Source organism: Rhizobium herbae (genome assembly GCF_019511375.1).
Lineage (GTDB): Bacteria > Pseudomonadota > Alphaproteobacteria > Rhizobiales > Rhizobiaceae > Pararhizobium > Pararhizobium herbae_A.
Genome location: NZ_JAEUAO010000002.1, coordinates 507,890 through 565,560, shown reverse-complemented (window position 1 = coordinate 565,560; position 57,671 = coordinate 507,890). Strand labels below are relative to the sequence as shown.

Annotated in this window: 49 protein-coding genes and 1 tRNA gene (2 of these 50 running past the window's edge); 25 read left to right on the top strand and 25 right to left on the bottom strand. The window is 61.0% G+C overall.

Annotation, left to right across the window (positions count from 1 at the left end):
- The 4 genes from hisD to JNB71_RS09890 form a co-directional block, all read right to left on the bottom strand.
- On the bottom strand, positions 1-478 hold the beginning of the coding sequence (gene hisD, locus JNB71_RS09905; RefSeq protein WP_220371647.1) for a histidinol dehydrogenase. It extends 827 nt beyond the left edge of the window; only the first 478 of its 1,305 coding nucleotides appear in the window; the start codon lies at positions 476-478; its stop codon lies beyond the left edge, outside the window.
- Positions 479-541: 63 nt separating this feature from the next.
- Complete coding sequence (locus tag JNB71_RS09900; RefSeq protein WP_220371646.1) at positions 542-982, bottom strand: DUF2948 family protein; 441 nt, start codon at positions 980-982, stop codon at positions 542-544.
- Between the two features lie 105 nt (positions 983-1,087).
- Positions 1,088-2,380 (bottom strand): UDP-N-acetylglucosamine 1-carboxyvinyltransferase, encoded by a 1,293-nt coding sequence (murA, locus tag JNB71_RS09895; protein ID WP_220371645.1) that lies wholly within the window; start codon positions 2,378-2,380, stop codon positions 1,088-1,090.
- A 257-nt stretch (positions 2,381-2,637) separates the two neighbouring features.
- Complete coding sequence (locus JNB71_RS09890) at positions 2,638-2,871, bottom strand: hypothetical protein (RefSeq protein ID WP_220372277.1); 234 nt, start codon at positions 2,869-2,871, stop codon at positions 2,638-2,640.
- Positions 2,872-3,027: 156 nt separating this feature from the next.
- On the opposite strand from JNB71_RS09890, the gene JNB71_RS09885 reads away from it, so the two are divergent.
- A tRNA-Thr gene (locus tag JNB71_RS09885) sits at positions 3,028-3,102 on the top strand.
- On the opposite strand, the gene JNB71_RS09880 is transcribed toward JNB71_RS09885, so the two are convergent.
- Positions 3,091-3,357 (bottom strand): hypothetical protein, encoded by a 267-nt coding sequence (locus JNB71_RS09880; protein WP_220371644.1) that lies wholly within the window; start codon positions 3,355-3,357, stop codon positions 3,091-3,093. The two genes, JNB71_RS09885 and JNB71_RS09880, sit on opposite strands and share 12 nt — an antisense overlap.
- Before the next feature lie 161 nt (positions 3,358-3,518).
- Here JNB71_RS09880 and JNB71_RS09875 point away from each other — a divergent pair, with 161 nt between their 5' ends.
- The 12 genes from JNB71_RS09875 to JNB71_RS09820 all read left to right on the top strand — a co-directional run bounded on the left by JNB71_RS09875 (position 3,519) and on the right by JNB71_RS09820 (position 24,401).
- Positions 3,519-5,186 (top strand): putative bifunctional diguanylate cyclase/phosphodiesterase, encoded by a 1,668-nt coding sequence (locus JNB71_RS09875; RefSeq protein WP_220371643.1) that lies wholly within the window; start codon positions 3,519-3,521, stop codon positions 5,184-5,186.
- A gap of 158 nt (positions 5,187-5,344) precedes the next feature.
- Positions 5,345-5,860: a ubiquinone biosynthesis methyltransferase UbiE gene (locus JNB71_RS09870; RefSeq protein WP_220371642.1), complete on the top strand. Its 516-nt coding sequence runs from the start codon at positions 5,345-5,347 to the stop codon at positions 5,858-5,860.
- The gene (locus tag JNB71_RS09865; RefSeq protein WP_220371641.1) at positions 5,857-7,035 is read left to right on the top strand and encodes a class I SAM-dependent methyltransferase; all 1,179 of its coding nucleotides are present in this window, start codon (positions 5,857-5,859) and stop codon (positions 7,033-7,035) included. The genes JNB71_RS09870 and JNB71_RS09865 overlap by 4 nt, the downstream gene beginning before the upstream one ends.
- On the top strand, positions 7,032-9,392 hold the full coding sequence (locus JNB71_RS09860) for a SpoIIE family protein phosphatase (RefSeq protein WP_220371640.1): 2,361 nt from the start codon (positions 7,032-7,034) through the stop codon (positions 9,390-9,392). Before JNB71_RS09865 ends, JNB71_RS09860 begins: the two co-directional genes overlap by 4 nt.
- A 3-nt stretch (positions 9,393-9,395) precedes the next feature.
- Positions 9,396-9,956 (top strand): slr1658 superfamily regulator, encoded by a 561-nt coding sequence (locus JNB71_RS09855; RefSeq protein WP_220371639.1) that lies wholly within the window; start codon positions 9,396-9,398, stop codon positions 9,954-9,956.
- A gap of 12 nt (positions 9,957-9,968) precedes the next feature.
- Positions 9,969-10,316, top strand: coding sequence for a slr1659 superfamily regulator (locus JNB71_RS09850; protein ID WP_220371638.1), 348 nt, complete (start codon positions 9,969-9,971; stop codon positions 10,314-10,316).
- An 88-nt stretch (positions 10,317-10,404) separates the two neighbouring features.
- Positions 10,405-10,665, top strand: coding sequence for a hypothetical protein (locus JNB71_RS09845; protein ID WP_220371637.1), 261 nt, complete (start codon positions 10,405-10,407; stop codon positions 10,663-10,665).
- 849 nt (positions 10,666-11,514) lie between these two features.
- The gene (locus tag JNB71_RS09840; protein WP_220371636.1) at positions 11,515-19,104 is read left to right on the top strand and encodes a type I polyketide synthase; all 7,590 of its coding nucleotides are present in this window, start codon (positions 11,515-11,517) and stop codon (positions 19,102-19,104) included.
- Positions 19,101-20,516: an aminotransferase class I/II-fold pyridoxal phosphate-dependent enzyme gene (locus tag JNB71_RS09835; protein WP_220371635.1), complete on the top strand. Its 1,416-nt coding sequence runs from the start codon at positions 19,101-19,103 to the stop codon at positions 20,514-20,516. The genes JNB71_RS09840 and JNB71_RS09835 overlap by 4 nt, the downstream gene beginning before the upstream one ends.
- A 52-nt stretch (positions 20,517-20,568) precedes the next feature.
- The gene (locus tag JNB71_RS09830) at positions 20,569-21,369 is read left to right on the top strand and encodes an SDR family oxidoreductase (protein WP_220371634.1); all 801 of its coding nucleotides are present in this window, start codon (positions 20,569-20,571) and stop codon (positions 21,367-21,369) included.
- A 124-nt stretch (positions 21,370-21,493) separates the two neighbouring features.
- Positions 21,494-23,074 (top strand): LTA synthase family protein, encoded by a 1,581-nt coding sequence (locus tag JNB71_RS09825; protein ID WP_220371633.1) that lies wholly within the window; start codon positions 21,494-21,496, stop codon positions 23,072-23,074.
- 31 nt (positions 23,075-23,105) lie between these two features.
- On the top strand, positions 23,106-24,401 hold the full coding sequence (locus tag JNB71_RS09820) for a capsule biosynthesis protein (RefSeq protein WP_220371632.1): 1,296 nt from the start codon (positions 23,106-23,108) through the stop codon (positions 24,399-24,401).
- A 56-nt stretch (positions 24,402-24,457) separates the two neighbouring features.
- On the opposite strand, the gene JNB71_RS09815 is transcribed toward JNB71_RS09820, so the two are convergent.
- The 10 genes from JNB71_RS09815 to JNB71_RS09770 all read right to left on the bottom strand — a co-directional run bounded on the left by JNB71_RS09815 (position 24,458) and on the right by JNB71_RS09770 (position 35,963).
- Positions 24,458-25,744, bottom strand: a complete 1,287-nt coding sequence (locus JNB71_RS09815; RefSeq protein WP_220372234.1) for a capsular polysaccharide biosynthesis protein — start codon at positions 25,742-25,744, stop codon at positions 24,458-24,460.
- Positions 25,745-25,906: 162 nt separating this feature from the next.
- Entirely contained in the window at positions 25,907-26,920 is a 1,014-nt protein-coding gene (locus JNB71_RS09810; RefSeq protein ID WP_431028549.1) for a KpsF/GutQ family sugar-phosphate isomerase, read from the bottom strand.
- Between the two features lie 138 nt (positions 26,921-27,058).
- A complete protein-coding gene (locus tag JNB71_RS09805; RefSeq protein WP_220371630.1) occupies positions 27,059-27,523 on the bottom strand; it encodes an RrF2 family transcriptional regulator in 465 nt (154 codons plus the stop codon).
- A 151-nt stretch (positions 27,524-27,674) separates the two neighbouring features.
- Complete coding sequence (locus JNB71_RS09800; RefSeq protein WP_220371629.1) at positions 27,675-27,905, bottom strand: hypothetical protein; 231 nt, start codon at positions 27,903-27,905, stop codon at positions 27,675-27,677.
- Between the two features lie 500 nt (positions 27,906-28,405).
- Positions 28,406-30,937, bottom strand: a complete 2,532-nt coding sequence (secD, locus tag JNB71_RS09795; protein ID WP_220371628.1) for a protein translocase subunit SecD — start codon at positions 30,935-30,937, stop codon at positions 28,406-28,408.
- 106 nt (positions 30,938-31,043) lie between these two features.
- Positions 31,044-31,472 (bottom strand): hypothetical protein, encoded by a 429-nt coding sequence (locus JNB71_RS09790; protein ID WP_220371627.1) that lies wholly within the window; start codon positions 31,470-31,472, stop codon positions 31,044-31,046.
- Between the two features lie 133 nt (positions 31,473-31,605).
- On the bottom strand, positions 31,606-33,204 hold the full coding sequence (locus tag JNB71_RS09785) for a 5-guanidino-2-oxopentanoate decarboxylase (protein WP_220372233.1): 1,599 nt from the start codon (positions 33,202-33,204) through the stop codon (positions 31,606-31,608).
- Between the two features lie 8 nt (positions 33,205-33,212).
- On the bottom strand, positions 33,213-34,403 hold the full coding sequence (locus tag JNB71_RS09780; protein ID WP_220371626.1) for a pyridoxal phosphate-dependent aminotransferase: 1,191 nt from the start codon (positions 34,401-34,403) through the stop codon (positions 33,213-33,215).
- Positions 34,404-34,422: 19 nt separating this feature from the next.
- Positions 34,423-35,088: a TetR family transcriptional regulator C-terminal domain-containing protein gene (locus JNB71_RS09775; protein WP_220371625.1), complete on the bottom strand. Its 666-nt coding sequence runs from the start codon at positions 35,086-35,088 to the stop codon at positions 34,423-34,425.
- Positions 35,085-35,963 carry a dimethylarginine dimethylaminohydrolase family protein gene (locus JNB71_RS09770; protein WP_220371624.1) on the bottom strand — a complete coding sequence of 293 codons (879 nt, stop codon included), beginning with the start codon at positions 35,961-35,963 and terminating at the stop codon, positions 35,085-35,087. The genes JNB71_RS09775 and JNB71_RS09770 overlap by 4 nt, the downstream gene beginning before the upstream one ends.
- A 211-nt stretch (positions 35,964-36,174) precedes the next feature.
- Here JNB71_RS09770 and JNB71_RS09765 point away from each other — a divergent pair, with 211 nt between their 5' ends.
- From JNB71_RS09765 to JNB71_RS09745, 5 genes are all read left to right on the top strand, one after another.
- Positions 36,175-36,948, top strand: a complete 774-nt coding sequence (locus JNB71_RS09765; RefSeq protein WP_220371623.1) for an ABC transporter ATP-binding protein — start codon at positions 36,175-36,177, stop codon at positions 36,946-36,948.
- Between the two features lie 20 nt (positions 36,949-36,968).
- The gene (locus JNB71_RS09760; protein WP_220371622.1) at positions 36,969-37,751 is read left to right on the top strand and encodes a transporter substrate-binding domain-containing protein; all 783 of its coding nucleotides are present in this window, start codon (positions 36,969-36,971) and stop codon (positions 37,749-37,751) included.
- Between the two features lie 155 nt (positions 37,752-37,906).
- Entirely contained in the window at positions 37,907-38,632 is a 726-nt protein-coding gene (locus JNB71_RS09755; protein WP_220371621.1) for an ABC transporter permease, read from the top strand.
- The gene (locus JNB71_RS09750; protein WP_220371620.1) at positions 38,629-39,462 is read left to right on the top strand and encodes an ABC transporter permease; all 834 of its coding nucleotides are present in this window, start codon (positions 38,629-38,631) and stop codon (positions 39,460-39,462) included. The genes JNB71_RS09755 and JNB71_RS09750 overlap by 4 nt, the downstream gene beginning before the upstream one ends.
- Position 39,463: 1 nt before the next feature.
- The gene (locus JNB71_RS09745; protein WP_220371619.1) at positions 39,464-40,633 is read left to right on the top strand and encodes a M20 aminoacylase family protein; all 1,170 of its coding nucleotides are present in this window, start codon (positions 39,464-39,466) and stop codon (positions 40,631-40,633) included.
- 98 nt (positions 40,634-40,731) lie between these two features.
- Here the strand turns inward: JNB71_RS09745 and JNB71_RS09740 are convergent, their stop codons facing one another.
- On the bottom strand, positions 40,732-41,298 hold the full coding sequence (locus JNB71_RS09740; RefSeq protein WP_220371618.1) for a transglutaminase-like cysteine peptidase: 567 nt from the start codon (positions 41,296-41,298) through the stop codon (positions 40,732-40,734).
- A 462-nt stretch (positions 41,299-41,760) separates the two neighbouring features.
- Between JNB71_RS09740 and JNB71_RS09735 the strand changes: the two genes are divergently transcribed.
- From JNB71_RS09735 to JNB71_RS09710, 6 genes are all read left to right on the top strand, one after another.
- Positions 41,761-43,191, top strand: a complete 1,431-nt coding sequence (locus JNB71_RS09735) for a cytochrome ubiquinol oxidase subunit I (protein WP_220371617.1) — start codon at positions 41,761-41,763, stop codon at positions 43,189-43,191.
- Entirely contained in the window at positions 43,181-44,185 is a 1,005-nt protein-coding gene (gene cydB, locus JNB71_RS09730; protein ID WP_220371616.1) for a cytochrome d ubiquinol oxidase subunit II, read from the top strand. Before JNB71_RS09735 ends, cydB begins: the two co-directional genes overlap by 11 nt.
- Positions 44,186-44,498: 313 nt before the next feature.
- Positions 44,499-45,626: a hypothetical protein gene (locus JNB71_RS09725; protein ID WP_220371615.1), complete on the top strand. Its 1,128-nt coding sequence runs from the start codon at positions 44,499-44,501 to the stop codon at positions 45,624-45,626.
- The gene (locus JNB71_RS09720) at positions 45,623-46,774 is read left to right on the top strand and encodes a DegT/DnrJ/EryC1/StrS family aminotransferase (RefSeq protein WP_220371614.1); all 1,152 of its coding nucleotides are present in this window, start codon (positions 45,623-45,625) and stop codon (positions 46,772-46,774) included. The genes JNB71_RS09725 and JNB71_RS09720 overlap by 4 nt, the downstream gene beginning before the upstream one ends.
- Before the next feature lie 73 nt (positions 46,775-46,847).
- Positions 46,848-47,600, top strand: coding sequence for a cephalosporin hydroxylase family protein (locus JNB71_RS09715; protein ID WP_220371613.1), 753 nt, complete (start codon positions 46,848-46,850; stop codon positions 47,598-47,600).
- A complete protein-coding gene (locus tag JNB71_RS09710) occupies positions 47,585-48,133 on the top strand; it encodes a GNAT family N-acetyltransferase (RefSeq protein ID WP_220371612.1) in 549 nt (182 codons plus the stop codon). Before JNB71_RS09715 ends, JNB71_RS09710 begins: the two co-directional genes overlap by 16 nt.
- A gap of 52 nt (positions 48,134-48,185) precedes the next feature.
- On the opposite strand, the gene JNB71_RS09705 is transcribed toward JNB71_RS09710, so the two are convergent.
- The 4 genes from JNB71_RS09705 to JNB71_RS09690 form a co-directional block, all read right to left on the bottom strand.
- Positions 48,186-48,902 carry a WbqC family protein gene (locus tag JNB71_RS09705; RefSeq protein WP_222857235.1) on the bottom strand — a complete coding sequence of 239 codons (717 nt, stop codon included), beginning with the start codon at positions 48,900-48,902 and terminating at the stop codon, positions 48,186-48,188.
- 117 nt (positions 48,903-49,019) lie between these two features.
- Positions 49,020-50,177, bottom strand: coding sequence for a class I SAM-dependent methyltransferase (locus tag JNB71_RS09700; RefSeq protein WP_220371610.1), 1,158 nt, complete (start codon positions 50,175-50,177; stop codon positions 49,020-49,022).
- Positions 50,174-51,034 carry a phytanoyl-CoA dioxygenase family protein gene (locus JNB71_RS09695; RefSeq protein WP_223215810.1) on the bottom strand — a complete coding sequence of 287 codons (861 nt, stop codon included), beginning with the start codon at positions 51,032-51,034 and terminating at the stop codon, positions 50,174-50,176. Before JNB71_RS09695 ends, JNB71_RS09700 begins: the two co-directional genes overlap by 4 nt.
- Positions 51,035-51,117: 83 nt before the next feature.
- Positions 51,118-52,335 carry a glycosyltransferase family 2 protein gene (locus JNB71_RS09690; protein ID WP_220371608.1) on the bottom strand — a complete coding sequence of 406 codons (1,218 nt, stop codon included), beginning with the start codon at positions 52,333-52,335 and terminating at the stop codon, positions 51,118-51,120.
- A gap of 171 nt (positions 52,336-52,506) precedes the next feature.
- Here JNB71_RS09690 and JNB71_RS09685 point away from each other — a divergent pair, with 171 nt between their 5' ends.
- Entirely contained in the window at positions 52,507-52,812 is a 306-nt protein-coding gene (locus tag JNB71_RS09685) for a chorismate mutase family protein (RefSeq protein WP_220371607.1), read from the top strand.
- 96 nt (positions 52,813-52,908) lie between these two features.
- Here JNB71_RS09685 and JNB71_RS09680 read toward each other — a convergent pair whose 3' ends face one another.
- The 5 genes from JNB71_RS09680 to galE form a co-directional block, all read right to left on the bottom strand.
- A complete protein-coding gene (locus JNB71_RS09680) occupies positions 52,909-54,138 on the bottom strand; it encodes a class I SAM-dependent methyltransferase (RefSeq protein ID WP_220371606.1) in 1,230 nt (409 codons plus the stop codon).
- Entirely contained in the window at positions 54,135-54,698 is a 564-nt protein-coding gene (locus JNB71_RS09675) for a dTDP-4-dehydrorhamnose 3,5-epimerase family protein (RefSeq protein ID WP_220371605.1), read from the bottom strand. The genes JNB71_RS09680 and JNB71_RS09675 overlap by 4 nt, the downstream gene beginning before the upstream one ends.
- Positions 54,695-55,780: a CDP-glucose 4,6-dehydratase gene (gene rfbG / locus JNB71_RS09670; protein WP_222857234.1), complete on the bottom strand. Its 1,086-nt coding sequence runs from the start codon at positions 55,778-55,780 to the stop codon at positions 54,695-54,697. Before rfbG ends, JNB71_RS09675 begins: the two co-directional genes overlap by 4 nt.
- Positions 55,780-56,550, bottom strand: a complete 771-nt coding sequence (gene rfbF, locus JNB71_RS09665) for a glucose-1-phosphate cytidylyltransferase (RefSeq protein ID WP_220371604.1) — start codon at positions 56,548-56,550, stop codon at positions 55,780-55,782. The genes rfbG and rfbF overlap by 1 nt, the downstream gene beginning before the upstream one ends.
- Before the next feature lie 310 nt (positions 56,551-56,860).
- Positions 56,861-57,671, bottom strand: partial view of a UDP-glucose 4-epimerase GalE gene (gene galE / locus JNB71_RS09660; protein WP_220371603.1) — the 3' portion only. The gene runs 182 nt beyond the window's last position; 811 of the gene's 993 nt are visible here — the last part of the coding sequence; its start codon lies off the right edge, out of view — the gene reads right to left on this strand; it ends in the stop codon at positions 56,861-56,863.

Below are 57,671 nucleotides of genomic sequence, written 5' to 3'. Positions count from 1 at the left end.
CCATGACGATGCGCTCGACACCCGCAACCTTCGCCGGCAGCGCATTCATCAGCACCGAGCTCGGATAGCTCGCCGTGCCGCCCGGTACATAGAGGCCGACGGCATCGATCGCCGTCCAGCGTGATCCAAGGCCGACGCCCATCGAATCCTCGTAGATATCGTCCTTCGGCCGCTGCCGCGCATGATGCGCCTCGATCCGGACCGCGGCGACCTTCAGCGCGCCGAGGACCTCGGCGGGAACCATCGCGATCGCCGCGTCGATCTCTTGCGGGGTCACGGCCATGCCGGTCACCGTAAAATCGAGGCCGTCGAATTTCCGCGTGTAATCGGCCAGCGCCGCATCTCCACGCGTTCGCACGTCATCGATGATCGCCCGCACGGCCGCATTCACATCTTCCGAAACTTCCCGCTTGGTCGTCAGAAAGGCCGCGAACTGTTCTTCGAAGCTGGGCGTGAGATAGTCGAGGCGGATGGCCAATGGAAATGTCCTTATGCGTGGTCGACAGAAGCGCGCGGCCCTGGACGGCCAGCGGGCAGGAGATCAGGCACCGGCAGGATGACGCGGCTTGAAACCGGTTTCCCATGCGCCACCCGTATCTGCAAGCTGTACCTCGATACATTCCACATCGAGCATGATCGAGGCATCGCCGGAAAGGACGAGTTCGACGGTTCCATCCGGCCCCTCGCCGTTCTGCTCGAACTGGATCGCGAGCAGCGACAGCACCTGCTCGCCATCCCTGCGATCAAACCCGATCGAGCGGACCGCGTTGACGCGCTTGAAAAGAAGCACGCTGCGGCGGCGTTCGAAGGATTTGCCGCGCCCTTCCGCCGTTTCCCAGACAAAACGGTTGATCACCAGCGACAGCTGGCGTGAGCGAGGCGCATAGGCGAGACCCGATACCTTGAAGACCGCGTCCTGCACATGGGCGGAAACGATCGCGAGGTCCTCCTGATCCAATCCCATCAGCTTCAATGCGTCCATGCCCGTCCATCCCTCATCTGCCGCCAAAAGGCGGCGTCCGTCATGACCTAGGACATAAGATGCCGCTATCGAATCCGCAACAGCAAGAACCGCGCAGGCAATGGATCAGTCGCTCACGCGCTCCACCTTGGCGCCGCAGCGATTGAGCTTTTCCTCCAGCCGCTCGAAACCGCGGTCGAGATGATAGACGCGCGACACCATGGTCTCGCCTTCCGCCACCAGGCCGGCGATGACCAGGGATACCGAGGCGCGCAGATCGGTCGCCATCACGGGCGCACCCTTCAGGCGCGCGACGCCCTCGATCTTGGCTGTCTGGCCCGACAGCGAGATTTTCGCGCCGAGCCGGGCCAGTTCCTGCACGTGCATGAAACGGTTCTCGAAGATGGTTTCAGTGATGTGCGAAATACCGCTCGATTTGGTCATCAGGCCCATGAACTGGGCCTGCAGATCGGTCGGGAAGCCCGGGAAGGGATCGGTCACGATGTCCACAGGCTTGATGCCGCCGCCATTGCGCACGACGCGAAGGCCCGTCTCCGTTTCGGAGATTTCGGCCCCGGCCCGGCGGATGGCTTCAAGGGCAGTATCGAGCAGCGCGGCGTTCGTGCCCTCAAGCACGACATCGCCGCCGGTCATGGCAACGGCCATGGCATAGGTGCCGGTCTCGATGCGGTCCGGCAGGACCCGGTGGCGCGCGCCCGACAGCGACATGACGCCTTCGATGGTGATGGTCGACGTCCCTGCGCCGGTGATTTTCGCGCCCATCGCATTCAGGCAGCGGGCAAGGTCGGCGACTTCCGGCTCACGCGCGGCGTTGCCGATGGTGGTTGTACCGTTGGCAAGTGTCGCTGCCATCATCATCACGTGGGTGGCGCCCACAGAGACCTTCGGGAACACATAGCGCGCGCCGATCAGGCCGCCCTTCGGCGCCGTCGCATTGATATAGCCGCCATCGATCTCGATCGTGGCGCCGAGCGCCGCCAGCGCCTCGATGAACAGATCGACCGGCCGCGTGCCGATGGCACAGCCGCCCGGCAGCGAGACGCGCGCCTTGCCTTCGCGCGCCAGAAGCGGGCCGATCACCCAGAAGCTCGCCCGCATCCTCGAAACCAGTTCGTAAGGTGCTGTGGTATCGACGATGTTGCGGGAGGTGAAATGGATCGTGCGCGAATAGCCTTCGCTCTGGCGCTCGCGGCGGCCATTGACGGAGATGTCGGCGCCGTGATTGCCGAGAATGCGGATCAGTTGCTCGACATCGGCAAGGTGCGGGACATTTTCCAGCGTCAGCGTGTCGTCCGTCAAAAGCGAGGCGATCATCAGCGGCAAAGCGGCGTTCTTGGCGCCGGAAATCGGGATGATCCCGCGAAGTTCATTGCCGCCGGTAATTCTGATGCGATCCATGGGGTACCTTACGGGCGCCGCCCGCCTTTCCTGACATTCCGATCTTGAGAGATTGGCGCCTCCATAAAGGAAGTGCGGTGAAATGAGAAGCAAATTGAAACGATGGCGGCCAAGCACCCGAATGGACGAAAGCCGACATCTGCCATTAAGTGAAGTCGCCCCGGCGCCCTGGATAGGGCACGCCAAGGCTGAAACGATAAACCCTGCCATCGCATGCCGATCCGCGTCCGAATCCGATCGTTGATGGCAGCCGCCGATTAATCCCCAGATTCGTCCGATTTTGCGGCAGGCAACCCCGATGTTTCATCTGCATCGCCGGCACGCCGCGCCCGCCCCTGCTGCTTGCGCCGCAACAGGTTTTCCCGCAGCGTCCTGGCCGCTCGCTCCCGGCGCGCCTCCGCCTGCCGGCGCGCTTCCTGTCCGCGCACCCCCTTGCCGGAAAGCTCGGGCTTGCTGTCGCTGTCGTGTCCTTGATCGTCTTTATCCTGCATGACCGCTGAAATACCGCAAATCCGCTCGGTCGGGAAGCATTGCCGCCGTTTCCCCCGACCTGTCCAACGAAATATGAGATTTGCGGCTTGCGCTTCGCAACAAGCTATGGCAATAGGCCCTCGCTCGCGCCGGACAACACCGATCCGCCGCACGATGCTGCTATAGCTCAGGGGTAGAGCACTCCCTTGGTAAGGGAGAGGCCGAGAGTTCAAATCTCTCTAGCAGCACCAGTTTTCCTGAAGATTACAGTTTTCGCTGGACCAATGAGCCCGGTATTTGCGCATCTCTGCGCGCCCCGCTGCGCCGACGAGGAACACCAAGGCCAGGGTGAAGGCCGTCCAGTCGGGCAGCCAACCATATCCTGCGTTGACCAATGCATCAAAATTGCCTGTCTTGGTAGTAAATGATAAAAGAAATGCGCGGCAGTAACGAACGCCACTCGCCATCGCCCCTTGACCGACTCGCTGATGACAGCGAGATTTCATGATCTCTCCGTGGTCGAGCGGCAGTGACGGCAACGCTTTCGGCGGTAGTTGTGAATTGGCTGACAAGGTGAAATAACATCGAAGTTATCTGAATGCGATGCAATCTCAGGTAGATTGAGCAAGTATTGGTTGGACCGTAGGCAACAGCAGGAGAGGCGAGGATGCGGGACGCTGACAGGACGTTGTCTGCTTCATCTGCGGTGGAAAGTTATTCCTTCACCCAAAAAGACGAACTCATCTCGCTTTACGACGAGAGCTTTCATCTGATCGATTGCTCGCCCAGGCACAGCAAGACATATATTATCGACTCCCTGGTCGATGCCACATTGTGGCACGTCTATCCCGGTCTGCTGGCTCCCAAACCCAAATCGGCTGTGGAATTCGTGCTTGCCAGCGGCGTGCCGCGCAGCGTCGAAATCGCCGATGCAACAACCATGGATCGTCTCGCGCTGCTCATCTTTCGCACGCCCCGCGGCATTGGCGTCGTTGAAGTGGAAGGTGGGGCAACCTATCGCAAGGCATCCAGCGACAGCGACCGCGCGCTTCTCCTTCACCAGGCCACCCATGATGTTCTGACAGGACTGCCAAACCGGCGCCAATTCAGCGATCAGCTGCGAGGTACCCTGCCCGTGCCAAACGGGGTGAAGCTGGCCCTCATGCAAATCGATCTTGATGATTTCAAACCGATCAACGACACGCTGGGCCACGGTGCCGGCGACACTGTTCTCAAAATGGCGGCAGAGCGGATAAGGAACGTCCTGGGAGAGCGGGAAGTTGCCTACAGACTGGCGGGTGACGAATTTGCGGTCGTCCAGTGGAAAGTCGACCAGCCTGCAGAGGCCGAGCGCTTGGCTGATGCGGTCGTCAAAGCCTTCAAGGAGCCGTTCACAGTCGAGGGCATCAACGTCTTCGTCGGAGCGAGTGTGGGTATTGCCATCGCCCCAGGGGATGGCAACGAGACAGAGCAGTTGATGAAGGCTGCCGACATCGCTCTCTACGCTGCGAAGAAAGATGGGCGCGGTGTCGCGAGGACGTTCAGCCGCGCGATGCTGATCGTCCTGGAGCAGCGCGAAATGTTGCGCCGCAGCTTGCGGACTGCGCTGCAAGAGGGGCAATTCTTCGTCGAGTACCAGCCGCTCGTCAGGGTACCCTCTTCAGTTGTCGGCTTCGAGGCGCTGTTGCGATGGCGTCATCCGATCGTCGGCCTGATCCCGCCGAGCGTGTTCATTCCCATGGCCGAGTCCGACGGCCTGATGAGCGAAATAGGACAATGGGTGCTGGAGCAGGCCTGCCGAGCGGCGACGACGTGGCCGGCCCATTTTACCGTTGCCGTCAATCTCTCTTCGGCGGAGTTTTTGCGGGAAGGGTTGACCGATCGGGTCGCCCAGACACTCGACGCGGTCGGCCTGCGTGCCGATCGTCTCGAACTGGAAGTTACTGAATCGGTGTTGCTCGAGCGCACGACAGACAATCTGGATGCGCTCAATACGTTGAATGTACTGGGCGTCCAGATTTCGCTCGATGATTTCGGGACCTATTATTCCTCTTTGAGCTATTTGAAAAACTTCCCGTTCGACACGATCAAGATCGACAAATATTTCATCAAGGACCTCGAGACTGACGAGAAAAGCCAGACGATTGTCCGGTGTATCATCGCGCTGGCGCATGGTTTGGGAATGCGCGTTACCGCCGAGGGCGTGGAAACGCGAGGTCAAATTTCCTGGCTTCAGAAGGAGGGATGCGACCGGCTGCAAGGGTATTTCCTGGGTGTTCCGATGCCTGCGGCAGCGATCGACGAGTTCCTCCGCCAGTCGTCGTTAGCACTTTAATAGTGGGCTTGTAGCAGGCTGTCGCTTGTGCAACAGGTCCGAAACTGGAAAAACAGCAGGTGCGGCGTTCACATCTGGCCGCACCTCGAGCGGGTTAGAAATCGGCGTGAGGTAATGAGGCGCCGTAACAGAGTTCGACTCGTGGAGAAGGAAGCGGCATGCATGTAGCCGAAAAAGAGCCTGAAGCAGACTTCGAGCCCTTGCTTCAGCTTGAGATGGAAATGGGGACCTTTCTTTCGGATTGGCACCATTGCGATCAATTGTCGACCTTCGTGGCGCGGATGATCAGCCACAACCGGACAGATCCCGTTCGCCATTCGAACTTCTTCTCATCGGCGCTCAACGAACTCCTGGAGGTCTTGTTTCGCGGTGGCTCTCCCGACGGTCAGATCGGCTGTGCGGTCTATCGGCAGGGTCCGACGGAACGGGTGAAACTGACGTTTCCATGTCCTCCGCGCCAGCGGCATTTTCTCAATGAAGCTGTGGCGAAAGCGCGCCGGGGGGACGCGCTTGCGCGCTATCTCGATTCCATTTCGGCCGACCTGGCACCAACTCGGGATGCCGTTTTGTTGGACCTCGCGATCAACTTCGACGCTCTGATTCACCTGGAAGACAGCGCTCCCTCGTCGATAACGCTCGTCGTGGATTTGCCGCTTGAAGGGATTGTGACTTGAGTTCGGTAAATCCTTCCGCTCCCTTCAGCGCAGAGTTTGACCCCAACAGCCAGGAGTTTTCTCTTGCCGGCGTGGTTCGGCCGCGTTCGGCCGACGAGATCGCGACAAGCCTGTCGACGCTGAAGGAGGCAATCGAAGAGGTGCGCGGCGTCCTCTACATCAATGTGAAGCGCCTCATTCAGATGAACAACACGGCTTTTCACGCCTTTGTGCGGGTGGTTCTGGATGCCTGCCGGGCGCGGTCGGATCTTCGCTTCGTGATCATCACCTCGAGCGTCGTCGGCTGGACCACACGGATGTTTGCACATCTGAACAAGCTCGAGCCGCAAATAACGGTCGAGGTCTACGATTCCAAATTCTACCCCGGCCAGAACTTCGTGGAAAACACGAGCTTTATTCCGATACTGCGCACGCAGACCAAGATGACGTGGCGCCACGAGCGCGCAATCCTTCCGCGGCACGGCATGCGCCCCGGAATCGTGATGGCGGACATCTGCTGCGGTATCGGTGATTTCGCGGTGCTCGTCCAAAAGGAGTTCCAGCCGGCGCGAATTGTGGCGCTCGATCATTCGAAGGCAAGCCTTGCCTATGCGCGCGACGTGGCAGCCGGTTTCGGTATCACGGATATCGAGTATACCTATGGCGACGCGTCCGAGATGTTACTCGAGGACAATCAATTCGACTTGGTGACCTGCCGCCATTCGCTGCAGATATTCAACCGGCCAGACGTGCTGCTCGGGGAGCTTTACAGGATTTGCAAGCCGGGAGGGCGGGTGTACATAACCAACGAGAAAAACTCGCATTGCCTCGGCGAACCTCGATCGCAGAGCATTCAATGGACGTACAACGAGGTCGCGAAACTGTTCAGCCATTTCGAAATGGATGTGGAACTGGGCCCCAAAAGCCGCCGGTACCTCGTCGATGCCGGCTTCGAAGACATTATCGTCGAGACCTTCATGGTCACCAATCTGGATGGCGACCCGCGGGACTTCGCCGACGTCATCATGGCCTGGGAAGATGTCTATGCCGGCGAAATGGCCGTGAAGCGTGGAGATAGTGCCGAATTCATCCAGCGCTTCCGCCAAGGTTTCCAGGACCATATCTTCGCCGCCCTCCATCCCAAAGGCTATGCCGGCTGGCCGATCTGGGTGGCGTCGGGACGCAAGCCTCTATGAACGCACCGCTGCACCATACCCCCCGTCTTGGCCTACGCTCATTTCGCGCCAAGTTCGTCCTTGTCGTTGGCGGCGCTGTGCTGTTCGATCTGCTCGTCAGTGGCGGCCTTGCACTCTGGAACGTCCAGCGGCTCTCCCGCGATGCCACGGCGGAGGTGGGCCAGGGGCTGGAACGGGCCAACCAGGACTACATCCGCTCTTATGCTGAAACGACAGCCGCCCGCGTCAATCTGCTGCTGGCTCAGGTCCATTCCGACGTCGGCACTTTGGCCGGCGTGCTGCAGGCGCAGATCGACCATCCGGCGAGGGAGGCCCAGATCGGGGAAGCGATGGTCCGAGGCGCCCCCGAAGCGGTTAACGTCGTCTATGATGAGAAGGGTCGATGGGCGCAGAATCGACCTGGACCCCTCTCCGTCGTCAGTGTGTGGGGATATCTTCTCGATTCAAATCACAAGCCGCTTCCTAAAGTCGAGGCGGAGATCGAAAACAGCGCAGTTCTGGATCTCGTCGCGCCGAGCCTGCTGGCAAACGGCCAATCGAAGCTGCAGATGTATTACATCGGCCCGAGAGAACGGCCCATCTTCAGGACAGCGCCCTATACGGATCAGGCCCAGACATTCGACAGGCTTTATCCGGGGCACAACGAGGCGGACTTCTGGACCTTCTTCTTCCCGGGGCTTTACGAGTCGTGGCAGCAGTGGGCTCAGGATCCAGGCCTGCGCCCGGTAAACAACGACATTACCCAGACGGCACCGTATACGGACGCGATCACCGGCAAGCTCATCGTCAGTTTCTTCCGGCCTCTGTGGACTGGCGATCGCAAGGCGGTAGCGGGTGCGGCCGGTGCGGATATTACGCTCGATCAACTGGCGGAAATCGTCGAGAACGTCAAAGTGGCCGATAACGGTTTCGGCTTCCTGACGATGTCGGACGGCAATGTCGTCGCCATCAATCCGGTCGGAGAGAAGGTGATGGGTCTTCGGTCGTCAAGCGCTGCAAACAGCGAAGGCGTGACCGGTCTCGACCGCTCCCTGCGTCGGAGCGCACAGCCGCAGATCGCGCAATTGCCGTTGGATCAGGACGGCTCGTTACAACATATCATGCTCGATGAAAACGGCGAGAAGGTACCCTACCTGGTTGTCCTGAAGCAGCTGCAGCCAACAAACCTGTGGGGATCCGGTCCTGTTGTGCGCGAAACCATGTCGCTTGGCATCGTCGTGCCCGAACGCGAAATCTATGCCTCGCTGTTTGCTGCCCAGGCGAAAATCACAGAGGCCACGAACCGGATCCTGGTCTATCAGATCCTGGCGCTGCTCGTATCTCTGCTTTTCGTGATTAGCGCGGTGTTCGCGATATCCAAGCGAATAACCGGCGGCATCAGCGCTCTCGCCGGTGCGGCCAAGCGCATCCAGCTCAAGGATTATTCCGTCCGGGTTGATATACCGAGCCGCGACGAGGTCGGCGAGGCCGGCGCCGCTTTCAATCGCATGGCGGAGCAGATCAGTTTTCATACAGAGAATCTTGAACAGCTTGTGGAAGACCGAACGCGCGAGATCGAAGAGGCGAACCTGCAGATCTCAGCATTGAACACGCAGTTGCGCAGCGAGAATCTGCGCCTCGGCGCGGAACTGGCCGTGGCGCGCCACATCCAGATGATGGTCCTGCCAAAGGCTGGAGAGCTCCAGGAAATCACGGACGTGGAGATTGCAGCCTACATGCGGCCCGCCGACGAGGTCGGGGGTGACTACTACGACGTTCTCAAGGACGGTGAGCGACTGAAAATCGGCATCGGCGATGTCACCGGGCATGGCCTGGAGAGCGGCGTATTGATGTTGATGGTCCAGTCAGTGGCGCGGGCTCTCCAGGAAGCGGGCAACATGGACGCTTCGCAATTCCTCAATTCCGTCAACCGAGCCATTTACAAGAATATTGTCAGAACCAACACCAACAAGCATCTATCCCTGGCGTTCCTCGACTATGAGAAGGGACGCCTGACGCTTTCCGGCCAGCACGAGGAAGTCATCGTGGTTCGGAAGTTCGGCCTGGTGGAGCGGATCGACACCCTTGATCTCGGTTTGCCGATTGGCCTGGAAGCGGATATCTCGGCTTTCGTGGCCACTCGGGAAATTGCGTTCGGTCACGGTGATATGATCATTCTTCACACCGACGGCGTTACGGAAGCCGAGAACCGGGACGGCGAGCTTTTTGGCATCGAGCGGTTGTGCGAAAGTGCGCGGCAGCGATACGGGCGAAGCGCCGAAGACGTCAAATTGGGAATCATCGAGGACCTGATGGCACATATCGGCACGCATAAGATTCATGACGACATCACGCTCGTTGTCATGAGGCACAGGTGAGCGATGACGACCTTATTTGGAATGGCAGACCTTACGATCGAAACGGGCGAACATGTCACACGACTTCGCCTGTTCGAAGGACCACTGGACCTCAGCTTCAAACACTGCGCGATGACGGCGGATTTCGTCGCGGAGTTCGTCGCCTTGCGCTACCGCGCATCCCGTAGCGTCTACAGAGAGGTCCGCCACAACGTTGGCTATCTGATCAACGAGCTGATAGAAAATGCCGTAAAATTCCGCATGGGCGGTGAAGTTATCCTGGAGGCTTCGATCGAGGCCAACACCTTTCGCACAAAGGTCTCCAATTTCATCGACAAGACAGCGGCCCAGCGGTTCCAAGATCTGCTTTCAGAAATAACGACCGGCGATCCCGGAGACCTTCTTATAGAGCGGATCGAAGCGAATGCGACGCATGTGAGCACGACCACTTCAGGGCTTGGACTTCTGACGCTCATGAGCGATTATGGCGCTCACTTTGCGTGGGTTTTTGGTTCCAGGGAACAGGACAGCAAAATCCCGCTGGAAACCTATGCGTCTATCACGGTCCCCCACATCTCGAACTGATGGGCACACAACATGGAAATCAAGGACGAAGAATATCGCGTCTGGTCGGAAGACAAGACAATCTACTTCGATGGGACCATGCGCCTGCATGGCACGGAGGCTTATGCCCCTATTTTTGCCCTGGTCATGAGCGTTCTTGAGGGCGAACCGGATCATGTCATCATAGACCTGACGGGGCTGGAGTTTCTCAATTCCTCCGGGATCAATCTGCTTGCCAAGCTCACCATCGAAGCGCGCAACAGACCGAGTGTCCATCTCACGATCCGCGGAACGTCCGAGTTTCCGTGGCAGTCAAAGTCTCTGCCAAACCTCAAGAAGCTACATCCCGGGATTGAGCTTACGACGTTTTCGGCGCCTTAGGCCGCACGCCTCATTGCAGGATGATCCAAAGACGGGCGCTTCAGCGCGGCCAAGGCATTCTTGACATCAACCTCAATAAGAACATAACATGAACAAAGAGTCGCTCGGCCACGAGAGGTGTTGCCGGCTCGACGTGATGGCAGATTGTGAGGCAAAGAGGTCAGTGATGCGCCATATCGATGAAATTACCGAGCGGACACAGGCGGTACTCGCTCAATCGCGAGCCTTCAGGGAGCGCTCACGGGCGATGCGGGAAGAGCACAAGGCCATGATCGAGCGCGCTTCGATCAAATCCGGCCAGCTTCATTTCGTCTTTCCGTCGCCGCCCGCAGATAGCGCCAAGCATTGACGATGAGAGCGAAGGCGGACGCTTGCCGGTGCAAAGCACCCCTATCCGAGGGGGCACCTCGGCGATCGGAACGAAACGTGTGGCTGGCCTGCGCGCCAACTTGCCCCCACGGCATGCAGGTCGCGCGTGGCATGCAGGAGCTTCACGCACTATGAACTAACGATCTCATAGACAAACTGGTTGACTGGTTGATGCGTGCGGCACGTTTTTCTTCTGGCGGTCGTCCACCGGCGGCAGGTTGACCGGTTCCCTTTCGGACCCAGGGCATCCCGTTCACTGCGGAGTACAACTCCCATTATCTTGAATACCGCTACCCTTATGCTCGCTGACCGCGGGATCGCCCGAAGGTCCGATCCTGCCAGTATCATCGCAGAGGATAACCAGCGTATCAGACCGACGAAATCGCTGGGCAGCAGCGCCCTGCACAAGTCCTTCACCCGGGAAGCGACATCGCCCACGGAACCCAAATGCTTCCGCCGGACAGATCACCGAAAACCATCATCCACACCCCCAACCACCTTTTTTTCAGCGAAACTGTTCTCTGAATTCAGAGTGTTAAGGCAGTCGCACCAAGGCAGGAGCGCGTCGCTCCTGTGTCCTATGCCACGTCAAATGCTGCAGTCTTCACAACGGTTACGAACTGTTTTCATAAGTGTCTGGGAGCGCATGTATGTTCGCGCTACAGGGTTGAAAGCTGAAAAACATGGGGTAAAAGGACACTGATATAGCTGGCTTCGAAGTGACGAAGGGTCGATCCAACGGGATCGGTTAGAGAAGTTCCGATTGCTTTTTCGCGTGTCAGGTGCAATCAGCAGGATAACTCACAAAGTTTAGAGCGTTCGATAAAATATGACAGTTGAAATCATAGGGCGTGCATGTCTCGCCCCTGGAGCCAATTCGCCGCAGGCACTGTTCCGAATTTTGCGCGAGGGCAAATGCACCGTCACGCGCGTACCATCGGACCGTTGGGACCTTGCGCGCTTTTGGCATCCGGTTATCGGCAACCCGGGGAAGACCTATTCCTTTGCAGCCGGTGTGCTTGACAGCATCTATGATTTCGATCCGGCTGTCTTCGGCATGTCGCAGCGCGAAGCCATGTACATGGATCCGCAGCAGCGCGTCCTGCTGCAACTCGCCTGGCGCGCTCTCGAGGACGCCAATATCGCGGTAACGTCGCTGCATGGCGAGAATGTCGGCGTCTATATCGGTGCGTCCAGCCTCGACCATGCCAACCTGACCGTCGAGGATCCGGCCGCGGCCGGGCCTTATTTCATGACGGGAAACACGCTTTCGATCGTTTCCAATCGTATTTCCCATATCTTCGGTCTCAGCGGCCCGAGCATGACGGTCGATACCGCCTGCTCCTCCTCGCTGGTTGCGCTGGACCAGGCGATGCGGGCGCTGAATGCCGGTGAAATCGACACGGCGATCGTCGGCGGTGTCAACATTCTGGCCCACCCGCTACCGTTCGTCGGCTTTGCCCAGGCGCGCATGCTGTCGCCCGAGGGCCTTTGCCGCGCCTATGACAACGACGGCGCCGGTTACGTGCGCGCCGAAGGTGGTGTCGTCTTCATCCTGCGCCGCTCGGACAGAACGCGTCAGGAAAAGGACCGCAGCTACGCCAAGATCGTCGCCACCGGCGTGAACTCCGCCGGGCGCACCAATGGCATTTCGCTACCGTCGCGCGAGGCGCAGGCCAACCTGTTGCGCTCGATCTACGAGGGCAACAATATCGATGCCAATCAGGTCGCCTTCGTCGAAGGCCATGGCACCGGCACCAAGGTGGGCGATCCGGCCGAAGTCTGGTCGATCGGTACCGTCATTGGCGCCAATCGCCGCGCGCCGGTTCCGATCGGCTCGATCAAGTCGAATATCGGCCACACCGAGCCCGCCTCCGGCCTGTTCGGCATGCTCAAGGCGATGATGGCGCTCGAGAACAATTATCTGCCCGCCTCGCTGCATTTCGACACGCCAAACGACAACATCGACTTCGAGGGGCTGAACGTTCGCGTCACTGCAAACCCGATCGAATTGCTGCGCGGCAAGCGCGCGCGCCTCGCCGGCATCAATTCCTTCGGTTTCGGCGGCGCCAATGCCCATGTCGTCATCAGCGACCCGGATCCCGTCCAGGACGAGCGCAACCGCAACAACGCCACCGGCCATGTGTTCATGGCAAGCGCCCACACCGTCAACAGCCTCGAAGAGCTGTTGAAATCCTACAAGTCGACCTTCGCCAAGGCTTCACCGGAAGAAGTTCGCTCCATCGTCGCCGCCTCCGGTGCCAATCGCACCCAGATGCGCTATCGTTTTGCCGCGCGCAGCGATCATCCGGAAGACATTGTCCGCGCCATTGCCAGCCACCTCGAAAAGCCCGCATCCGACATCGGCGAAGCCGGCGAAGCCGTAACGAAGGACGCGAAGGTTGCCTTCGTCTTCTCCGGAAACGGTTCGCAGTGGGCCGGCATGGGCGTTGAAGCGTTCCGCGAAAATCTGCATTTCCGTCAGTGCTTCACCTCTGTCAGCGCGCTTTTCAAGTTCCATTCGGACACCGTGCTGACCGATCTGCTCACCGATCCTGATCTTGACAAGAAGCTCGCCGACACCAAGGTTGCACAGCCGCTGCTGTTCGCCGTTCAGGCGGCTCTGTCGGATTCGCTGGTTGCCATGGGCATCAAGCCGACGGCGGTTTTCGGCCATTCGGTCGGCGAAATCGCTGCAGCCTACGCGGCCGGCGCCCTTTCGCTCGTCGATGCCGTTGCGATCGTCGCCAAGCGATCGCTGCACCAGGATCTGCTTGCCGGTCAGGGCACCATGGCCGCCGTCATGCTTGCTGAAGAGGCGGCAAGCGCCTTCGCCAAGGCTCGCGGCCTTGAGCACGTGTGCGTCGCTGCGGTCAACGCCCATAATTCGGTGACCATTTCCGGTCCTGCGCACGAAATCTCCGCCTTCCGCGACGCGGCGCGCAAAGCCAAGATCCCGGTCCAGATTCTTGACATCAACTATCCCTTCCACCACCCGATCATCGATCAGGCAAAGAAGGCGTTCCTCTCGGACATTCCGGACATCGCGCCGCGGAAATCGGAACTCGCCTTTCTCTCCACGGTCACCGGCGACCGGCTGGACGGCACACAACTGGACCCCGACTACTGGTGGAAAAACGTCCGCGAACCGGTGCGCTTCCAGGCGGCAACGGAAGCTGCGATCGAGCTCGGCTGCAGCCTGTTCATCGAAATCTCGCCCCGCCCCATCCTGTCGTCCTATCTGAAGGAAACGGTCAAGCAGTCCTCCGCGCCGGGCATGGTCGTGCCGACCCTGCTGCGCGATGCTGGCGAAAAGGGCCGGGATCCGATCTCGCGCGCCATGGCACGCGCCATCGCTCACGGTGCAGCCTTTGATGAAACCCGCCTGTTCGGCAAGCGCAACGCCTTCGTCCGCCTGCCCAACCTCCCCTTCGAGCCGACGGAACTTCGTCCGGCGACCACCACCGATTCAACCGATCTGTTCGGTCGCGGGTCCAAGACTCATTACACGCTAGCTGGCTGGCGCGCCGATCCGAACGGCGGAAGCTGGAAGAACCATATCGACGCGCATCTGTTTCCTGATCTTGCGGAGCATGTCGTTGACGGCAAGGCCATCCTGCCGGGGAGCGGCTTTATCGAAATCGCCGTCTCCGCCGCGCAGCAATATTACGGCACGCCGAACGTCGACATCACCAATCTGGAAATCGTGCGACCGCTCGAGCTTACCGACAACCGGATGATGGAATTGTCGACCATCCTCTCGCCAGAGACCGGGGATATCGAGATCCGCTCGCGCGAGCGGCTGTCGGAGGACGATTGGGCCGTGCACGCCGTGGCGCGTAGCCGCAAGCCCATTCCGTCTGATGAGCCCGCCGCCGCAAGCCGGTTCGCCGGCCTGGAGAAAACGGCGACCGTAACGCCTGCCAAGGCCTATGAAACTGCACGCCAGTTCGGCCTCGACTACGGTCCGCGGTTCCAACTCATGGCGCGTGCCGTCTCCTATGGCGACCGGTTCATCGATGTGGAGTTGAAGGAACCGGAGGAGGCGGGCCATCCGTTCGTTTCCTACGGCCTGAACCCGATCTCCGTCGATGCGACCTTCCATGGGCTGGTCGCGCTTTTCGACAGGTTCACCGGCGAAGCAGGCGGTGCGCCCTATATCCCGGTGCGTTTCGGGTCAGTGCGCGTGACCAATTCGGGCACGGCGGTCAAGCGGGCGCTCGTCGAGATCGAACGCATCAGCGCCAATTCGATCAAGGCGAAATTCCGCTTCTTCGGCAAGGGCGGCGAACTCATCGCCGCTTTCGACGATTGCCGGTTCCGCCGGACCTATCTGCGCCAGCACAAGACGCTGGACATGCTGTCCTTTCACTATGAGGCAGTGCCCTCGGACCGCGCCGTACCCTTGGCGGCAACGCCGCGCAGCGCCCTGTCTCTGCCGTTGATTGCCAATGCGGAAGGCGCCGGCATCGACAACACGACCTTGCTTTTCAACGCGGCGATCTATCGCGCCTGCCATGAAATAGCGCTTAAGCTCGGCAAGGGAACCGGCCTGATCGACACCCGGTCGCTGCCCGGCGATTTCGCCTTTCGGTGCTTCCTCGCAAACTGTCTCTATGTTCTGGAAGACGCAGGCTTGTGCGAACACAAGGGCGGCAGTTGGAAGATCGCGCCTGAATTCTCGCTGCCTCCGGTCGGCGACATCCTGAAGGAACTTTACGGCGAACGCTCGGAACGCGCCGTCGAAGCGGTTTTGATCAACAATGCCTATGCCGAAGCATTGGACCGTATCGACAGTCTGTTTACCTCCGAAATGGCGGGCACCGAGGCCAGTGTTGCGTCCAAGCCGCACGGTTTCATCAGCGATGCGACCCTCGACCATCAGACGGTTCATTCCGAATCGACGCGTCAAAGAATGGCCTTGGTCCTGTCCGCAGTCGAAAAGGCGCTGGCCGACGGCAAGGGTGACCTGCGGATCGTCGAAGCCGGTACGGTGTCCACCGGCTTTACCCGCCGTCTTGCCACGCTGGTTTCCAAGTACAACGCTTCGCTGCTCGTGGTCGAGCCGCGCGAAAGTGCGCAGCGAAATCTCGAAATCGCATTCGAGGAGGACGCGCATGTGCGCGTCCTGAAGAAGGACGCTTTCGCGGCGCTTCCGGACTTCGATCTCGTCGTCAGCGCATCCGACACGATTTTCACGCTGGTCGATGAAGATGTTGCCATCCGCAACGCGATGCGTGTCTGCCTCCAGGAAAACGGTGCCCTCATCGCCGCAACCAGCGCTCCGACAGTCTTCAGCGACTTTGCCTTCGGATTGATCGACGGCTGGTTCGCCCGCACCCAGACCGTGGAATTCCCGATCGGCAGGCTTCCCACCGCGACGCAATGGCAGAAATGCCTGGGCGATCTCGGACTGCGCAACATCTCTGTTCGAGACCATGAATTGTCGCATGGCAATATCACCGTGGTCGAAGCGCAAGGCGGCCAGTTCACCGACGGCGCGCCGGGGGCTCAGGCATCGGTTCCGGAGGTCGCAAGCCCCGTGCTTGTGCTTCACGAAGGCAGTGTTTCAAGCCTTCACAGCATCCTGCCCACGGGCAAGGCTGCGATCGAGGCGCCCCTCGTGCCGGTTCAACTGACCGGTGATCTCGATGCCGACAAGGATAAAATTGCAGAAGCGATTAAGGGGCTCAACGACAAGCCGGTGCGCGCCGTGTACCTGTCGTCGGCAACGGCCGGTGATCGGAGCCAGGATTCCGCAGTGCTGCAAAACCGGGTGCTGTCCCTGAGTGCCTTTGCCGAGGCACTGCGCCAGTATCATTCCAACGCCGAGCCGACGGGCGCACATCGTCCGCGCCTGGTCATCGCAGCCCCCGGCGGGTCGCCGGTAGCTGCAGCGTCTCGCGCGAAAGATGAGCCGGGTTCGAGCATCAACAGCGGTCTGTGGGCATTCGCCCGCGTGTTGCAGAACGAATATGATTTCCTCGATATTCATTCGCTCGACTTCACCGGCGCCAACGCAGGCGCCGGCAATCAGCTGGCCACGGCAATCGCGATGCTGTCGGACGGAAGCGCCAACCGCGAATGGCTGCTGGACGGAACGACCGGAACTCTTTCGGAAATCCGCGCCGTTCCCGGCCCGGTCGACCGGAGCTTGCGCAAGACCAGCGCGTTCAAGGCGGCGACCATCCGCCAGCGTGTCAGCTCGCAGGTCGGCAGCATCGCCTGGGAAGAATGCGACATCCCGCTAGCTGGTCCCGGCGATGTCGTCGTTGAAGTTGCCGCCACCGGCTTGAATTTCCGCGACGTCATGTGGGCCATGGGCCTTCTGCCGGAAGAGGCGCTCGAAGACGGTTTTGCCGGCGCGACCATCGGCATGGAACTGTCCGGCCGTGTCGTTGCCATCGGCAGCGGCGTGACAGACCTCTCGGTCGGCGACGCCGTGATGGCGATCGCGCCGGCGGCGTTCTCCACCCATGCGGTCGTTTCGCGATCCGGGGTTGCAAAGCTGCCGGAAACGCTCAGCCCTGTTGCCGCCGCGACCGTGCCTGTCGCCTTCCTCACCGCCTATTATGCGATGGTGGAACTTGGCCGTATTCGCGCCGGCGAAACCATCCTTATCCACGGCGCTGCCGGCGGTGTCGGCCTTGCCGCCTTGCAAGTCGCAAAGCTCGCCGGTGCCAAGGTCATCGCAACGGCAGGAACGCGCGAGAAGCGCCGTTTCCTGAAGATGCTCGGCGCTGATCACGTCTTCGATTCCCGCTCACTCGCCTTTGTCAACGACATCCGTGGCGTGACCGGCGGTGAGGGTGTGGACCTCGTCCTGAACTCGCTATTCGCCGAAGCGATGGAACAGAGCCTGTCGCTGGTAAAGCCGTTCGGCCGGTTCCTCGAACTCGGCAAGCGCGATTACTATGCCGACAGCAAGATCGGGCTCAGACCCTTCCGCCGCAACATCAGCTATTTCGGCATCGACGCCGACCAGCTGCTGGTCAACGCGCCGGATCTGACGAAACGGATCTTCACCGAAATCGGAGCGCTTTTCGAAGAGGGCAAGCTCGTGCCCCTGCCCTACCGCGCCTTCGGTTTCGACGAGATCGGCAACGCCTTCCGTCTGATGCAGAATGCCGGCCATATCGGCAAGATCGTCGTCCTGCCCCCCGTCGGGGGACGTGACGAGGTCACCACCCGGTCGGCACGCCGCATGTCGGTCGACAGCCAAGGTGTTCATCTGGTCGTCGGTGGCATCGGCGGCTTCGGTCTTGCCGCCGCAAACTGGCTGGTGGACAAGGGCGCGCGCAATATCGCGCTCGCCACTCGTCGCGGCGTTGCGGATATCGAAACGCTTGAAGCGATCAAGCGCTGGGAGAACAAGGGCGTTTCGGCGACCGTTCACGCCTGCGACGTCACCGAAGAGGCAGCCGCCGACGCACTGCTCAAGACGCTGCGGCAGATCGGCCCCCTGAAGACCGTCGTTCACGCGGCGATGGTGCTGGATGATGCGCTGATCAACAATCTCAGCCGGGAACGTAACCGCCCCGTCATCGATGTGAAGGTCAAGGGCGCCGCAATTCTCGACAAGCTGACGCGCGCCGACAGGCTTGAACATTTCATCCTGTTCTCGTCGGCTACGACGTTGGTCGGAAATCCCGGGCAGGCCAATTACGTGGCTGCCAACGGCTATCTAGAAGGGTTGGCTCGCGCGCGTCGGCTTGAAGGCCTGCCGGGCCTGGCCATCGGCTTCGGTGCGATCGCCGACAAGGGCTACCTGGCGCAGAACACCGACGTCAACGATCTCCTGTCAAAGCGCATCGGCAAGACGGCCCTGAAGGCGCAGGCCGCACTCGACCAGGTCGAGAGCTACATCCGCTCTGATCCGGGCACGGTCGATGCGGCTGTCGCCATGATCTCGGAGCTCGATTGGGCGGCCGCGCGCAACCTGCCGGTCGTTCGCAATACCCTGTTCGAAGTCATCCTGCGCACAGCCGACCAGCATTCTGCCGGGGGCGACGGCCAGACGATGGATCTCGTCGCTATGATCGAAGGCAAATCGCCGCAGGAAGCCGAAGACATCCTTTATGATCTGGTGGCTGGCGAAATCGCTGCTATCCTTCGCGTCTCGAAGGATACGATCTCCCGCACCAAGGTCCTCAAGGAAATCGGCCTCGACAGTCTGATGGCCGTGGAACTCGGCATCAGCTTCCAGCAGAACACCGGCTTCGACATGCCGCTGAGCGGTGTGGCCGATAACACGACCGTAGGCGACGTGGCGCGCAAGCTCTATGACAAGGTCAGCAAGCGCGATCACGGCGGCGAAGACGATAGCGAGCCGGCAGACAACAAGATCGTCAGCGATCTCGCGCAACGCCACACCGGCAACGGTGCCGGCACTGGCACGGAGAAGGCAGCGAGCCAATGAGCAAGGACGAGGAACGTCACAGCGTTTCGAAGATGAGCAGCAGCCTGAAGGAAAATCTGCTGGACCGGATGCGCAACACGCACCAGTCTTCGGAAAAAAACCGCATGGCCCGCTCGGAGCGCGACATTCCTCCGCCGGTTCGGCGCAAGCAGACGAGATTCGATGACCTGCCGGAATACAAGCAGGTCCTGACGCAGAAGGCTGCGAGCGAACAGCTCGGCATCGCCAACCCGTTCTACCGGGCGCATCAGACGGCAGCGGGAGCGACGACGGTGATCGACGGCCGCAAGCTGATCAACTTCGCCTCTTACGACTATCTCGGCCTCAACCGGCATCCCCACGTGCTGTCGCAGGCGCGCGACACGATCAATGCCTTCGGCATCTCCGCATCGGCGAGCCGGCTGGTGGCAGGGGAGCGTCCGGCCCACGCCGAACTGGAGGAGCGCATCGCCGCCTTCTACGGCGTGGAGGCGTCCGTCTGCTTCGTCAGCGGCTACCTCACCAATGTCGCGGCGATCAGCTGCCTGATGGGTCCGAATGACCTCGTAGTGCATGACGAGTTCATCCACAACAGCGCGCTTGCCGGCATCAAGCTGTCGGGTGCCACAAGACGGCTGTTCAAGCACAATGATGCCAGTGACCTCGAACATGTGCTGCGCACCGTCGCGGGTGACTATCGCCACATCCTGGTGATCGTCGAAGGCATCTACTCGATGGACGGCGACATCGCCAATCTGCCGGCGATCATGAAGCTGAAGGCGGAATACGGTTTCTGGCTGATGGTCGACGAAGCCCATTCGCTCGGCATTCTCGGCCGCCGCGGCCGCGGCACTTTTGAACATTTCGGTATCGACCCCCGCGAAGTCGATATCTGGATGGGCACGCTTTCCAAGACGACATCGAGCTGCGGCGGCTATATCGCCGGAAGTGCGGCGCTCGCTGCCATTCTCAAGGCGAGCGCCGGCGGCTTCGTCTACAGCGTCGGGCTTGCCCCCGTCCTGACCGCATCCGCGATCGCAAGTCTCGACATTCTGGAAAGCGAGCCAGAACGTGCGGCCGCATTGAAACGCAACGGCGCGCTGTTCCTGAAGCTCGCGCAAGAAGCCGGTCTCGACACCGGCCTCAGCGGCGGCTTTTCCGTCGTACCGGTCCTCGTTGGTGATTCGTTGCGCGCCGTGCAGCTTTCCAACGACCTCCACGCCGCCGGCGTCAACGCGCTGCCGATCATTCACCCGGCCGTACCGGAAGGCATGGCGCGCCTGCGCTTCTTCATCACCAGCGAACATACCCCGGAGCAGATTCGCCAAACGGTAACACTGACGGCGGAGAAGCTGAAGGATCTCACCGAGCGGAATTTTGGCCTCGCGTCGATCGATATCCAGCAGATGATGAAGATGCTCGCCTCACGCTGAGCTGGCGAAACGAAGAACAAATACGGAAATTTTCCCGAGCCGGTCTTGCAGCATGACTCATGTGATCATTACAGGCGGGTCCAGCGGGATTGGCCTCACACTCGCTCGGATCTACGCGTCCCGAGGCGCGCGCATATCCCTTCTCGCACGCACGATGTCGGCACTGGAAGCGGCCCAAGCCGAACTCAGCAAAGGCGGCAATGCCGACGCTATCCGCATCGAAAGCGCTGATGTCGCCGACGAAGGCCAGACCGCGACTGCAATCGCCCGCTGCGAAGAAGCCTTCGGCCCCTGCGATATCCTCATCGCCTGCGCCGGCATCGTTGAACCGGGGCTGTTTGACGCGGTTTCGACGGCTGCCTTCGAACGCCAGATCCGGACTAACCTGCTCGGCAGCATCCATGCGGTGCGCTCGGTCTATGCCGGCATGAAGCAGCGCCGCACCGGCAGGATCATGCTGGTCTCCTCAGGCGCCGGCCTGATCGGCATCCATGGTTATACCGGCTATTCCGCCTCGAAATTCGCCCTGCATGGCTTCGCAGAGGCTCTTCGTTCGGAAGCCCGTCCACATGGCGTGAAGATCTCCGTCTGTTTCCCGCCGGATACGGAAACGCCGCAGTTCGCCCGCGAATTGGAGCACCGGCCGCTTGAAGCGGCGGTAATCATGGGGCGTGTTGCTCCATGGACAGCGGATGCGGTGGCGCATCGCATCGCACGCGCCATCGACCGAGGCCGTTTCGAGGTATTCTTCGGCTGGGCGCTCTGGGCCCTCGGTCGCTTCGGCTCAACGGTGAAGCCCTTCCTCAACTGGTGGTTCGACCGTGCAATCCTGCGCATCAGCCGCCGCCAGTGAACAGGGGACGAGCCTGCTTGTGTATGGCAAGAATAGGATTTAAGTGTCGGTTTGTCGCAGCCGGGTAAGCCTGCGGCGAGCAATAGATCGTGAAGGTATCCGTTTGGCGTCGACGTCGTTCCATATGCATGACTACCCGCTGACGCTGACCGTTTTCTGCTACGCCCTGTCTTGCGTAGTCATCCTGTTCACCGACAGATTTGCGCTTCCCAAACGCCAGCGCAAGAAGAACCGCCCGCTCTTCAGCCGCAGGCGCGCGGCAATGGATATCCTTGCGCGGCTTGCGATCATCGCCCTGGTCTTTGCCGGGTTCTTTGCGATCTCCTGGCGCCCACTTTATGCCGGCGCCGGAACCATGAGCTTCTTCGTCATCTTCACAGGCATTTCGCGCGCGAAGTTCAAATTCATTCGCGAGCCCCTGGTCTTTTCCGACATCGCACTGGTCGCCGACGTCTTCAAATACAAGTCGATCTTCTATGCGAACTCGCTGAACATCGTGTTCTGGACGGTCGCGTTCCTCTATGTGTTCGGCGTCTCTGGGCTCTATATGTACTTCGAGCCGAGCCTTCTGCCGCCGAACGGCAAGCTCTTCTGGATCATTGTCATGATCCTCGTCGCGGATCTGCCGTGGCTCCTCCTGTTCTACGGCCCGGTCAACCGGCCGGTCGCGGACTTTGTTCAGCACCTGGTCGGCAAGCCGAACGTCAAGGTCAGCACCGTCCGCTTCGGCACCTTTGCTTCGGTGGTGTTTCATTTCATCATCTGGCTTGGCCGTCGGCGCGAAAAGATCATTGCAGACCTTTCCGAACGCTTCTTTGCCGCCGTCCAGGACTTGATCGGACATGACGCTGACAACAAGGCGCCGCTCATTGTCGTCTGGCAGTCGGAATCCTTCATCGACATGCGGCACTGCGGCGTCGACCACATCAAACTGCCGACCATCGACCGCCTGCAGAAGCTCGCCGTGCAATGGGGCCGCCTTTCGACCGTTTTCGAAGGGGGCTATACGCTGCGAACGGAGTTCGCCGTGCTGAGCGGGCTCGTGCCCGACGATCTTCACATCGATGCCAGCTACCCTTATCTGCGGGCGAGTCACTATACGAACGTCGTCTGGCCGACGAAACTGAAGAATGCCGGCTGGGGCACGCATTTCATGCATCCCTACGACCGGACGTTTTTCCTGCGCCACAAGGCAATGCCGCAGCTCGGCTTCGAGAAGATGACCATGCTCGATGAATTCGACCATGACCCGGCAAGGGATGGCCCGTATGTCTCGGACGCAGCACTGACACGCAAAGTCATCAAGGATGTCGAAAAACAGGGGGACGCCAAGGGGAGATTTCTCTTCGTCGCCTCGATGGCAAATCACGGACCGTGGGAGCCCAACCGCGTCGAAGAAAAAACCGATCCGGTCGATATATACCTGGAAATCCTCCAGCAGTCGGACAAGGCGCTCGGCGAGCTGGTGGATCATCTGAATGAGCTCGACCGGCCCGTATGGCTGGTGTTTTACGGCGACCATGCGCCGCTGCTCAAATCCTTTGCCGATCCCTTCCCCGATCCTCGCACGGACTATTTCATCGTTCCCCTGGCTGCGGCCCGCAGGCCGCATCACAGCCCCGCACCCCCCCGCGACGAGGAGCCATGGAAGCTGCTTGAGGCCCTGCTCCGGCACGCCAATCTCCACAAAGACGAGTTGCAATAGTGTCGGCGCCCTGTATTGAAAGTCGCTGACGATGGGTTCTCAACAATCGTCGACGCGTGTCTTCCTTTTCCTGCAAGGGCCATCATCGCCGATCTTTGCGAAGATCGCGGCGTGGCTGGAAGCGAAGGGACATCGCTGCTTGAGGATCAATCTCAATCCCGGCGACCAGATCTTCTGGCGGCGGAAAGGCAGTTACAACTATCGCGGCCGCGGCGGCGAATCCTGGCGCGCCTATGCGGGTTCGTTCATGGACCGTCACGCGATCACGGACCTCATCCTGCTGGGCGAGGAAAGGCCCTATCATCAGCTTGCAATCGCAGCGGCAAGGGAACGCAACATAGCGGTGTCGGTCATCGAGATGGGCTACCTGCGGCCTGACTGGCTGACCCTCGAGCGCGGCGGCATGTCATCCAACTCGCATTTTCCGGTCGCTGCACAGCAGATCGTCGAGGCGGCCCGCACCCTGCCCGAGCCGGATTGGAATCGACATTATGCACAGAGCTTCCTTGCCGAAGCGAGTTATGACCTTCTCTACAATCTGCCGAACGTTTTCCTGTGGTTCCTTTTCCCGCATTATCGCCGCCACGCTCTCTTCCACCCGCTTGCCGAATATGCAGGCTGGGTAATTCGCCTTGCGGGCAGTGGCCGGCGCGAGAGGGAAGCAAGCCAGCTTGTCGATAGTTGTCTGGAACGTGAAAAACCCTTCTTCATCTATCCGCTGCAGTTGCAAACTGATTTTCAGCTGCGCGCGCACTCGCCCTATAACGACCAGCGCGAAGCCATCGGCCAGATCCTGACGTCCTTTGCCCGCCACGCAGCGCCCGATACCCAACTCCTGGTCAAGATACATCCACTCGATAACGGCCTCATCAACTGGCGAAAGCATGTGGCCGATCTGGCAGTCAGGCTCAACGTCGGGGAACGCGTTCACGTGCTTGACGGGGGTAACCTCAATGCGCTGCTGGAAAGAGCTCAGGGAACCGTTACGGTCAATTCCACCGTCGGCCTGCATGCCCTGCAGCTTGGAAAGCCCGTGAAAGTGCTTGGGGCCGCCGTATTCGATATCGCCGGGCTAAGCGACCAGGCGCCGCTGGAGCAATTCTGGCGCACGCCCGAGCCACCGGAAGCCTCGCTGCGGTCGGCGTTTTTCCGCCTGCTTGCGGCGTCAATCCAGGTCCGTGGCAATTTCTATTCAACCGCTGGGACCGATGCCGGTGCAGCGGCGATCGCCGAACGGCTGCACAACCGGTCACTCAACCAGCCCGGCGCCTTCATAGATCCGCCGCCGAGAAAAAAACCGGCGAAAATCGCACCTCGTGGGCACTGACAGTGCTCGACAACCCATGTCCGGGACGCGCGAGCGAAGCGACAGGACACAGCGGATCATTTGTCGAAGGGATACAGAATCCGCCCAACCAATCTGAATTTCGGATTAGACAATTCCCGAAAGAACAGGATCGGATCTTCCCTGAAGTCCCGCGCATCGCGCATGTTGCCGATCCTGGCAATCACCGGTGACAAGAGCGGCGTCAGCAGATGGCGCCAGCCAAGAAGACCATAAGGCCCCCAGGGGCGCCACCGTGGCCCGGATAAGCACGGTTCGGAAAGAACCTCCCCAGCGGAAAGATATCCCAGAATCCGCTCGACGGTTTCCTCGAAGGAAACCTCCCTGCCCGTGCGAGGATCGAAATAACGCGGGTAGAGGAGATAGGCGCCAGCAAACAATGCCTCGATCGAAAGCCGCCGTCCGCGCCGCGGATTGGGCTGGCGGTCGTCCGTCAGCCCCCAGCCTGCATAAAAAGGGCATCCGTATGCGGTGACCTTTATCCCTCGCAACAGCGCTTCGAAACCCGCGAGCGAGGTGATCGTATATACGTGATCGATTGTTTCGAAGGCCTGCGCCATACCCAGGGGCCGGGCGAGGATGTCACAGAGATGCCGTACATCTTCCGGATTCGATTGCGCGAGACGAACACGGTTGAGAATGTCCGGATGCGGCTTGTAGATGATCTGGGCGCCGGGATTTTCTCGTGCCGCGAGACGGACGAGATCGTTGTTGCTAATAGGCGGCAGGCAGCCGTATTGGATGGAAGCATCGTCCTCGACCTGGCCGATCACCAGCACCCGCTTGCCGAACTTTGGACCATAAAGATCCTCGATGTCCGTTTTCGTCCCGCTATTGTACTTGCTGACGCCCGTTTCCAGGAGAAGACGAATGCCCGCCGCTGCGCGCCGCAGAAGATCGGGAGAGCCGTCGAAGTCGTGGGTGGCGAGCAGCCGCTCCAGATCTGACGGTCTCCGGCAATCGAAATAGGCTGTTCCCGCGTCGAGTGCCAGCGACAGCGGCGGCGTGCGGCTGGCATTGGCCTCAACCGAACGAATGAACCCGTCCTCGATCACAAAGACAGGGATATCGTGTTCTTCCGCAACGGCCCGCAAGCCCTCAGGCACCTTGACGCCCCAGACGAAAATCTGCGGACGGTCCGCGCGCGAGATTTGTGGGGCCCATACCCTCTGGAATTCCTTCTCCCGCAAGTACATGGGAACGAAGGTGAAATCCCGATCCGGAAAATAGCGCCTGAATACGTCCTGCTTCCAGCTCTGGATTTGAAAGGCAAAGGTTTTAATTGCATCGCGTGGAGCAATCGACGTCTCCGGCGGCTGACGGATTGCTGGGTCCGCTGGTCCAGCAGGAAAGGATTGATGCCGTTCAGACAAGGATATCTCGCAAATTATCCCCATTCCATACGGAGAACGGCGCGCTCATGTTGGCGGCCGTTGACCAAACCATGGAGACCGGCACGAATGATCTGCCCAGGCTCCAGGCACTGCTTATGCAACGCCGGCGCGCAGCAAGTCGTGGACGTTCAATATGCCGCGCGGGACCCCGAGGTCATCGACCAGAAACAACACTGTGACTTTCTGCGCCTGCATGAATTCCATCGCCGCACTGGCAAGAACACCGCCCTTGATGACCCGCGGATTATGCGACATCACGGTGTCAACCGTTTCCAGCAACAGGTCGTGAGACATATGCCGGCGCAAGTCGCCGTCGGTGATCACGCCGACCAGTTTTCCTGCTTCGTCGGTGATGCCCACGACACCAAACCCCTTGGATGACATCTGGATTACCGCGTCACCCATGGGACTGCCGAGCGGCAGGAGGGGGATCGCCTCGCCCGTATGCGCAAGCTCCTGCACGAGAAGCAATTGCGAGCCCAGTTTGCCGCCCGGATGAAATGTCTTGAAGTCTTGCGCCGAAAAGCCACGGCGCTCGAGAAGCGCAATTGCCAGCGCATCGCCGACGGCGAGCTGCAGCATAGCCGATGTCGTCGGGGCCAGCCCATGCGGGCAGGCCTCCTGCACCTTCGGCAGCGTGATCGCGACGCTGGAATTGCGTGCCAACAGGCTTTCGGAGTTGGATGTTACCGACACAATCGGAACGTTGAAGCGCTTGGCATAGGTCAGCATGTTGCCGAGCTCGACGGTCTCGCCCGACCAGGAAAGCAGAATGAGCAGGTCTTCCGACGTGATCATGCCAAGATCACCGTGGCTAGCTTCTGTCGGATGCACGAAGTAAGCCGAGGTTCCGGTAGAAGCCATGGTCGCAGCGATCTTGCGGCCGATATGCCCGCTTTTCCCGACCCCGGATACGACGACGCGGCCGTTGCGACGGGCGATCAGCTCAACGGCGTCGACCAGCGAGCGCGCAAGGACCTGGTCGGCAGCAAAGCAAGAGGCAAGCGCATTAATACCGTCGACGGCAGTGGCGATGGACCGTCCGATCGATTCGGCGACAGCGCATTCTTTCGGACTAGTCACGTCAACTTGCCTGAGACCCATCATCAACGCTCCAAGACTGAAAAGTAAGCATCGCTTATAGCGAGAGCCTTCTCAGATCAAATCAAATTGGCCAAATGAGGCCCTTTTCCCGTGATTTCGGCAGAATACAGCGGGGAACCGAGGAACGGTGATCTTTCAGCCTCAGCTTGCACGCTTCGCGACGAGCTCATCTTCCGGGAGAACCGGCTGACCCGGATTATTGACGAAATCTTCGAGCGTCATCGTGTCGAGAATATCGGCGATGGCATCTCGGACCGTGGTCATCGAGCGGCGAACCTCGCATGTATCCGGATCACGACAGTCGTCACACATCTCATAAGCCGTGCGGCTGGCACAGCGTATCGGCGCCAGCGGGCCATCCAGCGTGCGCACGACCTGGCCGATGCGGATTTCCGAAGCGGGGCGCGACAGAGAGTAGCCGCCACCAGGGCCTTTCTTCGAACGTAGAATACCCGCGTTTCTGAGTTCCAGAAGAATAGTGTCCAGAAACTTCTTCGGAATATTGTTGCGGCTTGCAATTTCGGTAATGAAGGCGGTCTCGCCCGGATCGAGTCGGGCCAGATCTACCAGCGCCTTCAATCCGTATTTTCCCTTTTTCGTCAGCATTGCAGTTCGCTCTGTTCACAAACAGGCACTGAAACTGGTGCCTGCTTGCTGATTGCCATCACATAACCCGGCATACCACATGAGAAGCCGTGCCAATATACCGATTTAGTGAAAAGATGGCCAATCTACGATTTTCGCGCAGATTTATTGCTCAGGCGACGGCATAGGCGCCCGATATGCCGGAAGACTGTGATACGGGCTGCCGCCCGCGCTGGGCGGCCACTAGACTGCGGACCGCCGCCCTTGCCTCATCGGCCGAACGGAAGTGCCGCGAATCGAGATCCCAGACATGGTACTTCACGGCGACGAACTTCAGCCGGCCAGCGTCCGGGACGACGACACCTACGGCTTCTCCGCCGAATTCTATAACCTGCTTGTTCATGGAATAACGCTCCTTCCGCGCGCCCAGGCGCGGATCATTCAAAATCGTGCACAAATTCAAAGAAGGACTGCTTGATTTCACATTCGCCAGAAGGGGCGAATGCAAAGGTCTTTCGTTGCGCGACAATAGGAACGCGTGCCGTGGAAGACGGCGATGCGGGCATTAGCAAACATGGCTCTCTCCTTCGGCTAGGACCCGGTTGGCGTTTTTCCGGGGCAAGTTACAGACGACCGCTTCGGTTCAACCGGCAGCGGATGATCACAAAATAGAATAGACCACCAATTTAGTCAATTACCATTGGTGAGTTTCGGAAAATAATACTCTTTCGTTCGCAATCTCCGTCGCATGCAGCAAAATGTGTTCAAAAACTGCAGCACTGAAGGATGGAAATCTAACGTCGGAGCACTCCTCTCGTCCATTCGTGAAGACTATGTAGGTGCTCGGTGGGACAAAAAAAGGGCAGCCGGGGCCGCCCTTTTGATTTTTCTGATTGAAAGCGATCAACTCTTCGCGGTTTCGATCCCTGGCGAACGCGTCGCTTCGCGGTCCTTCCACCAGCGGCTGAGGAAGAGCAGGATCGGGCCGCCGATATAGATCGACGAGGTGGTGGCAACGATCACGCCGAAGATCATCGGCCAGGCGAAGCTCTTGACGGCGTCGCCGCCCCAGATCGCCATCGGCACCAGCGACAGCGCCGTCGCCATCGAGGTGAAGATGCATCGTGCGATCACCTGGTTGATCGACATGTCGATCAGCTCGGAGAACGGCATCGACTTGTACTTGCGCAGGTTTTCACGCATGCGGTCGTAGACCACCACCTTGTCATTCACCGAATAGCCGATCATCGTCAGAAGAGCGGCGATGGCTGTCAGGTTGAAGTCAATCCCGGTAAGCGCGAAAAAGCCGATCGTCTTGGTGATGTCGAGAAGCAGCACCGCGATGGCGCCGACGGCAAAGTGCCATTCGAACCGCCACCAGATGTAGAACAGGATCGCCAGCATCGCGAGTGCGACTGCAAGGAAGCCCGAGCGCGCGAGTTCCGCCGAGATCGTCGGGCCGACCACTTCGGTGCGCTCGAAGCTCGCATCCGGCACGACCTTGCTTACCGTGTCCTTGATCTTGTTCAAGGCAACCGTCTGCTCCTGCTCGCCGCCCGGCTGGCGCTGGACGCGGATCAGGACCGACTGTCCCTGGCCGAATTCCTGCAGGGCCACTTCGCCGATGTTGAGCCCTTCGAGCTCATGGCGCAGGGTTGCCAGTTCCAGCTTGCTCTTCGACGTGGTCTCCACCTGAATACCACCGGAGAAGTCGATGCCGTAGTTGAGGCCCGGCGTGAAGAACAGGACGACCGAGCTCAGCGACAGGAAGGCCGACATGCCGATGGCAACGTAGCGGCCCTTCATGAAGGAAATCTTCGGCAAATGTGGCACGCCGCCGAACAGCGACGGGATCTCGAGCTTTTTCATCTTCCGGCGCACGACGACTTCGCGCATCAGCAGGCGAACGACGGTCACCGACGTGAACATCGAGATGACGATGCCGAGCATCATCGTGACGGCAAAGCCGCGAACCGGGCCGGTGCCGAACATGAAGAGCAGGATGGTACCGGAAAGCGTCGTGACGTTACTGTCGATGATGGTCGCGTAGGCCTTGTTGAAGCCAATATCGAGCGCCTTCATCGCCCCTGCCCCGCCTTCCGTTTCTTCGCGGATACGGGCGTTGATCAGGATGTTGGCGTCAACCGCCATACCGATACCGAGGATGATACCGGCGATACCGGGCAGCGTCAGTGTCGAGCCGAGCATGCCGAGCACGCCGATCGTCAGGATCGTGTGCAGCAGTAGACCGATATTGGCGATCATCCCCCAGGCACCGTAAAGGACGACCATCAGGGAGACGACGAGGGCAAAGCCGGCCAGACCGGTATAGATGCCCATGCGGATCGAATCCGAGCCGAGGTTCGGACCGACGGAGCGTTCTTCGATGATCGTGAGCGGTGCCGGCAGGGCGCCGGAGCGCAACAAAGCCGAGAGAACGGTTGCTTCCTGGGCAGTGAAATTGCCGCTGATCTGGCCTTGGCCGCCCGGGATCGGTTCGTTGATGCGCGGCGCCGTCAGGACCTTGCCGTCAAGCACGATTGCGAAAGGCAGGCCGACATTGTCGCGGGTGATTTCGGCGAACTGCCGCGCACCCTGGCTGTCGAAGGTGAAGGAAACGATCGGTTCGTTGGTCTGCTGGTTGAACCCGGCCTTGGCGTCGGCCAGGCGCTCGCCGGAAATCGCCACGCGGCTTTCTACCGCATATTTGGCGCCGTCGTTGGCGCCCGGCAGGATGTCGACGCCGCGCGGCGGTGTCGTGGTGTTCGGATCGACCGAGGTGTCGACCATATGGAAGCTCATCTGCGCGGTCGAGCCGAGAAGCTGGCGCAGACGGGTCGGGTCCTGCAGGCCGGGAAGCTGAACGAGGATGCGGTCGGAACCGACGCGCTGGATCAGAGGTTCGGCGACGCCGACCTGGTCTACACGGCGGCGGATAATCTCGAGGCTCTGGTCGACCGCCGCTGTCATGCGTTCGCTCAGACCAGCCTCCGTCAGTTTCACCGTGATCGTGTCGTCGGCCGTCGTGACCTCGATATCGGAGTTCCCCGTGCCGAAGCCGAGAGTGCCGACCGGTATAGCCAGTTCCTGGATCTTCGGCAGAACTTTGTCGCGATCCGCCTGATCGGCGATCTTGACGGCGATCGAGTCGCCGGCGATGCGAGCCGAAGAGGTCGGCACCCGCTCGGCGCGAAGCGCGCCGCGGATATCGTCGAGCAGCGTGTTCAGCCGCGCCTTGCGCAGGCCGGCCGCATCGACTTCGAGAACCAGATGCGAGCCGCCCTTCAGGTCAAGGCCGAGCGTAACCGGGTTGACCGGCAGGAAGGCGGCATATTGCTGTTGCACAGCCACCGGCAAAACGTTTGGAAGCGCCGCAAGTATCCCGAAGAGGATAATCGCGACATAGGCCAGGACGGCCCATTTCGAAGTGCGCATGTTGAGTTTCCATTATAGCCCGCGTCCTCCGGCGAGGCCCGGGACAACAGGGTGACGAATAAAAAGAAAGACGCGCTGACGCGCAAACTGCCCGCCAGGGCAGCAATCAGGCGCTGAGCGCCGGGGGACCGCGAACGCGGGTCGCGAGCCCCTGCGTCCCTGGTGTCGCCGCGCCGGCAAGAGCGATGACGGGCATGCTGCCGTAAGCGGCGGCTGAAACGAAGGCCGGAGCCGGCAAGACAAACGGCCCGGGCCCGCCGGGGGACGCTTTGCCGTCCGATCGATCCGCCACGAACCGAAGATCGGCGACAGGAAAGGCACGTACCACCTGCCGCGACAGTGTCGTGTCGGACGTGCCGCTTTCCGGAACCGAGAAATTGCCGGCGCTCTGCTGCGCGGAAAAGCGTGACGAGAAGATCTGTGCCGAGGCGACGAACTGCATGGCAAGTGCGGCCGCCAGAATCCAGAGCACGGCAAAAAGCTTGCCTGCCTGGCTGCGATCGATCCTGTTGCCGTTGGTGTCCATCAAGGACATCGTCCTTCCCGTTGGCGGCAGTTTTCACTGCAAATCGCCGGACTGCGCGCCGATTCAGCGCACAAGCGGGCTTAAAAACCACCAGACGTGGCCAAAGTCAAATCTTACCACCCGGTACCGCGATTGAACATCCTCACGCCGTCACACCCGCCGTTCGCGTCTGATGAATTTCGATCAACGACGGACCGCCGCATTTGCGTGCCTCGACCAGCGCTGCGGCAAGATCGCCGACCTTGGAAAGCCGCACGGCCGGCACGCCATAGGCCCCGGCCGCAAGCAGGAAATCCGGCGCCGAGGGCCTGACGCCCTCGGGCGTGATCCCGGCCCCGACCATGTAGCTTTCGATCTCCTGATAGCCGTCATTGTTCCAGACGAGGAAGATCACATCGGCACCGGCATCCGCCGCCGAACCGAGTTCGGCCAGCGAAAACTGGATGCCGCCGTCACCGACGAGACAGACGACGGGTTTTCCCGGATCAGCCACGGCAGCACCAACAGATGCTGGCGGCGCATAGCCGAGCGCACCGAAGCCGGTCGCCGAGTTGAACCAGGATTTGGCGCGCGGCGCATCGCAATAGAGATTGCCGGCATAGACGGCCTGGGTCGAATCGCCGACGATCGTGCAGTCCGGCAGGGCGTGGTAGATGGCATCGATGACGGCGATCTCCGTGCGCATCTTCGCCGTCAGTTCGGCCAGCGCCGCCTTGCGTGTCGCCGCCGCCCGCTCCTTGCCCTTGACGGCAGGCTTCGCCGTCAGGAACACCAGCATGCCGGCCGTCGCAGCCTTGGCACCCGACAGGATCGACAGCGCCGCATGCGGGCCCCGCGCCAGCTGGGCGGCGTCGATATCGGTCCGGATCAGATTGCCGAGGATCGGAAAGCCACCATCGGCATACATGTCGTAGTCGGTCTGGCCCATTTCGGTGCCGAGCGCGATCACCAGATCCGAGTCGGAAATCAGCGACCGCACGGCCTTCAGGCTCGGGCTCGCCGGCACCCGCAGCGGATGACTCGCCAGCATGCCGCGCGCATTGACGGTCATGACCACCGGCGCGCCAATGCGTTCAGCCAGTTCCCTTATCTCCGCCTCCGCCGTGATCGCACCACCACCGCAGATGATGACAGGGCGCTGCGCATCGCCACACAGGATGGCCGCCTTCTGCAGGGTCTCGGCATCGGCCCGCGGCCGAGTGGCTGTCGCCTTGCGCAGAGCAGGGATCGCAATCGAAGCGCTCATCACGTCGGTCGGGATTTCGATATGCACCGGCCCCGGGCGGCCTGAAGTCAGGATGGCAAAGGCGCGCTCGACGACGGAAGCGAGATCAGGCGGATTGAGCAGCGTCTGCGAATAGAGCGCCAGCGTCTTGATCATGCCGTGCTGGTCCGGCAACTCGTGCAGCAGGCCGCGGCCATGGCCGAGCGAATCCCGCCGGTTGACACCGGAGATCACGAGCATCGGAATGGAATCCTGTCGCGCCTGCGCCATCGCCGTGATGGTGTTGGTGAGCCCCGGTCCGGTGATGACCAGGGCAACGCCCGGCTTGCCGCTGACGCGCGCATAACCGTCGGCCATGAAGCCCGCACCCTGCTCGTGGCGCGGCGTCACGTGGCGGATCTTCGAGGCGGCAAGGCCGCGATAGAGCTCGACGGTATGCACGCCCGGAATGCCGAAGACGACTTCGACCCCATTGGCTTCGAGCAGATCGACCAGCACCTCGCCGACAGTCTTCATCGTTTCGATCACGCGCGGCGCTCCCTGGGTGAAAGAAGGCGGATCGCCAGCCTTGTGATGCGCCCGCAGGCTTCATCGATCGCGGTATCGGGTACCGTCAGGCTGACCCGGATGAAGTATGTTGCCTCCTTGCCGAAGGAAGCTCCCGGCATGACCGCCACATGCTCTTCCTCCAGCAGCCTCCAGGCGAAGGCGTCACCCGTCAGGCCGGTGCCGGCCACATCGACGAGGATGAACATGCCGGCTTGCGGTGGCAGCGGCACGATCCCGGGAGCGTTCTGAAGTCCCTGCACGATCCGGTCGGCCCGCGCCTTGTAGGCGGTACGCATGGCGGCAGCCGTGCCGATCTCGTGGGTCAGCGCATAGGCCGTCATGTCGGCAATGAAGGGCTGGACGCCGAACAACATGGTTTCGGACACCGGCAGCAGCCGATTGGCGAAGTCCGCCGGGCCGATCGCCCAGCCGCTGCGGAAGCCCGGCGCGGCGTGCGATTTGGAAATCGACGAAACGACGATCGTCCGTTCGGCAAGGTCCGGATTGTCGAAGGGCGAGGCAAACGTGCCGTTGAGGATCAATTCCTCATAGACCTCGTCGCAGACGATCCAGAGGTCGTGCCTGCGGCAGACGTCGCCAATGGCTGCGATCTCCTCAACCGTCAGCACCGCGCCCGTCGGGTTGTGGGGGGTGTTCAGCAGAAGCACCCGGCAGGTCGGGGTCACCGCCTTTTCGAGATCCGCCGCCTGCATGTGGAAACCGTGCTCGGGCTTCAGCGGCACCGTAACGCGGTGCGCCCCGGTCGACTGGATAACGCCGTCATAGGTCGCATAGAGCGGATCGCCGACCAGCACGCCGTCACCCGCTTCGACGAGGCCGAGCATCACGGCAAACAGCGCCGTCTGCGTACCGGGAAAGCACAGCACGTTTTCCGCCGTCACGTCCGGGCGCCGCCTGGCGTAGCGTGCCGCCAACGCGCTAACCACCGATGGCTCGCCGCGACCGTTGGAATAGCGATAGCGTCCCGCATTCATCGCCCGCTGCGCCTCGGCAAGCAACGATGCATCCGGCGGCATGTCAGGCTCGCCGATGGTCAGCTGAATGATATCCGTTCCGCTAGCCTGCATCTGCCGTGCGTGGATGTGCAGCGCCCATTTCTCCGAGCCCAGATCGGCCAGGCGGTCGGTGATCGATGAGTAACGCATGGCTTTCTCCTGCCCTAAATCAAGCTGTTGTCGCGTCGCCGGCCCGTTCCGGCACGGTATTTGCTTCGTCGTCCGGGCCGATAGGCAGGCCGAGCAGCGCCTCGATCGACGACAGCGCGATTGCCACCAGTTCCGCCTCCTCGAAGAGTTCTCCCGCAAGGCATCCCTCCAGCCACAGCCCGTCTATCATGCCGTTGATGGCAATCGCATGGCGGCGGCAGTCCGCTTCACCGGCTGGCCGGCCCTCCGCTTCGAGGAAATCGCGGATCAGCCCCTGCAGGTCGTTGCGAAAGCCGAGATAGCCGTCGCGGTGGATCGCGGCGAGTTCCGGATCCACCCGCACCTGGCTGATGAAGGACGCCCAAAGCGACAGACTGTGGCTGTCGGCGACCGGGGCGGTGAGATTGAGCGTGATGAACTTTCTCAGCCGCATTCGCGGATCACCGGCAATGTCCGCCGCCTTGGCCGCGAACGTCGTCAGCATGAAGCGATAGGCCTCGGCCACCATCTGATCCTTCGAAGCAAAATAGTGGCGGACCAGTCCCGCCGTCACGCCTGCCCGAATGGCGATCGCACGCACGGTCGCGGCTTTCAGGCCAAGCGCGGCAATCGTATCGAGCGTTGCCCGGATCAGTTCCTGCCGGCGCTCTCCCTCCGGCGCGCGATGGAACGTCCGGCGGTTCATGCAGCCCGCCTGAGAACCGGCCTTGTCAGGCAGGTCGGGCCGCCCTCGCAGGCGATGCAGAGCGCGTCGGCCTCGAAGGTCTCGACCCTGCAGCCGGCGGCTTCCATCGCCGCCTTGGTCTTGGGGAAGCCCGCAACCATGATCACCTCGTTTGGCCGGACCGGCAGCACGTTGAGGCTGAGGCCGTTGCTGGCATGGAATTCGTCGGCCGGCGCCTCGATCAGGGTGATGCCCCATTCCTTCAGCAACTGGTAGAAGGATGCCGGCAGCAGCGGCGCAAAGACCAGTGCCAGGTCGCGCGACAGCGGGCTCATCACCGACATCAGATGCAGGCAGGCTTCCTCCCCGTGCCAGAGCGGCAGGTCGTAGCCGAGAACGGTAATGCCGTGCGGCTCGAGCATTTGCGAGAGTTGGGCAATGCCCTCCTCGTTGGTGCGCACGCCGCGGCCGACGATCAGCGTCTCGGCATCGAGCCAGATGCAATCACCGCCTTCGACCGTGCCGGGAGATTCGATGCGGCCGAGGATCGGAATGCCGGCCTTCTTGTAGGCTGCCTCGTGAAGCGCCGTTTCCTTTTCACGCAACGGCTTGCCCATGCGCAGCAGGACGGCGCCATGATCCGACATCAGCGACGGATCATGGGTGAACATCGCGTCGGCTAGACCGTCTCCCTTGTCCTCCAGCCAGAGGATTTCAGCACCGGACTTTTCCACCAGGCTTGCGAATTCATGATACTGGCGCACCGCCTTCTCGCCATCGAAGGTCGGACCATAGTGCCACTTGACCGGATCGGCAGAAGCAAGGCTCGCACCCGGCCGACGCATCAGCACGCGCATCAGATTGGCCGACATCTCCTGCGAACCATAAGCCGTCATCGTCTACTCCTCTTGGAAATTTGATCCTGTGGCGGGGCTGCCAGAAAAAGCAGCGTCGGCGTTATTATACGGTTGAATAATTTCCGCACAAGTGCCACGATGGCCTCCATGGAACAGCGTGACAGGCAAAAATGCCGCACGAAAAGAGAATCAGGGGAACTGTTTTCATGCGTTCGACACCAGCTCTCTGCCTCATCGGGGCAGATTTTTCATGACGAAACCAGCCCAGGCGATTGCGGTCACAAACCTCCACAAACGCTTCGGGCCGCTCGAAGTGCTCAAGGGCGTTTCCCTGACGGCACATGAGGGCGACGTCATCGCCATCATCGGTGGCAGCGGTTCGGGCAAGTCGACGTTCCTGCGCTGCATCAACATGCTCGAATTGCCGACATCCGGATCGGTCACCATTCATGGCGAAACCATCGCCATGAAGAAGGACGGCTATGGCGGCCTCATGCCGTCGGACCGCAAACAGGTCCAACGGCTGCGCACCCAGCTCGGCATGGTGTTCCAGAGCTTCAATCTCTGGCAGCACATGACCATCCTCCAGAACGTCATCGAGGTTCCGGTCCACGTGCTCGGCAAATCCAAGGACGAGGCGATTGAAACGGCCGAGGCGCTTCTGCGCCGCGTCGGCCTGTTCGAGAAACGAGACGCCTATCCCGCCTTCCTGTCCGGCGGTCAGCAGCAGCGCGCGGCGATCGCGCGGGCCTTGGCGATCCAGCCGCTGGTGATGCTGTTCGACGAGCCGACCTCGGCGCTCGATCCGCAGCTGGTCGGAGAAGTGCTGACCGTCATCGGCGACTTGGCCCGCGAAAAGCGCACGATGATCCTCGTCACCCATGAAATGAAGTTCGCGCGCAACGTCGCCAATCACATCGTCTTTCTGGCCGATGGCGTCATCGAGGAACAGGGATCGCCGGATGAGATCTTCGGCAACCCCCAATCGGAACGCCTGAAGAAATTCATCAGCTCCATCCACTAAAATCAAAAAAGGGAAACAGCATGAAAAAGACGTTTCAGACCATCGCCTTATCGCTCGCTCTCGGCATCGCTGCCGCCGGAGCCGCTTCGGCCGAACAGATCAAGGTCGGCTTCGCCGCCGAGCCCTATCCGCCCTTCACCTCGCCGGATGCCTCCGGCAACTGGGAAGGCTGGGAAGTGGAATTCCAGAAGGCCGTCTGTGCCGAGGCCAAGCTCGACTGCGTGATCACGCCCGTCGCCTGGGACGGCATCATTCCGGCGCTGACCTCGAAGAAGATCGACATCATCATCGGCTCGATGTCGATCACCGAGGAACGCCTGAAGACGATCGATTTCTCCGACAAGTATTACAACACGCCCACCGGCATCATCGGCCCGAAGGGCGAAACTTTCGAAGCCACGCCGGAAAGCCTGAAAGGCAAGACGATCGGCGTCCAGGTCTCGACCGTCCATCAGGATTACGCCAACAAGTATTTCGGCGAGAACGGCGCGACGGTGAAGGAATACCAGACGCAGGACGAAGCCAACAACGACCTCGCCGCCGGCCGTATCGATGCCGTGCAGGCCGACGCGATCGCGCTCGATGCCTTCCTCAAGAGCGACCAGGGCCAGGACTGCTGCGAAATGAAAGGCAACGTCAAGGACGATCCGGCCATCCTCGGCGCCGGCGTCGGCATCGGACTGCGCAAGGGTGAAGACGAGCTGAAGGGCAAGCTCAACGCCGCGATCAAGGCGATCCGCGGAAACGGCACCTACGATACCTTCTCGAAGAAGTATTTCGACTTCAACATCTACGGCGAGTGATGAGGCTTGTGACGCGAGCCCCGCATCCGTACTGCCGGGCGCCTTCTCCCCTTTGAACGGGAGAGCGAACAAGCGGCAGCTCGAGCGTCCCCTCTCCCCGCCTGCGGGGAGAGGGTTAGGGTGAGGGGCAAACACGTCGATAAAGATCGAGGTCAATGGCAGCCGATTCAATCATCAACTGGGGCCTTCTCGCGCTCGCGCCGCCCGGCTGGGGCGGTGTACTCCTCAACGGCTTGGTGAATTCCGTCCAGATTGCCATCGGCGGCTATGCCTTTGGCCTTCTGCTCGGCGTCGGCGGCGCCTTCGGCAAGCTTTACGGCGGCCCGATCCTGCGCGACTTGATGGAATGCTACACGACGATCGTGCGGGCCGTTCCCGAGCTTGTTCTCATCCTCCTGCTTTACTACGCCGGCACCGACGCTCTCAACCACGTGCTCAACCTGGTCGGCATCGGCACCGTCGATATCAGCGGCCTCGCAGCCGGCATCTTCGTCATCGGCGTCGTTCAGGGCGCCTACTCCACCGAAGTCCTGCGCGGGGCCATCAAGGCCGTGCCGGCCGGACAGATCGAGGCCGCCCGCGCCTACGGCATGTCGCCGTTCAAGGTCATGACCCGCGTCACCCTGCCGGCCATGCTGCCCTATGCGATCCCCGGTCTTTCCAATCTCTGGCTGATCGCCACCAAGGACACCGCCCTGCTTGCCGTCGTCGGCTTCTCCGAACTGACGCTCGTGACCCGGCAGGCAGCAGGCGCGACAAAGGCGTATATCCTGTTCTTCTGCGCCGCCGGCGCTCTCTATCTGGCGCTGACACTTTTCTCGAATGTCTTGATAAGAATCATCGAGCGTCACTCCCGGCGTGGTTTCGTGGAGCAGTCATGACCAACACGACCGACGTCACGACGCACGCGATGGCGATCACGCCGGAAGACCTGCCGACCGCCGGCAGCTTCTTCAAGCCGCACCGCATCGTGCTTCTCGTCATTGCCGCTGCCCTCGTTTTCTGCGTCGTCTGGTTCATGCGCTGGGACTGGCTGCCGCAATATCTGCCGCGGCTCGGCCATGGCATTGTCGTCACCCTCGCCATGCTGTTCAGCACTTCGATCCTCGGCTTCCTGCTCGCCGTGCCGCTCGGGCTCGTGCAGGTGACCGGTCCCTGGCCATTGAAGACGCTGGCCAGCGGCTTCTGCACGATCATTCGAGGCACGCCGCTGCTTCTGCAGCTCTGGCTCCTCTATTACGGCCTCGGCTCGCTGTTCCCGCAGTTTCCGGCGATCCGCCATTCCTTCCTCTGGCCCTACCTGCGTGAATCCTGGCCCTACGGCGTCGCCGCCCTGACGATCTCGTTTGCGGCTTACGAAGGCGAAGTCATGCGGGGCGCCTTTGCCGGAGTGCCCGCCGGCGAGCTTGAAGCCGCCCGTGCCTACGGCATGAGCCGCTGGACGCTTTTTCGCCGTATCTGGCTGCCACGCGCCATCCACCGCGCCCTGCCGACGCTGAACGGCGAGACCGTATTGCAGTTGAAGGCGACTCCGCTCGTTGCTACCATCACGGTCATCGACGTCTATGCTGTCATCTCCAAGGTGCGGCAGGACACCTACATCACCTATGAGCCGCTTCTGCTTCTTGCGCTGATCTACATGTGCTTGACCGGCATTCTCGTCATAGCTTTCCGCTATCTCGAAAATCGAATCCCAACCCGTGGTGCCTGACATGACCCTCAACGTGAACCTAACCAACTCCATGCCGGATCTGGTCGCCATCCGTCACGATCTGCACGCCCACCCGGAACTTGGCCTGGAGGAAGTTCGCACCTCGAATTTCGTCGCGACCTGCCTGGAGGGTCTCGGCTACACTGTCACGCGCGGCCTTGCCAAGACCGGACTGGTTGCCACGCTTAAGAACGGCGCCAGCAACCGATCGATCGGTATCCGCGCGGATATGGACGCCCTGCCGATCTTCGAGGAAACCGGGCTCGAATACGCATCGAAAACGCCCGGTCTCATGCATGCCTGCGGCCATGACGGGCACACGACCATGCTGCTTGGCGCTGCGCGCGCCATTGCGGAACGCAGGAATTTCGACGGCACCGTGCATCTCATCTTCCAGCCAGCCGAGGAGAATTTCGGCGGCGCCAAGCTGATGATGGATGACGGCCTGTTTGAAAAATTCCCCTGCGATGCCGTCTTCGCGCTTCACAACGACCCCGGCCTGCCCTTCGGCCACTTGGCTTTCCGCGCAGGCCCGGTCATGGCGGCCGTCGACGAATGCAAGATCACGGTTCACGGCCGCGGCGGCCACGGCGCCGAACCGCAGGACACCGCCGACCCGATCGTCTGCGGCGCCTCGATCGTCATGGCGCTGCAATCGATCGTCTCGCGCAATATCCACCCGATGGACCCCTCCGTCGTCACCGTCGGTTCCTTCCATAGCGGCTCGGCCAGCAACATCATTCCCGCACGCGCCGAGATCGTCATCGGCATCCGCTCGTTTGAGCCGAAGGTTCGCGATGAACTGGAACGCCGCATCCGCCTCATCGCCGAAAACCAGGCAACGAGCTTCGGCATGACCGCGACAGTCGATTACCTGCGCAGCTACGACGCGACGATCAACCACAAGGCAGAGACCGAGTTCGTCCGTGACCTTGCCCTGCGCTTCGCCGGTGCCGACAAGGTTATCGAGCTCCCCCGCCCCTACATGGGCAGCGAGGACTTCGCCTACATGCTGCAGGCAAGACCGGGCAGCTATTTCTACCTCGGCTCGGCGACATCGGACAACGAAAGGCCGCTGCATCACCCAGCCTATAATTTCAACGACGACCTGCTGCCGATCGGCGCCGCCTTCTGGACCGAACTGGCAGAAGCCTATCTCACCCGCACATAGACGAAAAAGGCCGCAGGAAGGGACATTCCTGCGGCAAGTCGGGACAGTCTTGGGCAATAGTCAGGATCGAAGCTGCTGCTTCCTAAGTGCGGCACCGATCAGTCGAACAAGCGAACCGAACGCAACGCGGCGAAGCTGTAGCCGGTGTCGCGGCGTTTCAGGACCGACGCCTGGCGGTGATCGAGAACGAACTCGCCGCTCGATGTCGAAACGACCAGCACGGAATGGCTGCGACCTTGCGAAGTCGTGACACTGGCGAGGCGCATGGCGCCTGCCGGCAGGCCGGCACGGATCAGCTGGCTGCGCTTCATCATCGCATGATCGTCGCCGGCGCCCGGCAGCGGATAGAACGAAAGAAATTCGCGGCGCGCGCGGATATCCGGCATGGCGCGGTTGACGGTCCGGTTGACCGAAGCCAGCACCGTGCGCAGCTTGCTCGTATAAGCAACGACGTTGCGGCCCGAGGTGCGGCAGTCATTGCCGTATAGCAGGCAGAAAAGCTGGTTGGAAAGCGTTGTCCGCTCGCTGAACTCGATGGTGCGCACCGGCATGGAAGCGCTGATGGAGCGAGCGGCGGAGGAAATGCTCATGGCCTGCGACGGCGTGGCAGCCGTTGCGGCAATGCCGATCGACATGACGATCGCGATGGAGATTCCTTTCAGCATGACCCTGTCCCTGGTTTTGTCCGTTCGTCTGTCCCTGTCCGGACGGCGTCGGTTCTCTGTGCCGGATTCATTCCGGCGACGGGGAAGCGCTTCATGCAGCGGAACCGTTTGGCCGGTTTCGTTCTCCGATAGGACTAACATAGGGATGACAGTTTGCGGGCCGCTTAAGCCGACAGCTACAATTTTACGCAACTCGCATTTTTAAGAAAATCAGATTCAAAACACGCGTGTAGTTGATGAAAATGTGAACCATCGCCCCTGCAGGTAACCGGAGGCAACTATGCCGCAGGCGAAAGATTGTCGCAGTGTGACACTGTGGTTGCAGCCTCGTCATTGACCTTTCGCACCGCTGCCGCAGATTATGTCTCAAGGGTTCAGGCGCCGCGCATATCCGCCAGGCCGGGGACAGGCGGGGCCGGGCCGAGAGACAAGAGACGGCGGCCACCTCGAAAGGATTGTGCTGTGTTCGAAAGCTTTGACGCGACGTTGCTCGCCCGGGTCCAGTTTGCCTTCACCGTATCGTTTCACATCATCTTCCCGGCCTTCTCCATCGGCCTTGCGAGCTATCTCGCGGTGCTCGAAGCGTTGTGGCTGTGGAAGAAGGACCAGGTCTACATGGACCTGTTCAATTTCTGGAAGACGATCTTCGCAGTCGCCTTCGGCATGGGCGTCGTCTCGGGCATCGTCATGTCCTACCAGTTCGGCACCAACTGGAGCGTCTTTTCGGACAAGGCAGGACCCGTCATCGGGCCCTTGATGGGCTATGAGGTGCTGACCGCCTTCTTCCTCGAAGCCGGCTTCCTCGGCGTGATGCTCTTCGGCCTGCACCGGGTCGGTCCAAGACTGCATTTCCTTGCCACCTTCATGGTCGCCTTTGGCACACTGATCTCCGCGACCTGGATCCTTGCGGTGAACTCGTGGATGCAGACGCCTGCAGGCTTCGGCATGAACGAGGCCGGGCAGTTCATTCCGGTCGACTGGTGGAAGGTCATCTTCAACCCGTCCTTCCCATACCGCCTCGTCCACATGGTGCTTGCCGCCTATCTCACCACGGCCTTCGTCGTCGGCGCGGTCGGGGCCTGGCACCTCCTCAAAAACACCGCACCCCGCCGCTCGCGCACCATGTTCTCGATGGCCATGTGGATGGCGACGATCGTCGCCCCGGTCCAGATTCTCGCCGGTGACTTCCATGGCCTCAACACGCTGGAACACCAGCCAGCCAAGGTGATGGCGATGGAAGGCCACTATCAGAGCCATCCGGACGGCGCGCCGCTGATCCTGTTCGGCCTGCCCAATTCGGCCGAGAAGCGGGTCGATTATGCGATCGAGATCCCCAAGCTCTCCAGCCTGATCCTGAAACACGACCTGAATGCGCCCCTTTCCGGCCTCGACACCATCCCGGAAAACCTCCATCCGCCGGTCGCCGTGATCTTCTGGTCCTTCCGCGTCATGGTCGGCCTCGGTTTCGCGATGCTCGGCATCGGCCTCTGGAGCCTGTGGTGTCGGTACAAAGGCACTCTCGACAGCAGCGACGGGCTGCATCGCGCCGCCGTCTTTATGGGTCCTGCCGGTTTCGTTGCCGTGCTCGCCGGCTGGATCACCACCGAGGTCGGCCGCCAGCCCTATACGATCTATGGCCAGATGCTGACGGCCAATTCGATCTCGCCGATCGCAGCACCCGCCGTCGCCGCCTCGCTGATCGCCTTCATCATCGTCTACTTCCTTGTCTTCGGTGCCGGCACCTTCTACATCCTGCGGCTGATGAAGCGCCTGCCGCGCGATCCGATGCCCGATCTCGAAGACGGGCCAATCAGGACTTCAGGCATAATGCCCGGCCCCGCTGCCGGCGCACATGCTGGAAGTGCGCATAGGAGCACCCATCATGGCCATTGATCTTCCGTTCATCTGGGCTGCCATCATCGCCTTTGCCGTGCTCGCCTATGTGATCCTCGACGGCTTCGATCTCGGTATCGGCATCCTCTTTCCGTTCTTCCCCGAAAAGCGCGACCGCGACGTGATGATGAATTCCGTCGCTCCCGTCTGGGATGGCAACGAGACCTGGCTGGTGCTGGGCGGCGGTGGCCTGCTGGCGGTCTTTCCGCTGGCCTATTCGATCATCCTGCCGGCGCTCTACGCACCGATCATCGCCATGCTGCTCGGCCTGATCTTCCGCGGCGTCGCCTTCGAATATCGCTGGCGCACCAAGCGCGGCGAATTCCTGTGGAACTGGGCCTTTGCCGGCGGTTCGGCGCTCGCGGCCTTCTCGCAAGGCATCGCGCTGGGCGCGCTCGTTCAGGGCATCCCTGTCGTCAACCGCGCCTATGCCGGCAGCTGGTGGGACTGGCTGACGCCGTTTTCCATCGCCACCGGCTTCGCAATCCTGATCGGCTATGCCCTGCTCGGCTCGACCTGGCTGATCATGAAGACCACCGGCGCCCTTGCCGAAAAGGCCCGCAGGATTGCGCTGCGCACCTGCTTTGCCACCATCGCTGCAATGGGCATCGTCAGCCTCTGGACGCCGTTCCTCAAGCCGCAATATCTGGAGCGCTGGTTCGGCTGGCCGACGGCCTTATTCAGCGTCATCGTGCCGGCTCTGGTGCTGGGATGCTTCGCTCTGCTCGTTACGGGCATCCGCGGCAAGCGTGACGCCCAACCGTTCCTTGCAGCACTCGGCCTGTTCGTGCTCGGTTACGCCGGCATCGGCATCAGCTTCTATCCCTTCATGGTGCCGCCGTCGGTCACCATCTGGGATGCGGCGGCGCCCGCCGCGAGCCTTTTATTCCTGCTCGTTGGCGCCCTCGTACTGGTGCCGATCATCCTGATCTATACTGTCTATGCCTATTGGGTCTTTCGCGGAAAGGTCGATCCCGAGGAGGGTTACCACTGATGACCGAGAACGGCCTGCGAAAAAAACTGCTGTGGTTCGTCGGCCTCTGGCTGCTCGGCGTCGCCACGGTCAGCATCGTCGGCTTCGCCATCAAGCTCACGCTCGGCGCGTGAGGCGACGCGCCAACTGCAAAGCCTCGCTCAAGTTTCCTGCGCTACCTCTCGATCACACGTCGGCAGGCAATGGCTTCCAGCGGGGGACAGGACCGCACCCTCCTCCGCGCAGAAGTTACTTGCCTGCTGATGTGACCATTTCCGGATTGGCTGCTCGCGGTGGCAGTCCGGCAAGGACCGCGACAGGCACGAGGCAAGCCATGACCAAACTCTCGATCTGCATCCCCGTGGAAACCGCCGCGCAGGATGCCCTGCCGCTCGTGACCGCCATTCTGGAAAATCGTGGCGCGGACATTGAAATCGTCCTGGCAAAACCGGCGGGGATCGCGCTCTCCGATGCGCTTCTCGGCGCGGTGTCCAGCGACAGACGCGTCAGGATCGCCGATACGGGTCGGGAAACGACCCGCCAGCTTCTGTGGCGCCACGCGGTGGCTGCGACGGCGGGCGACTGGGTGACGTTGGTCAATCCCGGCGATATGCTCGAAAGCGACCTGTCCGCCGTGGTCACCTTTCTCGAAACAAGCTCGCCGGGCACGGATGCTCTTGCCTGGAACGCTTTTCAGATCGATCCCCATGCGGAACCGGGCAAGGCAAGCTCGGTCGCGATCCCGACAAGCTATCACATCAGTACTTTCGACAAGACGGCAATGCTGAAGGCTTTCTTCACCTGGGAAGGCAGCCTGAACAGCCCGAAGATGCCGTTCGGCCTCTTTCACGCCGCCATTCGTCGCTCGCTGGTGGATACCATCCTGCAGCAGCCCGAACCGCAGGACTGGTCCACGCCGGTGCCGCAATATGAATGGGCTGCAAAAGTCCTGCTGTTTGCCAACGAACTGGCCTTCAGCGCCAGGCCGATGTCGGTGATCAGCACGACGCCTTTCATCCCTCAGCCTCCGCTGCACCCCTGGAACTTCCCGTTCCATGCCGGCCTTGGCCTCACCGCTGCCGTCGCCGAAGCCCAGTTCCATGTGTTGCGCGAACTCGGCAGCCCTTGGACCGGCGGCGGCCAGGCTTTCGTGCGGGCACTGGTGATCGATTGTATGATGGAGACCGACCGGGCTTCCTACACGAACAAGGGCAATGCCTATTTCGCTGCGCTGACGGAATTCGAGGGCGGCCATCTGGCGCCGCTCTTTCGTCCGGAATTCCACGAGGCGCGGGCAAAGGATACACGGCGCGGCCTGCATAATGGCGCGCTGCTGATTGACCGCTTCGTTGGCGGAGCCCAGACACCGGCCGAATTCTACGCGATCGCCAGGAAGATGATGGCTCCCGTCGGCCTGATCTGCGGTGGCGCTTTGCGCGACAAAGACGGCAAAGCTGCATGAGCACGAAGAAACCGAGAATTTGCTACACGAAGCCCTCGATAACCGAGCTTGAGGTCGCCTACGCTGCCGACGCAGCCGCCAACGGCTGGGGCGATCGCTGCTATGACTATATCGTCCGGTTCGAAGACGGCTTTCGCAAGCATCTCGCCGTCAACCACGCGATCGCCACGTCGAGTTGCACCGGTGCCATGCATATGGGCCTTGCAGCTCTCGGCATCGGCCCGGGGGACCAGGTGATCCTCGCCGACACCAACTGGATCGCCACCGCAGCACCCCTCGTTCATCTCGGCGCAACGCCGGTTTTCGTCGATATCCTGGCCGACAGCTGGTGTATCGATCCGGCAGATGCCGAACGCCATATCACGCCCAAGACCAAGGCGATCATCGCTACACATATCTACGGCAACCTCTGTGACATGGAGCGCCTGCTCGATATCGGCCGCCGCCATGGCATCCCGATCATCGAGGATGCCGCCGAAGCGATCGGCTCGGTCTGGCACGATCGCCGCGCCGGATCGATGGGCCTGTTCGGCACCTTCTCGTTTCACGGCACCAAGACGCTGACGACCGGCGAAGGCGGCATGTTCGTCACCAGCGACGCCGATCTGTTCGAAAGGGTCCTGACGCTCAGCAATCACGGCAGGGCCCGTGGCCAGATAAAGCAGTTCTGGCCCGACGAAGTCGGCTTCAAGTACAAGATGTCCAACATCCAGGCCGCTCTCGGCTGCGGCCAACTGGAGCGCATCGAAGGCCTCATTGCCCGCAAGCGGGAAATCCTGGCAAGCTATGCCGGCAAGCTCGCGGCCTGTCACGGCATCAGCCTGAACCCCGAGGAAGCGGGCACTGTGAACGGTGCCTGGATGCCGACCGCGGTCTTCGACCGCGACATGGGCATTACCCGCGAAATGCTGCGGCAGGCTTTCAGCGAAGCCGATATCGACGCCCGAGTCTTCTTCCATCCGCTATCCAGCCTGCCGATGTTCGCCGAAAAACGCGGTAACCGGAACGCCTGGGACATCCCGGAACGCGCCATCAATCTGCCGAGCTATCACGATATGACCGACGAGGAAATCGGCCGCGTGACCGACGTCATCCTCGGCTTAATCGAAAGTCATGCCGGTGAACCAATCCTGGCGAAATCCGCTTGAAACAAAGGCGTATCGCTCGCCGCCTTCCGCGGCGTTAGACAGTTATTTTTGAAAGACAAAGGCGCTAAATCACATGCCAGTCAAAGACGATCGCCAGGAATTCGAAGCGCACAAGCAGGAAATGTGCCTGGCGCTTGGCAGGGACGACGACGCCTTTCGCCAGTCCGTCGAGACCGTCGTTGCGCTCGACAAATACGACTATTCCTATCTCTGGTCGTTTCTCGGCGTGCCGATCATCCAGATGCCGGCCGACGTCATGGCGACGCAGGAAGTCATCTGGGCAGCGAAACCGGACGTCATCATCGAAACCGGCGTTGCACGCGGCGGCTCGATGATCATGATGGCGGCCATGCTGAAGCTGATCGGCAAGGGCAAGGTGATCGGCGTCGATATCGATATCCGCGCCCATAATCGCGAGGCGATCGAAACACACCCGATGTCGCCCTTGATCGAACTGATCGAAGGTCCGTCAACCGCAGCAGAAACGCTTGCCAAAGTGAAGGCTTCTATTCCCGCCGGCGGCTCCGTCATGGTCGTTCTCGACAGCGATCACAGCCGCGATCACGTGCTCGACGAACTGCGCCATTACGGCCCGCTGGTGACCGAGGGCCAGTTCCTGGTCGTTGCCGACACACTGCTCGGGCGTGTGGAAGCGGCGCAAACACCGACGAAGCGCTCCAAGATCTGGCATCCTGGTGACGAGCCACTCACCGCATTGAATACGTATCTTGGAGAAACCGATCGCTTCCAGCCCGATGATGTCATCAATGGCAAGCTTGTCCTCTCCAGTTCCCCCGGGGGATATGTCCGGTGCATCCGCAAATGATCGGCTTTCCCGCAGCTGGCGAGGCATCTATCGTCCTTCGCCAGCCGCAGGACACCGATTTCGATGTCCTCGCCGACATTCGCCGCGATGCGGCGATCCAGGACATGCTGATGGCTATACCGGACGCGACCGACGACGCGGCGGTGAAAAGCTGGATCGAACGGCGGCGCAACGACGGGGCATTCCGGATTGTCGCTGATGCCACGACCCGGGAAGCGCTCGGTTTTGTTCAAATCAGCCAGATACACCGCCGCAATCGTCACGGCTATGGTGGGCTTGCCCTGCTGAATAGCGCCCGTGGACACGGGCGCGGCCATGCCGCCGTAGCACTACTGACGAGACTTGCCTGCGAAGAGCTGATGCTGGCAAAGCTACTTCTGGAAGTCCGCAAAGACAATCTCGTTGCACTCAAGGTCTATCACGCAGCCGGATTTCGGGTCGTCGGTACGCTGGAAGATCATTTTCGGGATCGCGACGGCAACGCCCATGACGTGCTGCTACTGGAGAGGCTCCTGACAGAAGCGCGCCCTTAGCGGGCTGCTTGTTGTGCTCCGAGGTTCTCCGACAATCACCGCGATCCCTGATTTAGCGGGTGAATTCCTTCCAGCCGATCGTTCCCGAACGAATCATCGCGGCTCCTGCGGCGCCACAATTGGCGACGAGGTCGAGAGCGGTGACGTACGGGGTGAAATCGCCGTGCAGTTGCGGATAGGGGGTGCACTCGTAGCCCATGTATTCGACGGAAATGCCTTTGTCCTCGAACAGCGTGTGATTGAGATAGTTCCTCGCACCATGGCCTGTGATGTAGACCGTGCCTTCCAGATGCGAAACGATTTCGCAGACACGCTCGCTGCTTGAGCCCGGAACGGGCAAAGAGGTCGAACAGACGAAAGTTGGACGATCGAGGCCGAAATAGGCGGCCAGCGCGAGCATGGACTGGCGCGAGATATCGGCGACCGTTGCCGCTGCCTGGGTAAACACGCGGTCCACCAGCGCCAGCATTTCGTCGCGGAAGGGCGCCTTCAGATAGGCTTGTCGCAGGATTTCCCGGTGCTTGCCGCGCCAGTCGGTCCTGTCGTCCAGCATGACCTCGTCAATACGCTGGCCGAGATGGTAGTCGCGCAGCGGCAGCGTCATCCAGTTGACGCCGTTGACACTCTTGACCTGGACCCGGTTGCTGAAGCTGCCCTTGGAATATTGCACGTCGTCGTAATGCACAAAGACGTCCGCGAGCCGGATCTGCTCAAGCAGCCCCACCCAGGGAAAATACATCGACTGTGAGATAACGATGTTCCGGCTCATGACCCGTTCAAGTATTGCCAAAGGCCGCGCAAGCACCGCCACCGGCGCCTCTGTGCGGACATTAGAAGAATCGAAACTACAGGCGGAGCCTTTCCCGAGGCTGGCTACTGCCTGTCGTCAGCCCTCGATCCAGACGAGTTCCAGTCCGGGTCGGTGCAGCGCGGCCTGCCCGGCAATTGCCGCGCGAGCCTTCAGCGGATTGAGCCCGACGAAGACGACATCGACGTCTTCATCGAGATTGGCCGGTGAAAGGACAGGGCGATTGAAAAGCGTCGATCCCTGCAGTTTCGGGTTCTGGTCGAGAAAGACCCTGAAGTCGACATCCGCCTCGATCCGGCTGCAGATCCAGCTGCCGTAGAAACCCGAGCCGTAGACTGCCGCGCGCTTGCCGGAAAACTGCTTGGCCGCACCGTCGAGCCTGTTGGTCGCCTGCTTCCAGAAGGCGCAGATCTCCTTGGCCTTGGCGGCCGCTGCCGTTGCTTCCCAGCGATCTTCCTCGATCACCACCGGCACTTCGGACCGCATGGCAACCGCGAAGAACGCGCCGGGAAACGCCGTACTGTCGATCGTCTCCAGCGCAAACCCCGACGAGGCAAGTGCGCGCTTCAGCGATGCGGTGCTAAAATGATTGAGGTGATCGGCGACAGTCATGTCGCCGGGATTTGCGGCAACATCCGGCATCGAGAGAAGAACGCGGCCGCCCGGTGCCAGAAGCGCGTGCAGCGTCTTCAGAAAGGCAACCGGCTCGGCGACATGTTCGATGACGAAATGGCTGATAATGGCGTCGAACCGACCGGCCCAAGCCTCCGGCACGGTATAGGTCGCCTGATCTTCGCCCGTGACCCAGCCATCCCACGCCGGCACATAGTCCCGGCTGACATCGAAGACATGAGGATGCAGGTCCGGCCGTGCCGTGCACATCTTGCGCAGCGTCGTGGCCTTGCCGGCACCATAGTCGAGAATCGAGGCGCCTTGCGGCAGGTCCAGCAGGCGCAGGCCGATGGCGGCCTGATGGTCGGTGCGGTAGATCGGGCTGCCGTCCGCCGCCACGGCAAAAATCTGGTCGTGGTCATCAGATTCCAGCGAAATCCGGTAGGTCGTATCGTAGAAGGTCTCGATATCGGGCAGGTCAGCGCATTGCGCGTGGCCGCAATCGTCACAGACGAAAACCAGTGTGGGGATATCGATGAAGGCCATCATCGAGGTCAGCGCCGGCGCCGAGGCTTCATAGGCGACTTTACCGAGCGGCGATGCGCAGACACGGCAGGTCGTCATGCCTCGACCTCGCCATCCGTTACCAGTTCAGGCAGCACCTTGCTGAAATCGACGCCAGCGGCAAAGGAGCCGACCCAGCCGATGCGGGTGCCGAGCGGATCGGCGAAATTGAAGTAACGGAACTGGACGCTCCAGCGCGGCATCGCCGAAACATTGTGCCCGCCCTGATGCATGGTAAGGAAATCCATGAGGATCAGGTCGCCCGGCTGGGTGAGCGGCGCCACCGTCTCGTATTTCGCCAGCCGCGCATCGCATTTGTCCATGAAAAGCGCATAGGCACCGGTCTTGCCAAGGCCCGCATCGTCGCGATAGACCGGGATCAGCCCCTCGGCATGAGACCCCTCCGCAATCTGCACCGGCCCCATGTCCGGCGTCACCGGCAAAAGCGGGGTCCAGAAGACGATGCCGTCGAGGCTGCGAAGCTGGCTTGGAAACTCCTGGTGCCACTGGGCTCGGAACTTTTCCTCGCCCGGATTGTCGATGCGGATGCCGTAGCCGCCGGCGGCAATGCCGGGGATAGAGCCGGGCCGCATGTGCTGGAACACCGTCTGGTTCACCGTCTTGGTGACAAGCTGCATGAAGGCCGGGATCTGCTTGACGGCATCATAGACCTCGCCGCCCCAGGCACGGTTCCTGGCGATCAGCGCCGGATAGGCCTTGGTCATTGCATTCCAGGACGTGTCCGTCGGGGCATCGACATTATATTTGCGGCACATCAGTTCCAGGATGACGCGGATGCCTTCCTGGATCGGTGCGACGTCGCGCTGCGCATCGTAGAACTGCGGCAGCATCGTGTAGCCCTTGGTGATGAAATCTTCCTTCGCCGAAGCGGGAATGAGTACTTCATTCTGCATCATGCATTGCATCCTTTTCGCTGTCGGTACCGGGTCTGCCGTGGAGCGGGACTTTCCGCAAATCTCCCAACCGGTCGTGCCTGGCCTCAGGCGGACTTGAAGTGCTCGTTGAAGTTCAGGTTCAGCGCTTCCTGATGCGCCAGCATCTGATTGACCAGATGGTAGAGTTCTGCCGGCGTCTCTACGCCGCCGATCTCCTCGTCGATATAGAGATGGTTGTTGGAAACGCCGGTGAAGAACAGCGATCCGGTTGGCTCGACATAATCAACTGGCTTGAAATGTTTCAGATATTTTCCGCCCTTCCATTTCCCGAAAGCGGCACGGTAGCCTGCGACAGTCCTGTCGAAGTCCTGCCGGCTTCCCATGATGCCACAGCTCATGCCGCAGGCTTCGGCAAAATTGGCCTCCCAGCCCGCCATCGGGCTGTAGCCATATTGTGTCAGGAACCAGTGCTGCGTCTGCGCGATGCAGGCGGCCAATCCCAAGGCCGAAGGAAAGGGGAAATGCTTCATGTGCGGGTCTTCATCAATGTTGCGCCCCGTCTCCTTCATGAATACCGCGTGCTGATCCTTGACCTTGTCCGTCAGCTTGATTTTCGCGGAATTGCTTTCCGCGCAGGAGCCAAGAACCGAGAAGGGGCGCTCCGAATAAAACATGTGCTCGGCCGTCACGAGCACCTTGCACACGTTCTCGAAATCGACGACCGGGTATTCGCAGTACTTTCCACCGAACTTCGCCTTGATCCTGTCCATCACGCGCTTGGAGACCGCGCCGTGGTAGAAGCCGAAGGCCATATTGGGGGTCGCCGTGTTTCCTCTCCAAGAGAAGAACTCCTGATACAGCCACGCCCGTGGCAGCTTATGCACGTCGGTGCCAAGCGGTGCGGAGACGTTGCAGTGATTGGGACGATTACCGGGCCAGTTGTAGGTAAGGCGGCTCCAGACGAATACGTCGATGACGTTGTGCTCCGCCTGCGAGCGGCTGATAAGGTCCGCCACATTGGCATCGACGTAGTCGTCGTCGCCGATCATGCAGATGAATTCGCCGGTGGCCGCCTCCACGCAGCGATCCCAGTTCTCGACCATCGAAAACACCCGGTCACCCGACGGGAGATATTTGACGCGCGGATCGGCAACAACGTCTTCCATGAAGCTGTTCATGATCGAAGGGTCGTCCGAATTATCGGCGAAGACATACTCGATATCCGCTCTGAGATTCATCAGCAGGCTTCGGATCGTTTCCTGGAAGTAACGCTGGCGGTTACGCGAGGGCACACAAATCGTCAGTTTCGGCTGGGCGAACATGAAATTTCTCCGTTTGCCGCACACTAGAGGCGAGGGCTTTCGCGAGGCTTGCCCGCGACCGTTTGGCCCGGCATCGGGTTTTCAGCTTTTCAGGAGCCGGATGGCTTGATAAGCAGCGTCGAGAACGGCCTGCCCCAAGTGGCCCGCAAGACCTGACCCCGGAGACCCCACATGCAGAAAAGTCCGGCAGACTGCACCTCGATGGCGGATATCCGCGCCGAGATCGACCGGCTGGACAAGGCGTTGATGAGCCTGTTTGCCGAGCGCTGGGCTTATATCGACCGGGCAGCCGAGCTCAAGAAACCGGCCGGACTGAAGGCTGACATCCCCGCGCGCGTGAATGAGGTTCGGCGCAATGCGCGAAAAAACGCCGAGAAAGCCGGCCTCGACCCCGACTTCTACGAGGATATCTGGGCGCGGCTTATCCAGCATTCGATCGAACACGAGCAGGTCGTGCTTGGCGAAATCGAAAGATGAAAATCGGCGGTCAGCCGATCTCGGCAATCGGCGTATCTTTCTTGGCAACCGGCATGTCCACGGCAACCTGAGGCAGGACCGTGTTCGCATCCTGGGCTAGGGATGCACCTGCAGCGTCGGAACCGCCGTCACGAACTTGCCACCCCAGTCGCTGATATACGAAAGCTGCTGTTTGATTTCGGTCTGTAGGTTCCATGGCAGGATAACCACCCTTTCCGGTTTTTCGGCTTTCAGGACGTCCTCCGTGACAACCGGGATGCGGCTGCCGGGGAGCAGCGTTCCCTGCTTGGCCGGGTTCTTGTCGACGACGAACTGGAGGAGATCGGGTTTGACGCCGGCGAAGTTAAGGAGCGTGTTGCCCTTCGCCGCGGCACCGTAGGCCGCCACTTTCAGGCCCGCTCGCCTGCTGTCAATGAGGAACTCAAGAAAGCCGTCGCGCACGATCTGCGCCGCCTCCTGGAAATTCGCATAGAAGGCATCCTCGAGCATGCCCGCCGCGCGCTCGGCATCCAGCGTTCTGGCGACGGCCGCCGTTTTCGCATGTTTGCCGGTATCGCTGCGCTGCGCGAACACGCGCAGGCTGCCGCCATGCCAGGGCGTCGTCTCGACGTCGAAGACGGAGAGACCGTTTGCCTCGAACACGCGCGTCACGGCCGTCAGCGACAGATAGGAATAGTGCTCGTGATAGGCCGTATCGAACTGCGCCTCGCGCACCATATTGAGCAGGTGCGGGAACTCGAAGGTGGCAACGCCGTTCGCCTTCAAGAGACGCGCGAAACCGGCGACGAAATCGTTGATGTCGGGCACATGGGCCAGCACGTTGTTGGCCGCCATCAGATCGGCGGAACGCCCCTGTGCCACCAGTTTATCGGCGAGGTCGGCACCAAAGAATGCCTCGACGATGTCGATGCCCTTTTGCCGGGCAGCCGCTGCAGTACTTGCGGTCGGCTCGATGCCGAGACAGCCAAGGCCGCGCTGCTTGGCATATTGCAGCAGATAGCCATCATTGGCCGCGACTTCGACGACATGCGACGCCTCAGTCAGGCCGAAACGGGCCTGCATAACGGCGACATACTGCTTGGCATGAGCCAGCCAGGAGGTCGAGAAGGAACTGAAATAGGCGTAGCGCGACGAGAAGAACGTCTCACGATCGGCGAAGTCTTCCGTCTGCACCAGCCGGCATTCCCGGCAGCAGCGGATCACCAGCGGATACCAGAGTTCCGGCATATGGCTTCTGGCAAGATCGACATAGGAATTCGACGGCGGCGCGGTGCCGAGATCGAGGAATGGCACCATATGCGTCGACCCGCAGTGACGGCAGCTCATGCAGCAACTCCGCGATAGTCCGGCGACAGCCAGGGATGCGCTGCATCGCGCGGCGATAGATTGATAACCTGCAGCGGCCAGTCGATGCCAAGCGCCGGGTCTTGCGGGTTGAGCCCGCCTTCCGCCGCGGCGATGTGGGGATGCGAATGGGCATAGATCATCCGGACTTCATCGCTCAGCGCCTGGAAACCATGGGCGAACCCTTGGGGAATGAGCAGCGAACAGGCGTTGGCTTCGGAAAGCTCGACGGCGAAATGCTGCAGAAAGGTCGGCGAATCCTCGCGGATATCGACGGCGACATCGAGGATGCGGCCGCGCGTGCAGGTCACCAGCTTGATTTCCGCATGCGGGGGGCACTGGAAATGCATGCCGCGCACCGTTCCCTTGAAAGTCGTGCCGGTCTCGTTGAGCTGCGCAACGCGGCCCTGCCAACCGAAAGCCGCAAGATCGTCCTCGCAGAACAGCCGCGAGAGAAACCCGCGCTCGTCCGCCATCTTCCTGCGGGTCAGAACCAGCAGCCCGTCAAGAGGCGTTGTGACCGCCTCGAACCGCCCGCTCATCCCGCCGCCCTCAAAGGCTCGTCTCCAACAGCCAAGCCGGCGAAATCGCGGATGTCGGCAAGGCAGAGTTCAAGCGCCGCCCGGCCATCGCCTTGCGCGCGGTACCATTCCATCGTCCGCTTGACCGTTTCAGCCAGCCGCCAGCGCGGCTGGTAGCCGAGTTCGGCGCGCGCCTTGGCACTGTCGAGGACCAGATAACCTGCCTCGTGCGGACCGTCCGTCCCGTCGCCGAGCATCGTTGCGCCGCCACCGAAATGGCGCTCCGCCATCTTCAGGACCGCGCCGACCGAGGCGGCTTCACCGTGATCCGGGCCGAAATTAAAGCTCTCGACACCCTCAGGCGCCTGCCACAGCCGTTCTGCGAGGCCCATGTAACCGCCGAGCGGTTCAAGCACATGCTGCCAGGGCCGCACCGCCCGCGGACGGCGCACCTGCAATGTCTCGCCGCTTTGCCATGCCCTGACCGCATCGGGAATCAGCCGGTCCTCTGCCCAGTCGCCGCCGCCAATGACGTTGCCTGCGCGCGCCGTGGCAAGGCCGACCCTGCGGCTTGAGAAGAAGGATGCCCGATAGCTTGCCGCGACGATCTCGGCCGCTGCCTTGCTGGCGCTATAGGGATCGTGGCCGCCGAGCGGATCGCTCTCCATGAAGGCAAGCCCCGTCTCGGCATTGTGGTAGACCTTGTCGGTGGTCACGACCACGATCGAGCGCACATCCTCCGACAGGCGCAAGGCGTCGAGCAGATTGACCGTGCCGAGCACGTTGACGTGATAGGTTTCCGCCGGATTGCGATAACCGGCCCTGACCAGCGCCTGTGCTGCGAGATGAAAGACGATCTGCGGCTTTGTCTTCAGAACATGATGGGTGACGGCGTCGCGATCACGGATATCGATGATGCCGGGCCCATCCATCTCACCCCCGAGCAGCAGGTGCAGCGAGGGTTCCGTCGTCGGCGCCAGCGACAGGCCGGTGACATCAGCCCCGAGTTCACGCAGCCAAAGCGTCAGCCAACTACCTTTGAAGCCGGTATGCCCGGTAACCAGTACGCGCTTTCCGCGCCAGAATTCGTTCCTCATCGGCATCACCACGTCTTCCACGGCGGGGCGCCGCTCTGCCACAGGCTTTCAAGATGGTTTTTGTCGCGCAGCGTATCCATCGGCTGCCAGAAGCCTTCATGGAAATAGGCCTGCAACTCGCCGTCCTTGGCCAGTCCCATCAGGGGTTCCCCCTCCCAGCTTGAGTGATCCGCTTCGATCCGCTCGATGCAGCGGGGCGAAAGAACGAAGAAACCGCCGTTGATGAAACCGCCCTCGCCTTCCGGTTTTTCGACGAAGCCCTGGACCTCGGTGCCGTCCAGCTGCAGCGCGCCATAGCGCGCCGGCGGCCGCACGGCCGTCACCGTCGCCTGCTTGCCGTGGCTTTTGTGAAAGGCGATCGTCTTGCTGATATCGACGTTGCTGACGCCATCGCCGTAGGTAAAGCAGAAGGCTTCCTCGTCCTTGAGATAGGAGGCAACGCGCTTGAGGCGTCCGCCCGTCATCGAGTTCTCGCCCGTATCAATCAGCGTCACGCGCCAGTTCTCGGCGCTCTGGCGATGGAACTCGATACTGTTCTGCGACAGGTCGAAAGTAATGTCCGACATGTGCAGGCCATAATTGGCGAAGTATTCCTTGATCATGTAGCCCTTGAAGCCGCAGCAGATGATGAAATCGCGTACGCCGTGGGCATAGTAGAGCTTCATGATGTGCCAGAGGATCGGACGGCCGCCGATCTCGATCATCGGCTTCGGCCGCAGATGCGTTTCCTCGGCAATGCGCGATCCCAGACCGCCAGCAAGAATGACCGCTTTCATCGGCTCCTCCGGCTGGGCGCGAAAGCAGTCGCCGGCAGCGCCATGACTTGGCGGAGGGAAAACGGCTCTGCTGCGGGCCGGGTTCGCATAGTTTCCAGCCCGTGCGCCGCCTTCGACGGCACAGCCGATCGCCTTGCCGTCATACGGATTCTAAGGCAGGGAAATTCCATGGTGCTCCGGGTCCAGTCAGTCTTTGCTGACAAGCACCCTAGAAGCTGAAACTGTCGTCAAACTGGAGAGGCCGCGCGGATGCCGGCCCCGCTACCTTGCGGGCCAATGCCGGGCCAAAAAGACATCAGCCCATCGGATTTCAGTAGGCGTTCTTCCGCGTCAGGTGCTGTTCCCAATCGAGCGCACTGCGGATGATGCCGCTCAGATCATCGTACTGCGGAACCCATCCGAGCTCCTGCCTGGCGAGCGCCGGATTGGCGACGATCATCGCAGGATCCCCCGCCCGGCGCTCAGCGAAGGTGACCGGAAAGTCGCTCCCATGCACCTTGCGCACGGCATCCAGGACTTCGAGCACCGAGAAGCCATGGCCATAGCCGCAATTGGCGGCGAGCGAACCGCCGCCGGCGCGCATGCGCTGCAACGCCTTCAGATGCGCCTGCACCAGATCCCAGACATGGATGTAGTCGCGAACACAGGTTCCGTCCGGCGTCGGATAGTCGGTGCCGAAGACGCTCATCGATTGGCGCTTGCCCAGCGCCGTGGCACAGGCGACCTTGATCAGATGCGTCGCCAAAGCCGAGGACTGGCCGCTTCGTCCCTTCGGATCGGCTCCCGCGACATTGAAATAGCGCAGCGCCGTATAGGTGAAGTCATGCGCATTGGCCGTATCGCGCAGCATGATCTCGGTCATCAGCTTCGATGAGCCGTAGGGCGATTCCGGCTTGAGATTGACGCTCTCGGTAACCGGTTCCAGAACCTCCGGCGTGCCGTAAACCGCGGCCGTCGAGGAAAACACGAAATAGGGGATACCGGCCTCGACGGCGCTGGCAATCAGGCTGCGCGACTTCACCGTATTGTTCTCGTAGTAGCCGAGCGGATCGGCGACCGATTCCGGCACGACGATCGAACCGGCGAAATGGATGATGGAATCGATCTCGTTTTCCGAGAAT

Excerpts from the sequence above, each read along its gene's own strand:
- JNB71_RS09900 (WP_220371646.1), bottom strand. The coding sequence starts at position 982 with ATGGACGCATTGAAGCTGATGGGATTGGATCAGGAGGACCTCGCGATC.
- murA (WP_220371645.1), bottom strand. The coding sequence starts at position 2,380 with ATGGATCGCATCAGAATTACCGGCGGCAATGAACTTCGCGGGATCATC.
- JNB71_RS09890 (WP_220372277.1), bottom strand. The coding sequence starts at position 2,871 with ATGCAGGATAAAGACGATCAAGGACACGACAGCGACAGCAAGCCCGAG.
- JNB71_RS09880 (WP_220371644.1), bottom strand. The coding sequence starts at position 3,357 with ATGAAATCTCGCTGTCATCAGCGAGTCGGTCAAGGGGCGATGGCGAGT.
- JNB71_RS09875 (WP_220371643.1), top strand. The coding sequence starts at position 3,519 with ATGCGGGACGCTGACAGGACGTTGTCTGCTTCATCTGCGGTGGAAAGT.
- JNB71_RS09870 (WP_220371642.1), top strand. The coding sequence starts at position 5,345 with ATGCATGTAGCCGAAAAAGAGCCTGAAGCAGACTTCGAGCCCTTGCTT.
- JNB71_RS09860 (WP_220371640.1), top strand. The coding sequence starts at position 7,032 with ATGAACGCACCGCTGCACCATACCCCCCGTCTTGGCCTACGCTCATTT.
- JNB71_RS09855 (WP_220371639.1), top strand. The coding sequence starts at position 9,396 with ATGACGACCTTATTTGGAATGGCAGACCTTACGATCGAAACGGGCGAA.
- JNB71_RS09850 (WP_220371638.1), top strand. The coding sequence starts at position 9,969 with ATGGAAATCAAGGACGAAGAATATCGCGTCTGGTCGGAAGACAAGACA.
- JNB71_RS09845 (WP_220371637.1), top strand. The coding sequence starts at position 10,405 with ATGAACAAAGAGTCGCTCGGCCACGAGAGGTGTTGCCGGCTCGACGTG.
- JNB71_RS09840 (WP_220371636.1), top strand. The coding sequence starts at position 11,515 with ATGACAGTTGAAATCATAGGGCGTGCATGTCTCGCCCCTGGAGCCAAT.
- JNB71_RS09835 (WP_220371635.1), top strand. The coding sequence starts at position 19,101 with ATGAGCAAGGACGAGGAACGTCACAGCGTTTCGAAGATGAGCAGCAGC.
- JNB71_RS09830 (WP_220371634.1), top strand. The coding sequence starts at position 20,569 with ATGACTCATGTGATCATTACAGGCGGGTCCAGCGGGATTGGCCTCACA.
- JNB71_RS09825 (WP_220371633.1), top strand. The coding sequence starts at position 21,494 with ATGCATGACTACCCGCTGACGCTGACCGTTTTCTGCTACGCCCTGTCT.
- JNB71_RS09820 (WP_220371632.1), top strand. The coding sequence starts at position 23,106 with ATGGGTTCTCAACAATCGTCGACGCGTGTCTTCCTTTTCCTGCAAGGG.
- JNB71_RS09810 (WP_431028549.1), bottom strand. The coding sequence starts at position 26,920 with ATGATGGGTCTCAGGCAAGTTGACGTGACTAGTCCGAAAGAATGCGCT.
- JNB71_RS09805 (WP_220371630.1), bottom strand. The coding sequence starts at position 27,523 with ATGCTGACGAAAAAGGGAAAATACGGATTGAAGGCGCTGGTAGATCTG.
- JNB71_RS09800 (WP_220371629.1), bottom strand. The coding sequence starts at position 27,905 with ATGAACAAGCAGGTTATAGAATTCGGCGGAGAAGCCGTAGGTGTCGTC.
- secD (WP_220371628.1), bottom strand. The coding sequence starts at position 30,937 with ATGCGCACTTCGAAATGGGCCGTCCTGGCCTATGTCGCGATTATCCTC.
- JNB71_RS09790 (WP_220371627.1), bottom strand. The coding sequence starts at position 31,472 with ATGTCCTTGATGGACACCAACGGCAACAGGATCGATCGCAGCCAGGCA.
- JNB71_RS09785 (WP_220372233.1), bottom strand. The coding sequence starts at position 33,204 with ATGAAGACTGTCGGCGAGGTGCTGGTCGATCTGCTCGAAGCCAATGGG.
- JNB71_RS09780 (WP_220371626.1), bottom strand. The coding sequence starts at position 34,403 with ATGCGTTACTCATCGATCACCGACCGCCTGGCCGATCTGGGCTCGGAG.
- JNB71_RS09775 (WP_220371625.1), bottom strand. The coding sequence starts at position 35,088 with ATGAACCGCCGGACGTTCCATCGCGCGCCGGAGGGAGAGCGCCGGCAG.
- JNB71_RS09770 (WP_220371624.1), bottom strand. The coding sequence starts at position 35,963 with ATGACGGCTTATGGTTCGCAGGAGATGTCGGCCAATCTGATGCGCGTG.
- JNB71_RS09765 (WP_220371623.1), top strand. The coding sequence starts at position 36,175 with ATGACGAAACCAGCCCAGGCGATTGCGGTCACAAACCTCCACAAACGC.
- JNB71_RS09760 (WP_220371622.1), top strand. The coding sequence starts at position 36,969 with ATGAAAAAGACGTTTCAGACCATCGCCTTATCGCTCGCTCTCGGCATC.
- JNB71_RS09755 (WP_220371621.1), top strand. The coding sequence starts at position 37,907 with ATGGCAGCCGATTCAATCATCAACTGGGGCCTTCTCGCGCTCGCGCCG.
- JNB71_RS09750 (WP_220371620.1), top strand. The coding sequence starts at position 38,629 with ATGACCAACACGACCGACGTCACGACGCACGCGATGGCGATCACGCCG.
- JNB71_RS09745 (WP_220371619.1), top strand. The coding sequence starts at position 39,464 with ATGACCCTCAACGTGAACCTAACCAACTCCATGCCGGATCTGGTCGCC.
- JNB71_RS09740 (WP_220371618.1), bottom strand. The coding sequence starts at position 41,298 with ATGCTGAAAGGAATCTCCATCGCGATCGTCATGTCGATCGGCATTGCC.
- cydB (WP_220371616.1), top strand. The coding sequence starts at position 43,181 with ATGGCCATTGATCTTCCGTTCATCTGGGCTGCCATCATCGCCTTTGCC.
- JNB71_RS09725 (WP_220371615.1), top strand. The coding sequence starts at position 44,499 with ATGACCAAACTCTCGATCTGCATCCCCGTGGAAACCGCCGCGCAGGAT.
- JNB71_RS09720 (WP_220371614.1), top strand. The coding sequence starts at position 45,623 with ATGAGCACGAAGAAACCGAGAATTTGCTACACGAAGCCCTCGATAACC.
- JNB71_RS09715 (WP_220371613.1), top strand. The coding sequence starts at position 46,848 with ATGCCAGTCAAAGACGATCGCCAGGAATTCGAAGCGCACAAGCAGGAA.
- JNB71_RS09705 (WP_222857235.1), bottom strand. The coding sequence starts at position 48,902 with ATGAGCCGGAACATCGTTATCTCACAGTCGATGTATTTTCCCTGGGTG.
- JNB71_RS09700 (WP_220371610.1), bottom strand. The coding sequence starts at position 50,177 with ATGACGACCTGCCGTGTCTGCGCATCGCCGCTCGGTAAAGTCGCCTAT.
- JNB71_RS09695 (WP_223215810.1), bottom strand. The coding sequence starts at position 51,034 with ATGATGCAGAATGAAGTACTCATTCCCGCTTCGGCGAAGGAAGATTTC.
- JNB71_RS09690 (WP_220371608.1), bottom strand. The coding sequence starts at position 52,335 with ATGTTCGCCCAGCCGAAACTGACGATTTGTGTGCCCTCGCGTAACCGC.
- JNB71_RS09685 (WP_220371607.1), top strand. The coding sequence starts at position 52,507 with ATGCAGAAAAGTCCGGCAGACTGCACCTCGATGGCGGATATCCGCGCC.
- JNB71_RS09680 (WP_220371606.1), bottom strand. The coding sequence starts at position 54,138 with ATGAGCTGCCGTCACTGCGGGTCGACGCATATGGTGCCATTCCTCGAT.
- JNB71_RS09675 (WP_220371605.1), bottom strand. The coding sequence starts at position 54,698 with ATGAGCGGGCGGTTCGAGGCGGTCACAACGCCTCTTGACGGGCTGCTG.
- rfbG (WP_222857234.1), bottom strand. The coding sequence starts at position 55,780 with ATGCCGATGAGGAACGAATTCTGGCGCGGAAAGCGCGTACTGGTTACC.
- rfbF (WP_220371604.1), bottom strand. The coding sequence starts at position 56,550 with ATGAAAGCGGTCATTCTTGCTGGCGGTCTGGGATCGCGCATTGCCGAG.